General features: G+C 56.3%; 57 protein-coding genes, 2 tRNA genes and 2 pseudogenes (1 of these 61 running past the window's edge). 43 read left to right on the plus strand and 18 right to left on the minus strand.

Annotated elements, in window-relative coordinates:
- Positions 1 to 1,053 precede the first annotated feature (1,053 nt).
- Positions 1,054 to 2,370 (minus strand): MFS transporter, encoded by a 1,317-nt coding sequence (locus tag A3709_RS19180; RefSeq protein ID WP_082850228.1) that lies wholly within the window; start codon positions 2,368 to 2,370, stop codon positions 1,054 to 1,056.
- A gap of 46 nt (positions 2,371 to 2,416) precedes the next feature.
- Positions 2,417 to 2,917 carry a transcription elongation factor GreB gene (greB, locus tag A3709_RS19185; protein WP_066058360.1) on the minus strand — a complete coding sequence of 167 codons (501 nt, stop codon included), beginning with the start codon at positions 2,915 to 2,917 and terminating at the stop codon, positions 2,417 to 2,419.
- 89 nt (positions 2,918 to 3,006) lie between these two features.
- Between greB and A3709_RS19190 the strand changes: the two genes are divergently transcribed.
- The 7 genes from A3709_RS19190 to A3709_RS19220 all read left to right on the plus strand — a co-directional run bounded on the left by A3709_RS19190 (position 3,007) and on the right by A3709_RS19220 (position 9,111).
- Positions 3,007 to 3,831 carry a M23 family metallopeptidase gene (locus A3709_RS19190; protein WP_231871247.1) on the plus strand — a complete coding sequence of 275 codons (825 nt, stop codon included), beginning with the start codon at positions 3,007 to 3,009 and terminating at the stop codon, positions 3,829 to 3,831.
- A gap of 59 nt (positions 3,832 to 3,890) precedes the next feature.
- A complete protein-coding gene (locus A3709_RS19195) occupies positions 3,891 to 4,076 on the plus strand; it encodes a Trm112 family protein (RefSeq protein WP_066058363.1) in 186 nt (61 codons plus the stop codon).
- A gap of 3 nt (positions 4,077 to 4,079) precedes the next feature.
- Positions 4,080 to 4,427 carry a histidine triad nucleotide-binding protein gene (locus A3709_RS19200; protein WP_066058365.1) on the plus strand — a complete coding sequence of 116 codons (348 nt, stop codon included), beginning with the start codon at positions 4,080 to 4,082 and terminating at the stop codon, positions 4,425 to 4,427.
- 33 nt (positions 4,428 to 4,460) lie between these two features.
- Complete coding sequence (gene alaS, locus A3709_RS19205) at positions 4,461 to 7,061, plus strand: alanine--tRNA ligase (protein ID WP_066058368.1); 2,601 nt, start codon at positions 4,461 to 4,463, stop codon at positions 7,059 to 7,061.
- A gap of 211 nt (positions 7,062 to 7,272) precedes the next feature.
- Positions 7,273 to 8,514 (plus strand): aspartate kinase, encoded by a 1,242-nt coding sequence (locus A3709_RS19210; RefSeq protein WP_066058371.1) that lies wholly within the window; start codon positions 7,273 to 7,275, stop codon positions 8,512 to 8,514.
- A gap of 184 nt (positions 8,515 to 8,698) precedes the next feature.
- Positions 8,699 to 8,896: a carbon storage regulator CsrA gene (gene csrA, locus A3709_RS19215; protein ID WP_066058375.1), complete on the plus strand. Its 198-nt coding sequence runs from the start codon at positions 8,699 to 8,701 to the stop codon at positions 8,894 to 8,896.
- 124 nt (positions 8,897 to 9,020) lie between these two features.
- A tRNA-Ser gene (locus A3709_RS19220) sits at positions 9,021 to 9,111 on the plus strand.
- A gap of 252 nt (positions 9,112 to 9,363) precedes the next feature.
- On the opposite strand, the gene A3709_RS19225 is transcribed toward A3709_RS19220, so the two are convergent.
- A complete protein-coding gene (locus tag A3709_RS19225; protein WP_156507855.1) occupies positions 9,364 to 9,576 on the minus strand; it encodes a hypothetical protein in 213 nt (70 codons plus the stop codon).
- Between the two features lie 58 nt (positions 9,577 to 9,634).
- Positions 9,635 to 10,327 carry a sugar transferase gene (locus A3709_RS19230; protein ID WP_066058380.1) on the minus strand — a complete coding sequence of 231 codons (693 nt, stop codon included), beginning with the start codon at positions 10,325 to 10,327 and terminating at the stop codon, positions 9,635 to 9,637.
- A gap of 326 nt (positions 10,328 to 10,653) precedes the next feature.
- Between A3709_RS19230 and A3709_RS19235 the strand changes: the two genes are divergently transcribed.
- The 16 genes from A3709_RS19235 to A3709_RS19310 all read left to right on the plus strand — a co-directional run bounded on the left by A3709_RS19235 (position 10,654) and on the right by A3709_RS19310 (position 28,859).
- Entirely contained in the window at positions 10,654 to 11,544 is an 891-nt protein-coding gene (locus tag A3709_RS19235; RefSeq protein ID WP_066058384.1) for a DUF6492 family protein, read from the plus strand.
- On the plus strand, positions 11,541 to 12,782 hold the full coding sequence (locus A3709_RS19240) for a glycosyltransferase (RefSeq protein WP_066058387.1): 1,242 nt from the start codon (positions 11,541 to 11,543) through the stop codon (positions 12,780 to 12,782). Before A3709_RS19235 ends, A3709_RS19240 begins: the two co-directional genes overlap by 4 nt.
- Complete coding sequence (locus tag A3709_RS19245; protein WP_066058389.1) at positions 12,772 to 14,100, plus strand: lipopolysaccharide biosynthesis protein; 1,329 nt, start codon at positions 12,772 to 12,774, stop codon at positions 14,098 to 14,100. The genes A3709_RS19240 and A3709_RS19245 overlap by 11 nt, the downstream gene beginning before the upstream one ends.
- Positions 14,097 to 15,023 (plus strand): sulfotransferase, encoded by a 927-nt coding sequence (locus A3709_RS19250; protein ID WP_066058391.1) that lies wholly within the window; start codon positions 14,097 to 14,099, stop codon positions 15,021 to 15,023. Before A3709_RS19245 ends, A3709_RS19250 begins: the two co-directional genes overlap by 4 nt.
- A 186-nt stretch (positions 15,024 to 15,209) precedes the next feature.
- A complete protein-coding gene (locus tag A3709_RS19255) occupies positions 15,210 to 18,110 on the plus strand; it encodes an SLBB domain-containing protein (RefSeq protein ID WP_066058394.1) in 2,901 nt (966 codons plus the stop codon).
- Positions 18,111 to 18,122: 12 nt separating this feature from the next.
- Positions 18,123 to 19,088: a chain-length determining protein gene (locus A3709_RS19260; RefSeq protein ID WP_066058397.1), complete on the plus strand. Its 966-nt coding sequence runs from the start codon at positions 18,123 to 18,125 to the stop codon at positions 19,086 to 19,088.
- Between the two features lie 5 nt (positions 19,089 to 19,093).
- Complete coding sequence (locus A3709_RS19265; RefSeq protein WP_066058400.1) at positions 19,094 to 20,662, plus strand: WecB/TagA/CpsF family glycosyltransferase; 1,569 nt, start codon at positions 19,094 to 19,096, stop codon at positions 20,660 to 20,662.
- The gene (locus A3709_RS19270; protein WP_231871248.1) at positions 20,655 to 21,695 is read left to right on the plus strand and encodes a glycosyltransferase family 2 protein; all 1,041 of its coding nucleotides are present in this window, start codon (positions 20,655 to 20,657) and stop codon (positions 21,693 to 21,695) included. The genes A3709_RS19265 and A3709_RS19270 overlap by 8 nt, the downstream gene beginning before the upstream one ends.
- Entirely contained in the window at positions 21,692 to 23,038 is a 1,347-nt protein-coding gene (locus A3709_RS19275; protein ID WP_066058405.1) for a hypothetical protein, read from the plus strand. The genes A3709_RS19270 and A3709_RS19275 overlap by 4 nt, the downstream gene beginning before the upstream one ends.
- Positions 23,035 to 23,430, plus strand: a complete 396-nt coding sequence (locus A3709_RS19280) for a response regulator (RefSeq protein ID WP_066058408.1) — start codon at positions 23,035 to 23,037, stop codon at positions 23,428 to 23,430. Before A3709_RS19275 ends, A3709_RS19280 begins: the two co-directional genes overlap by 4 nt.
- A 24-nt stretch (positions 23,431 to 23,454) precedes the next feature.
- Entirely contained in the window at positions 23,455 to 23,847 is a 393-nt protein-coding gene (locus A3709_RS19285) for a sigma 54-interacting transcriptional regulator (RefSeq protein WP_066058411.1), read from the plus strand.
- Between the two features lie 61 nt (positions 23,848 to 23,908).
- Positions 23,909 to 25,342 carry a sigma-54 dependent transcriptional regulator gene (locus A3709_RS19290; protein WP_066058413.1) on the plus strand — a complete coding sequence of 478 codons (1,434 nt, stop codon included), beginning with the start codon at positions 23,909 to 23,911 and terminating at the stop codon, positions 25,340 to 25,342.
- A 28-nt stretch (positions 25,343 to 25,370) separates the two neighbouring features.
- Complete coding sequence (locus tag A3709_RS19295; RefSeq protein ID WP_066058415.1) at positions 25,371 to 25,919, plus strand: heme NO-binding domain-containing protein; 549 nt, start codon at positions 25,371 to 25,373, stop codon at positions 25,917 to 25,919.
- Entirely contained in the window at positions 25,916 to 27,937 is a 2,022-nt protein-coding gene (locus tag A3709_RS19300) for an ATP-binding protein (RefSeq protein ID WP_066058417.1), read from the plus strand. Before A3709_RS19295 ends, A3709_RS19300 begins: the two co-directional genes overlap by 4 nt.
- Before the next feature lie 207 nt (positions 27,938 to 28,144).
- The gene (locus A3709_RS19305) at positions 28,145 to 28,375 is read left to right on the plus strand and encodes a hypothetical protein (RefSeq protein WP_066058419.1); all 231 of its coding nucleotides are present in this window, start codon (positions 28,145 to 28,147) and stop codon (positions 28,373 to 28,375) included.
- 235 nt (positions 28,376 to 28,610) lie between these two features.
- Positions 28,611 to 28,859: a hypothetical protein gene (locus tag A3709_RS19310; protein ID WP_156507856.1), complete on the plus strand. Its 249-nt coding sequence runs from the start codon at positions 28,611 to 28,613 to the stop codon at positions 28,857 to 28,859.
- Here the strand turns inward: A3709_RS19310 and A3709_RS19315 are convergent.
- From A3709_RS19315 to A3709_RS19335, 5 genes are all read right to left on the minus strand, one after another.
- On the minus strand, positions 28,856 to 30,706 hold the full coding sequence (locus A3709_RS19315) for a DUF885 family protein (protein ID WP_231871249.1): 1,851 nt from the start codon (positions 30,704 to 30,706) through the stop codon (positions 28,856 to 28,858). The two genes, A3709_RS19310 and A3709_RS19315, sit on opposite strands and share 4 nt — an antisense overlap.
- Before the next feature lie 88 nt (positions 30,707 to 30,794).
- Entirely contained in the window at positions 30,795 to 31,052 is a 258-nt protein-coding gene (locus A3709_RS19320) for a hypothetical protein (RefSeq protein ID WP_066058426.1), read from the minus strand.
- A 195-nt stretch (positions 31,053 to 31,247) separates the two neighbouring features.
- Positions 31,248 to 32,198, minus strand: coding sequence for a hypothetical protein (locus tag A3709_RS19325; protein ID WP_197484295.1), 951 nt, complete (start codon positions 32,196 to 32,198; stop codon positions 31,248 to 31,250).
- Positions 32,199 to 32,363: 165 nt separating this feature from the next.
- Positions 32,364 to 33,896, minus strand: a complete 1,533-nt coding sequence (locus tag A3709_RS19330) for an acyl-CoA carboxylase subunit beta (RefSeq protein WP_066058431.1) — start codon at positions 33,894 to 33,896, stop codon at positions 32,364 to 32,366.
- Positions 33,893 to 34,360: an EVE domain-containing protein gene (locus A3709_RS19335; RefSeq protein ID WP_066058688.1), complete on the minus strand. Its 468-nt coding sequence runs from the start codon at positions 34,358 to 34,360 to the stop codon at positions 33,893 to 33,895. Before A3709_RS19335 ends, A3709_RS19330 begins: the two co-directional genes overlap by 4 nt.
- A gap of 139 nt (positions 34,361 to 34,499) precedes the next feature.
- On the opposite strand from A3709_RS19335, the gene A3709_RS19340 reads away from it, so the two are divergent.
- Positions 34,500 to 35,858 (plus strand): cytochrome P450, encoded by a 1,359-nt coding sequence (locus A3709_RS19340; protein WP_066058435.1) that lies wholly within the window; start codon positions 34,500 to 34,502, stop codon positions 35,856 to 35,858.
- Between the two features lie 102 nt (positions 35,859 to 35,960).
- Positions 35,961 to 36,674: a YebC/PmpR family DNA-binding transcriptional regulator gene (locus A3709_RS19345; protein ID WP_066058438.1), complete on the plus strand. Its 714-nt coding sequence runs from the start codon at positions 35,961 to 35,963 to the stop codon at positions 36,672 to 36,674.
- Here the strand turns inward: A3709_RS19345 and A3709_RS19350 are convergent.
- Together A3709_RS19350 and A3709_RS19355 are read right to left on the minus strand one after the other, a co-directional pair.
- Positions 36,671 to 37,207, minus strand: a complete 537-nt coding sequence (locus A3709_RS19350) for a DUF3833 domain-containing protein (RefSeq protein ID WP_066058443.1) — start codon at positions 37,205 to 37,207, stop codon at positions 36,671 to 36,673. The two genes, A3709_RS19345 and A3709_RS19350, sit on opposite strands and share 4 nt — an antisense overlap.
- A 116-nt stretch (positions 37,208 to 37,323) precedes the next feature.
- Positions 37,324 to 37,764 carry a hypothetical protein gene (locus A3709_RS19355; RefSeq protein WP_066058446.1) on the minus strand — a complete coding sequence of 147 codons (441 nt, stop codon included), beginning with the start codon at positions 37,762 to 37,764 and terminating at the stop codon, positions 37,324 to 37,326.
- A gap of 74 nt (positions 37,765 to 37,838) precedes the next feature.
- On the opposite strand from A3709_RS19355, the gene A3709_RS19360 reads away from it, so the two are divergent.
- On the plus strand, positions 37,839 to 39,221 hold the full coding sequence (locus tag A3709_RS19360) for a DUF2868 domain-containing protein (RefSeq protein WP_066058449.1): 1,383 nt from the start codon (positions 37,839 to 37,841) through the stop codon (positions 39,219 to 39,221).
- A gap of 7 nt (positions 39,222 to 39,228) precedes the next feature.
- Positions 39,229 to 40,650 carry a DUF3482 domain-containing protein gene (locus tag A3709_RS19365; protein ID WP_066058452.1) on the plus strand — a complete coding sequence of 474 codons (1,422 nt, stop codon included), beginning with the start codon at positions 39,229 to 39,231 and terminating at the stop codon, positions 40,648 to 40,650.
- A gap of 74 nt (positions 40,651 to 40,724) precedes the next feature.
- Here A3709_RS19365 and A3709_RS19370 read toward each other — a convergent pair whose 3' ends face one another.
- The 4 genes from A3709_RS19370 to A3709_RS19385 form a co-directional block, all read right to left on the minus strand.
- Positions 40,725 to 41,690, minus strand: a complete 966-nt coding sequence (locus A3709_RS19370; protein ID WP_066058455.1) for a YheT family hydrolase — start codon at positions 41,688 to 41,690, stop codon at positions 40,725 to 40,727.
- Positions 41,691 to 41,699: 9 nt separating this feature from the next.
- The gene (locus tag A3709_RS19375) at positions 41,700 to 42,884 is read right to left on the minus strand and encodes a glycine C-acetyltransferase (protein WP_066058458.1); all 1,185 of its coding nucleotides are present in this window, start codon (positions 42,882 to 42,884) and stop codon (positions 41,700 to 41,702) included.
- A gap of 2 nt (positions 42,885 to 42,886) precedes the next feature.
- On the minus strand, positions 42,887 to 43,915 hold the full coding sequence (gene tdh / locus A3709_RS19380) for an L-threonine 3-dehydrogenase (RefSeq protein WP_066058461.1): 1,029 nt from the start codon (positions 43,913 to 43,915) through the stop codon (positions 42,887 to 42,889).
- A gap of 62 nt (positions 43,916 to 43,977) precedes the next feature.
- Entirely contained in the window at positions 43,978 to 44,298 is a 321-nt protein-coding gene (locus A3709_RS19385) for a DUF4124 domain-containing protein (RefSeq protein ID WP_066058464.1), read from the minus strand.
- Between the two features lie 163 nt (positions 44,299 to 44,461).
- Between A3709_RS19385 and A3709_RS19390 the strand changes: the two genes are divergently transcribed.
- The 16 genes and pseudogenes from A3709_RS19390 (at position 44,462) to A3709_RS19455 (ending at position 54,243) form a co-directional block, all read left to right on the plus strand.
- The gene (locus A3709_RS19390) at positions 44,462 to 45,097 is read left to right on the plus strand and encodes a RimK/LysX family protein (protein WP_082850231.1); all 636 of its coding nucleotides are present in this window, start codon (positions 44,462 to 44,464) and stop codon (positions 45,095 to 45,097) included.
- On the plus strand, positions 45,097 to 46,617 hold the full coding sequence (locus tag A3709_RS19395) for an inactive transglutaminase family protein (RefSeq protein ID WP_066058467.1): 1,521 nt from the start codon (positions 45,097 to 45,099) through the stop codon (positions 46,615 to 46,617). The genes A3709_RS19390 and A3709_RS19395 overlap by 1 nt, the downstream gene beginning before the upstream one ends.
- Positions 46,614 to 47,567 (plus strand): alpha-L-glutamate ligase-like protein, encoded by a 954-nt coding sequence (locus tag A3709_RS19400; RefSeq protein WP_066058470.1) that lies wholly within the window; start codon positions 46,614 to 46,616, stop codon positions 47,565 to 47,567. Before A3709_RS19395 ends, A3709_RS19400 begins: the two co-directional genes overlap by 4 nt.
- Positions 47,567 to 47,998, plus strand: a complete 432-nt coding sequence (locus A3709_RS19405) for a hypothetical protein (protein WP_066058473.1) — start codon at positions 47,567 to 47,569, stop codon at positions 47,996 to 47,998. The genes A3709_RS19400 and A3709_RS19405 overlap by 1 nt, the downstream gene beginning before the upstream one ends.
- 40 nt (positions 47,999 to 48,038) lie before the next feature.
- Entirely contained in the window at positions 48,039 to 48,419 is a 381-nt protein-coding gene (locus A3709_RS19410) for a hypothetical protein (protein ID WP_066058476.1), read from the plus strand.
- Positions 48,416 to 48,823, plus strand: coding sequence for a hypothetical protein (locus A3709_RS19415; protein ID WP_066058479.1), 408 nt, complete (start codon positions 48,416 to 48,418; stop codon positions 48,821 to 48,823). Before A3709_RS19410 ends, A3709_RS19415 begins: the two co-directional genes overlap by 4 nt.
- Positions 48,824 to 48,850: 27 nt before the next feature.
- Positions 48,851 to 49,777, plus strand: a complete 927-nt coding sequence (locus A3709_RS19420) for an alkyl/aryl-sulfatase (RefSeq protein WP_066058482.1) — start codon at positions 48,851 to 48,853, stop codon at positions 49,775 to 49,777.
- Between the two features lie 69 nt (positions 49,778 to 49,846).
- On the plus strand, positions 49,847 to 50,623 hold the full coding sequence (locus A3709_RS19425) for an alkyl sulfatase dimerization domain-containing protein (protein ID WP_255359761.1): 777 nt from the start codon (positions 49,847 to 49,849) through the stop codon (positions 50,621 to 50,623).
- 11 nt (positions 50,624 to 50,634) lie between these two features.
- Entirely contained in the window at positions 50,635 to 50,904 is a 270-nt protein-coding gene (locus A3709_RS24675) for a hypothetical protein (protein ID WP_231871250.1), read from the plus strand.
- Positions 50,905 to 50,961: 57 nt separating this feature from the next.
- Positions 50,962 to 51,141, plus strand: a complete 180-nt coding sequence (locus A3709_RS24680; protein WP_231871251.1) for a hypothetical protein — start codon at positions 50,962 to 50,964, stop codon at positions 51,139 to 51,141.
- Positions 51,142 to 51,174: 33 nt separating this feature from the next.
- Entirely contained in the window at positions 51,175 to 51,459 is a 285-nt protein-coding gene (locus A3709_RS24685) for a hypothetical protein (RefSeq protein ID WP_231871252.1), read from the plus strand.
- Entirely contained in the window at positions 51,456 to 51,842 is a 387-nt protein-coding gene (locus A3709_RS24690; RefSeq protein ID WP_231871253.1) for an acetyl-CoA hydrolase/transferase C-terminal domain-containing protein, read from the plus strand. The genes A3709_RS24685 and A3709_RS24690 overlap by 4 nt, the downstream gene beginning before the upstream one ends.
- An 80-nt stretch (positions 51,843 to 51,922) precedes the next feature.
- Positions 51,923 to 51,999: transfer RNA gene (locus A3709_RS19435), tRNA-Arg, on the plus strand.
- 635 nt (positions 52,000 to 52,634) lie between these two features.
- Positions 52,635 to 52,790 (plus strand): hypothetical protein, encoded by a 156-nt coding sequence (locus tag A3709_RS23450; RefSeq protein WP_156507858.1) that lies wholly within the window; start codon positions 52,635 to 52,637, stop codon positions 52,788 to 52,790.
- Positions 52,791 to 52,800: 10 nt separating this feature from the next.
- Positions 52,801 to 53,250 carry a hypothetical protein gene (locus A3709_RS19445; protein WP_066058491.1) on the plus strand — a complete coding sequence of 150 codons (450 nt, stop codon included), beginning with the start codon at positions 52,801 to 52,803 and terminating at the stop codon, positions 53,248 to 53,250.
- A 61-nt stretch (positions 53,251 to 53,311) separates the two neighbouring features.
- Positions 53,312 to 54,243: pseudogene (locus A3709_RS19455) on the plus strand (integrase core domain-containing protein).
- Positions 54,244 to 54,296: 53 nt separating this feature from the next.
- Here the strand turns inward: A3709_RS19455 and A3709_RS23455 are convergent.
- The 3 genes and pseudogenes from A3709_RS23455 to A3709_RS19470 form a co-directional block, all read right to left on the minus strand.
- Positions 54,297 to 55,094: a hypothetical protein gene (locus A3709_RS23455; RefSeq protein WP_156507859.1), complete on the minus strand. Its 798-nt coding sequence runs from the start codon at positions 55,092 to 55,094 to the stop codon at positions 54,297 to 54,299.
- A gap of 334 nt (positions 55,095 to 55,428) precedes the next feature.
- Positions 55,429 to 56,596, minus strand: a pseudogene (locus A3709_RS24105) (transposase).
- On the minus strand, positions 56,529 to 56,761 hold the 3' portion of the coding sequence (locus A3709_RS19470) for a hypothetical protein (RefSeq protein ID WP_156507860.1). 181 nt of this gene lie beyond the right edge of the window; only the last 233 of its 414 coding nucleotides appear in the window; its start codon lies beyond the right edge, outside the window; the stop codon is at positions 56,529 to 56,531. The pseudogene A3709_RS24105 and the gene A3709_RS19470 overlap by 68 nt, the downstream one beginning before the upstream one ends.

A 56,761-nucleotide genomic window follows, 5' to 3' on the forward strand; every position in this document is an offset into this window, starting at 1 on the left:
TGTCCATGTAGTGCATCCACTCGTGTACAACCACGTGTACGTCGTACTCGTCGGTATCGTCGTCCTGCTGGCCGAGGATGTAGAGCTTGGGTTGGCCGTTATCGATGACGTGGAAACTGGTGCCAATATCCCCGTCGGCGAGGTTGCCTGATGCGGTGCTGTTTTTTTCGCTCCAGAACACCTGCAGCGGCGGCAAATTGATGTCCAGGTCGATTTCCACGAGCTGCAGGGTGGCGTCATACATGGTGTCCAGCAGCGCGAAGGGCCCCGCGGTGCGCTCAGTGGTATAGCTTGAGCCGCCCCAGCCGGAGGGCGCGTGCAGATTGCGTTGAGGCATATCTGCTGGTGTCGCATCTTCTCCATCCATCACATACAGCGCATCTCCCTGGGTGTTGTCGCGGATCATGATATCCCAGTTGGGTGTGCCGACACGTTGGCTTTGTGCGCGCACTCGCACAAACACCGCGTCGGTGCTGTTGGCGGTAAAGGCATAGGCACCCGCGGCGTCGGATACCGTCTCCTGCAGTACCTGGTCGGTGGCGCTGTCTACCAGTTGTACCGTGGCACCTCGCACGGGCATGGCCGTGATGTTGTTGTAGTCCAGACCCTGGCCGAGGCTGCGCTGGGGCACCCTGTCATAGGTAATAGTGCCAGAGACCGTCGGTGCGCTGGGCACGATGATGGGCGCCAGATAGAAAATTTCGTCGTTATTGAGGAAGGCCATTAGCGCCGCGTTGCCTGCGAAACCGGCGGTTTCGATCGCACAGTCGTTGTTGTTGCCACCACACAGGTGGCGGAACGCACTGCGCCAGCCGACGAACTCGAAGCCCGGCTCGGTTTCAACGCTGAAAGTTTCCTTGAACTGGGTGCTGCTGACATCCACTTCGCAAATGCCGTCGCTGGGACAGAAGATGTTCTCCGATACCACGGTGCCACCGGGTGGCACGGTAATCAGGATTTTGCAGCCGCTTAGCAGTGCGAGGCCCAGGATGACCAGGGTGGAGCGAAGCACAGCAGTGCCTCGGCGTATTGGCGCTGTAAAGTTCGGCATAGTTATGACGTGACTGTATTTTGTCCAGCAACTTTAACTGCTTTGCGGTAGGCCTTGAAGCCCCGGGCGGCAAGAATTGCCGACAAAGGGCATACAATGAGGGGCAGTAGTACCAGAGAATAACGAAGTTTGAGGTCGTCGCCGAACAGGAAATCGGTCAACAGCGCCACCGCACTCGGGCCGAATGCCAGGCCGAACAAATTTGTCGAAAAGAGCATTAGTGCCGAGATCTGGGCGCGCATGCGGTTAGGTGTGATCAATTGGATACCGGCTATGCCCACCCCGAAATAAGCGTTCAGGAAGAACACAATCGGCCAACCGGCCAGTACTGCCAGGTTTGCATCTTGCGCCAATGGTCCGAGCGTTGCAGGTACCAGCCACAGCAGGGCGCAGACCATGATGACGCGCAGCGGTGCATCGATGTAGCCCCGCTTGGTCAGGGGTTGCACGCTCCAGCCTCCGGCAAGTGCACCTGCGCTGCCGGCTATGAGGAAAATGGTCCCGAACTGGCCGCCTGCCGCGGCGCGATCCATCTCGAAACTGCGCATGAGAAATTCCGGATACCAGGCCATGGTGCCATAGCCGAGCACTGCCAGCAGCGACATGGAGCCGATGAGTCCCACATAGGCGCGGCTGTGAGCACCCAGTTGCGCGCCCACTTCCGCCAGGGAGACTGCCTCGGCCGCTTTGTTGCTATCTATACCGCTGCGCGGCGGCTCACGCATGAGTGACAGCAGCGCAACGATCAACAACCCCGGGAGCCCTACAGCGATAAACGTGAGCTGCCATGCACTGACTTCACCGATCAGGGGTACATGGGCACCGCTGGTCTCGAAATGCTGGTAGATGGCGCCGCCGATGATATAGGCCAGGCCGCCTCCGAGGGTAATTCCCAGCGTGAAAACGGCGGTGGCCCGGGGCAGTTTTTCGGGCGAGAAAAAATCGGCGAGCAGTGAGTAGGCGGGGGGCGACAAGGCGGCCTCACCCACACCGACACCAACTCGCGCGAGGAACAGCGTGGTAAAGCTCTTGGCCATGCCGCACAGGCAGGTCATCAGGCTCCACAGGAAGACCCCCACGGTAATGATGAACTTGCGATTGCCTCGGTCTGCCCAGCGGGCGATTGGCAGCCCCAGGGCAATGTAGAACATCGAGAAGGCGAAGCCGTGTAACAGGCTGTACTGGAAGTCTGAGATATCAAATTCGGCACGAATAGGGCCGATGAGTACCGCCATGACATTGCGGTCGACAAAGGACAGTATGTAGGCCAGCAGCAATACGAACAGCGCGTAGTTGGCCTGAAAGCTGGAGCGTTGCAAACGGTGGGTCCTTATTGTTGTTGAGTCGGAGCGCTCGGCGAAAAATCTAGGTTGAGTAATCGATGCCGGTGACGTAGTACACCTGCTCTCCCGAGGGGCTGGCGACCACGACTTCGTCGTCGATGGCTTTACCGAGCAGGGCCCGCGCCATGGGCGAATCCATGCTCAGCTTGTATTCTCGAAGGTTGAATTCATCGGGCCCGACAATGCGCCAGCGTTTTTCCTCGCCCTGTTCATCCTCGAGCGTCACCCAGGCACCGAAGCGCACTTTGCTGGTGTCTGTTGGAGGCCGGTCCACGACCTCCAGTTCGTCGAGGCGCTTGTTCAGAAAGCGTACCCGCGAGTCGATCTCCCGCAGGCGGCGCTTGCCGTAGATGTAATCGCCATTCTCGGAACGGTCGCCATTTTTGGCAGCCTCGTGCACGGCGCTGGTCACCTGGGGGCGCTCCACCTTCCACAGCTGATGCACTTCCTCGCGTAGGGCGGCTTCTCCCTCTGGCGTAATGTATTTGGAACCGCGTTTGCGCGGCGGTCTGTATCGTCCCATGGGTGCATCATAAAAGGGGGATGGCCCCTTTTCCATGCCTGCGGTTGTGGTTAAATGGCGGTGTCTGAATCTGAGAGGTGGCTGCCCCCGTGTTGACTCGTGTTATCGCTACTTGCGCTGTGCTCTGCGCGCCCCTGAATGTGCTCGCCGCTTGCCCTGACCTCGAGGGCAACCTGATACAGGGTGGGTTGGTGTACGGTGAAGTGGCGCCGGGGAGTCAGGTAACCCTGGATGGCGACGCTTTAACGGTGCTTGAAGACGGCACTTTTTTTGCCGGTTTCGGCCGTGACAATGCCGCTACGGCCGAATTGGTGATCACCGGCGACTCACCCTGTACCCAGACATTTAATATCGCAAGCCGCGAGTATCGAATCTCGCGGGTGGAGGGGGTGCCGCAGAAAACCGTGACTCCCTCGGAAGAACACTTGGCTCGTATCCGGCGCGAACGAGCTCTGGTCAGCGCGGCCAAGCGCCAGCGCCTGGATCGCGAGGACTTGCTCCTCGGGGCGTTGGCAGGTTTTGAGTGGCCTGCGACAGGCCGAATCTCCGGCGTGTATGGCAGCCAGCGTTTTTACAATGGCAAGCCGGGCAATCCGCACTATGGCGTGGATGTGGCAGTGCCCACCGGTACCCCGGTTTATGCGCCAACTGCGGGCGTGGTCACATTGGCCGAGGATGATTTGTTCTATTCAGGCGGGACGGTGATTCTCGATCACGGCTTTGGGTTGTCATCGTCATTCCTGCATATGAGCAAGATTCACGTGGAGGTGGGCCAGGAGCTCAAGACCGGCGACTTGCTCGGTGAAGTCGGCGCGACCGGCCGGGCCACGGGCCCGCACCTGGATTGGCGGATGAGCTGGCGCAACCAGCGGGTCGACCCGCAGCTACTGGTGCCGCCAATGCCGGAGCAGTAGCCCCTGCCTGGCAAAAACCCGTATAATGCCGCTCCCGTTTTGTACCCCGCGAGAGCGTAATGATCGATAAAAAACTCCTCAGCATCCTGGTGTGTCCCGTCAGTAAGGCACCTCTGGAATATGATCAGGAAAAAGACGAATTGGTTTGTAAGGCCTCTGGCCTGGCATATCCCGTGCGCGATGGCATTCCGGTCATGCTGGAATCCGAGGCACGCCAGCTCAGCGCCGACGAGAAACTGGCCTGAGCCATGACAGATACGATTTTTGGCAAAATTATTGCTGGTGAGATCCCCTCGGAGTTTATTTACGAGGACGAGCACTGCATCGCTATTAACGATATAGCGCCGCAGGCGCCGGTGCACGTTTTGGTAATTCCGAAGAAAGCCATTCCCCGTCTGGTGGATGCTGAGGCGGACGACCAGGCCCTGCTGGGACATCTGATGCTCGCCGCTGGCAAAGTGGCAAAGCAACTGGGCGTGGAAGAGGCGTTCCGCCTGATCGTGAACAACGGAGAGGGCGCCGGCCAGACCGTCTTCCACCTGCATCTGCATATCATTGCCGGGCGAACTTTCGCTGAAGGGCATATGGCGGGCTGAGGCCTGTTTCATCACAAAATCGAGACACACAACATGAAGACCGTAGAGATACGCGAAGCTTTTCTGGAATACTTTGAGCAGCAGGGTCACACCCGGGTGCCGTCCAGCTCCCTGGTGCCGGCCAATGACCCCACCTTGCTGTTCACCAATGCGGGCATGAACCAGTTCAAGGACACGTTCCTCGGCGCCGATCCGCGCCCCTATGTGCGTGCAACCTCCAGTCAGCGCTGTGTGCGTGCCGGCGGCAAGCACAATGATCTCGAAAATGTGGGTTATACCGCGCGTCACCATACCTTCTTCGAGATGTTGGGCAATTTCAGCTTCGGCGATTACTTCAAGCAGGATGCGATCAAGTTTGCCTGGGAATTCCTGACGGGCACCCTGGGCCTGCCCCCGGAAAAGCTGTGGGTGACCTGCCACGTTTCCGACGACGAAGCGGAAGAGATCTGGGTTAACGAGATCGGCTTCCCGCGCGAGCGTATTTCGCGCCTCGATGAAGACAATTTCTGGCAAATGGGTGACACCGGTCCCTGTGGGCCCTGCTCGGAAATCTTCTATGACCACGGTGAAGATGTGCCGGGTGGCCCTCCGGGTTCACCTGACGACGACCTGGATCGCTATATTGAGATCTGGAACCTGGTGTTCATGCAGTTCAATCGCGATGCTAGCGGCGAGATGCATCCGCTGCCTGCGCCTTCGGTGGATACCGGTATGGGGCTGGAGCGTATTGCGGCGGTGATGCAGCAAGTCCACAGCAACTATGAGATCGACCTTTTTCAGGCCCTGATCGGCGCCGCAGCCAAGCTGCTCAATGTGCAGGACCTCGAGGAAAAGTCACTGCGCGTAATTGCCGACCATATCCGCTCATGCGCATTCCTGATTGCCGACGGCGTGCTGCCGGGCAACGAAGGCAGGGGCTATGTGCTGCGTCGGATTATTCGCCGCGCGGTTCGTCACGGCAACAAACTTGGCGCTACAGAACCGTTCTTCCACAAGCTGGTGACCACTCTCGCTGAACAAATGGGTGGCGCTTATCCTGAATTGGTGAAGTTGCAGGGCCAGATCGAGAAAGCCCTGCTGACCGAGGAAGAGCAATTTGCCAAAACCCTCGACAATGGCATGCAGATACTCGAGGAGGCCCTTGCTGGACTGGAGGGTAAGGAAATCCCGGGCGACGTGGTATTCAAACTCTACGACACCTACGGATTCCCGGTTGACCTGACCAATGATATTGCCCGCGAGCGCGATCTCGGCCTGGATATGGCAGGTTATGACGCCGCCATGGCCGCACAACGGGCGCGTTCCCAGGAAGGCGGCAGCTTCAAGGTGGATTACAACGACGTCCTCAAACTCGAGGGCCAGACGGAGTTTACCGGCTACGAGTGCACCGAGGGCGAGGGCACGGTGACCGCGCTGCTCAAAGACGGTGCCGAAGTCGACAGCCTGGGCACAGATGACGAAGGTGTGGTCGTGCTCTCCAGTACCCCTTTTTACGGTGAGTCGGGGGGCCAGGTGGGCGATACCGGGTTCCTGAGTGCCCAGGGTGTGAAACTGGAAGTTACCGATACGACCAAGGCCTCAGACCAACACCTGCACCATGTGAAAGTGCTGGCCGGTTCCGTGAGCAAAGGCGATACGCTGCAAGCCGAGATTGATAACGGTCTGCGCCAGCGCACCCGTTTGAACCATTCTGCGACGCATTTGTTGCACGCTGCCCTGCGCAAGGTGCTGGGTGACCACGTGCAGCAGAAGGGCTCTTTGGTGGACTCGGAGCGGCTGCGCTTTGATTTCTCCCACTTTGAAGGCGTTACCGCCGACGAACTCAAGCAGATCGAGACGTTGGTGAACGACCAGATTCGCGCCAATACCGAGGTATCTACTCGCCTAATGTCCATGGACGAGGCGGTTGAGGCCGGTGCAATGGCGTTGTTTGGGGAGAAATACGGCGATGAAGTCCGTGTGCTTGCTATGGGTGAAGACAACTTCTCGGTAGAACTGTGTGGCGGTACCCACGCGGCCCGCACTGGCGATATTGGCCTGATGCGGCTTACCGCCGAATCAGGTGTTGCCGCGGGCGTGCGTCGTATTGAGGGGGTAACAGGTGTGGGTGCAATGGCTTATATCGATGCTGCCGAAGCACGCCTGGACGCGGTATGTGATGTCGTGAAGGGAACCACCGACAATGTCGCCGAAAAGGTGGCGGGCCTGCGCGCGGATAACCGCGAGTTGGAGAAAGAAATCGCCCGTCTGAAGCAGAAGCTCGCAACCGGTGCCGGTACCGACCTGACGGCGGGTGCCGTAGACGTGCAGGGTATCAAAGTGCTGGCGGCGAATGTCGATGGCGCTGATGCTAAATCACTGCGCGACACCCTCGATCAGGTAAAGAACAAAATGGGCTCTGGTGTCATCCTGCTAGCAGCCGTAAATGACGGTAAAGTGGCGCTGGCTGCCGGTGTGACCAAGGACCTGACCGACAAGGTGAAAGCCGGCGACCTGATGCGCGAATTTGCCGGTCGCCTCGGCGGTAAAGGCGGCGGTCGTCCCGATATGGCCCAGGGCGGCGGTACCGATGCCGCGGCGTTGCCCGGAGCGCTGGAAGCGGTCCCTGCGTGGGTTGAGTCCCAACTTTCCTGAGGCAGATTCCAGCCCGAATATCGCCCGGCCCGACGTTTTGTCGGCCGGGCGCTAACGCTCCCTGTGGCCCGTTGGTCATAGCCCCAACAAACTCCTATTATTCTCCTCTCCGGATCGGTTTAATTCTTCACCAATCTGGTGTTTAATAGCGCCCCTTTTATCTGGCCAAAATCGGTCGAAATGCCCGGTGTGTGGGCCTTTGCGAGCAGTAATGAGCTTAATCGTACAGAAGTTTGGCGGTACTTCCGTGGGAAGTATCGAGCGTATTGAACAGGTCGCTGACAAGGTGCAGAAATTTCGCGCCGATGGCCACAGCGTGGTCGTGGTGGTATCTGCGATGTCCGGCGAGACCAATCGCCTGATCGGCCTGGCCCAGGAAATCCAGGATCGCCCCGTACCGCGGGAGATGGATGTGCTGGTGTCCACCGGCGAGCAGGTGACCACGGCGCTGCTCTCCATGGCGTTAGACAAGCGCGGCGTCAAGGCCAAGAGCTACAACGGCAGCCAGGTACGCATTCTCACCGACGACGCCCATACCAAGGCCCGTATCCGCGAGATTGACGACGCGCGCCTGCACGCTGATCTGGACGATGGCTTCGTTATAGTTGTGGCGGGATTCCAGGGCGTGGACGAGCTGGGCAATATCACCACCCTCGGCCGCGGCGGTTCAGATACCACGGCAGTGGCGCTGGCCGCAGCCCTCAAAGCCGACGAGTGCCAGATCTATACCGACGTTGATGGCGTATATACCACCGACCCTCGTGTGGTGGATGGGGCCCGCCGTCTGGACAAAATTACGTTCGAAGAAATGTTGGAAATGGCCAGCATGGGCTCCAAGGTGCTGCAGATTCGCGCTGTGGAATTCGCCGGAAAATACAATGTACCCCTGCGGGTATTGCACAGTTTCCAGGAAGGTCCTGGAACGTTGATCACACTTGAGGAAGATGACGAGATGGAAACGCCTACAATTGCCGGTATTGCCTTTAACCGCGACGAGGCCAAGCTCACTATTCTGGGTGTGCCTGATATGCCTGGCGTTGCTCACCGCATTCTCGGTCCGATTGGCGAGGCCAACATCGAGGTGGACGTGATTGTCCAGAACGTTGCGGAAGACGGTACCACCGACTTTACCTTCACCGTGGGCCGCAATGATCTGCCCCGGGCGGAAGAGGTGCTCACGGCGGTTGCCAACGAGATTAAGGCTCGCGAGGTTCGTGCTGATAGTAAGATCGCAAAGGTATCCGTGGTAGGTGTGGGCATGCGTTCACACGCCGGTGTGGCAAGCCAGATGTTTGCGGCGTTAGCCGAGGTTGGTATCAATATCCAGATGATCACGACGTCTGAGATTAAGATCTCCGTGATTATCGAAGAGAAGTTTCTCGAACTGGCGGTGCGCGCACTGCACTCCTCGTTCGGGCTGGACGGGGAACCAAAGGATGAAACTGTGGCCTAAGGCACAGTGCTGTCGCCTTTTAATGTAGGCATATGAAACAAGGTTTTTTGTACTGGTAAAGAATTAGCGGCAAACTACACTTACACACACTCGAACTAAATCGCAGGGATCCGATCCGCGTCGGGAATGCGAACTGCCACATAACAGGCCTAAGCCCATGGCAGCTAAGAGACTGGAGAAATATATGCTGATACTCACCCGAAGAGTAGGCGAGTCACTGATGGTAGGGGACGAAATTACCGTCACCGTGCTCGGCGTTAAAGGCAATCAGGTGCGTATAGGCGTTAACGCGCCCCGCGAAGTTGCCGTTCACCGCGAAGAAATCTACGCGCGCATCCAGGACGATGAAAAACGTCACAATAGTGCCAACAGTAGCGAATAATTCGTACCTCAAAGGCTCTCTATAGCTTTGATTTTCCAATAGTTGTGGTATGATGCCGCGCCTGTGTCAAACAGTCAGTCCGACATAGAGAAAAACGTTTTCAGTTCTATCTGAACGTACCCCCGGAGAGCTGGCCGAGTGGCTGAAGGCGCACCCCTGCTAAGGGTGTATAGGCTTATCCCCTATCGAGGGTTCGAATCCCTCGCTCTCCGCCATCTAAACAAAAAGGGCACCCCATCGGGGTGCCCTTTTTGTTTAGACGCCGAAGGCGCCCCGCAGGGGTCGGAGCTCGCCAAATCGCGCTCTGATCAATCCCTCGCTCAGTAGCTCTCTGCAAACTCCGTTGGGTGCCCTTTTTTGTTTAGCATAAACCCAAAACGGGACCCAGAGGGTCGCGTTTGTTGTTTTACTGCGTGAGTGGCTGGTTGAGGCCGCCATGTGCCTTTGTTCACATCACCCCCTTGCCCTCAGGCGATTGCGTTAACGTAGTCGTACTTTGCGACCGAGATGTTCAGTACATCGCTGATCCTCTGTTTGGATGTACCCATGTGGCGCAGCTGTTTAAAGGTGGAGACATTCAGGTTCAGCGGTGTCTCCGGTGAGATTGGAATCGGAAACAGCAGGGCCCGATCGAATACATTCTGGGGGCGGAGGTCGGTGGTCGGGCGTTCGATATTCATGGTCATCATCGATTCGGGTTTGTTGTTACAGAGAGTTTGGTGTGCAGGTAAAGCGTGTTTAGTAAGCGCCGCGTGCAGTCAGGACAGCAGGCACGGTGCGAAACAGAATTTCCAGGTCCAGCAGCACAGACCGCTGCTTGGCGTAGTCGATGTCCAGGGCAACCTGGCGATCGAAGGGCAGGTCGGAACGGCCGGAGATCTGCCACAGGCAGGTGATGCCGGGCTTAACCTGCAGGCGGCCACATTCGTAAGGGGTGTACTGGGCGACTTCGCTGGGAATGGCTGGGCGGGGGCCTACCAGTGACATATCACCGCGCAGTACGTTCCACAGCTGGGGCAGCTCATCGATAGAGGCCTTGCGGATAAAACGGCCGATGCGGGTAATACGCGGGTCACGCTTCATCTTGAACAGTACGCCGGCCTTCATTTCGTTCTGTGCTTCCAGTTCGGCTTTGCGCTGCTCGGCATCGATGTACATGGAGCGCAGCTTCCAGCAGCGAAACTCGCGCTTGCCTTCACCCACGCGTACCTGGGAGAAGAACGCGGGGCCGGCAGAGTCGAGGCGAATCCACAGGGCCACCAGTGCAATCACAGGAGCGAGGACCAGCAGGGCGCAGGCAGCGCCGACGATATCGATCGCGCGTTTGCACACCAGGTAGCCAGTCTCGTTGCGCTCAGGGCGTCGGGTAACGATAGAATCGATGGCGCTAGTGCCAACTAGGGTGGTGTTGATGATAGTGAACCGGGCCATGGTGTATCTCCTGAGCATTTCGCGCGTTGTAGGACACCAATCGCAAGGCCTATGCCAATCCTTTAAGGCTCTGATTTATATATATAAAGTGTGTTTTTTGGGTGGTTTTGGTGGGGTGCGCGGGCGGGGTGCTAGCGCTCTGAATTGCAGATTGCGACGTGATTTGGGAAGGACGGCGCCGTTGAAGCAGTAAATCTGTGGGGTCGCCGCTGAAATTGCTGAAGTCGATGATATGACTGCCGAAAAAATTATATCGCCACTCGCCAGGTAGTGGCACGACAAGTGCATTCACTTCGCCACAGTAGCAATCCGCGGGAGCATCTTGCATGTCACGCCACAACGAAATTCTGGAGATTGTTACCTGCTCATATCGTCCGGACCTCGAGCGGTGCAATCGGCTGTGTGCCAGTATCGACGAATTCGTCGATCCTACTATCGTGCACACGCTGCTCGTGTCTCGCCGAGATCGCGAAGCATTTACGAGCCTGGAAAACCATCGCCGTAGGGTGTTGGCGGTAGAGGCGGTTGTGCCGGGTCGCTATCGACAGTTGCCGTTTAGTGAAAAGCTTTGGATAGACGCCTGGGGTTGGCCGTTGCGCGGTTGGGTCATGCAGCAGTTGGTTAAACTCAGTGTCAGTGAAGCGGTGGGCGCCGAGCTAATCGTCTTCGCGGATTCTGACCTGCAGTTTATTCGACCGCTGGCCAAAGAGCGCATCTTCAGCGGCGGAAAGCTGCGCTTACATAGAGTCCCATGCGCAATGAACGAAGGCCGCCCCTTGCGCTGGCACGCGCGCGCAGCTGAGCTGCTTGGTGAGTCACGTGAATATTTTGGCAGCGATTATGTGGGGCAGCTCATCACCTGGCGCAGAAGCAATCTGGTGGCCCTGCACGCACATATTGAGTCGGTAACCGGTCGCCCCTGGCACACTGTGTTTGCGCGAAGTCTCGATATCTCTGAATACATTCTTTACGGCAGCTTCGCGGAGCACGTACTGGGATTGGAGACCGCAGGTCATTTCCCTGAAGCGACGGATCTATGCCACTGCTGCTGGTTTGACCACCAGGCGCAGGGGCTGCTGAATGGCACGATTGAGGTTGCCCCGGAAGCATTGGCACTGCACGTGCAGTCCAATCTTAAGTTAACGCCGGAGCATGAGCGCGCGGTCTTTGCGTCGGCGCTGAGGCACGGTGTCAGCCGTCAGGAGGAATGGGCATGAAGCGCTTGTTGTTTGTTTCTCCGGAGCTGCCCTATCCCATGCAGAGTGGCGGCAAGGTTAAATCGATGAAGCTACTGCACGCGCTGTCCAAGCGCTACCGAGTCACCTTCGCTTCACCGCTTAAAGGCGAGGATGCGAGCCATGTTGACGAATTCCACGCGGCCTCGCCCTGTGTCGAGCACGTGCATGTGCCTGTCGATGTCCCACGCAGCGCGATCAATCTATTGATCAGTTATTTACAGGGCATACCGCTGAATGTACGGCGCACAATGGACAGCGTACTGCGCAATAGAATTGCCGATGTGGCCGATGATTTTGATGTAATTTTCCTCGACCACTACGAAGTCTATCCCTACCTGCCGCAGGGCTACGGCGGGCTGGTTGTTTACCATGCGCACAACGCCTATTTTAAGATCTGGGAGCGCTACGCCAGCCTGCCTGGCAATCCGGTTATGCGGGTCGCCTCCTATCTGGAAGCTATTCGGGTGAGGCGCTGTGAAGCCAGTGTGGCCCGCCAGGCCGATCTCGTGTTCGCCGCCCCGAATGATGCCCGCGAGCTCGTCGATGCAGGTGTATCCGGCAATTGTATCCGTCCAACTTTCCACCTCGGCGACGATAGCCATCTGCAGCGCAATGAACTTTGCTTTGAACGCACGCACAAGAAACTGATGTACGTTGGGCTGCTCAGCTGGGAGCCCAATGTGCAGGGATTATTGTGGTTTATTGAACATGTCTGGCCGCGCCTGGAGACCTGTCATCCCGACCTGGTCTTCGATGTTGTCGGCATGAACCCTGATCCACGTCTGGTCGATGCGGCTGCGGCGCACGCGGGCATAACCTTGACTGGGTTTGTTGCCGACCTGGAGGACATCTATCGCGATAGCCGTGTGTCTGTAGCACCGCTGCTGTTTGGCAGTGGTATGAAGGTAAAAGTGCTTGATGCCATGGCGCGCGGAATACCGACCGTAACCACACCTGTGGGTGCAGAAGGTATTGATATCCGCAACGGTGTGCATCTGATGGTAAGTGAAGCGCCGGACCATATGGCGTCGCAGATTGACCAGCTGCTCAGTGATGCTGTTTTGTGGGACACCCTGCGAACGCAATCCCGCCAACTCATTGGCGAGCGCTACACGTGGGCAAGTCTTTTCGAAAGTATGCACCGGGATATGGATCACGCACTGTCGTTGAAGCGTGATGCGGTGTCACTAGATAATGAAGTCGCCAATGTCGTCTGAGGCGGTGAATGAGTCGCAGCGGAGTTTGCCGCGCGAGTGGATGCGATTTGTTCCTGCAGCAATGATGGCCTCGAGCCGGTGTGCGGCGGTGGCTATCCAGTTTCTCTGTCAGCTCATCATCGCCAACCTCGCCGGAGCTGCGGGTCTGGGCCTATTTCAGTTATTCAGTTCCTGGACCTGTATCCTGGGTGAGATATTGGCCCAGGGCTTGCCGGCGCGGATGATGCGGGTGATATCGGTAGGTTTTGACCGCGGTGACTATTCCTATTGCCGTGAACAGATGCGCGTTGCATCGAAACGGATTCGCTATCCGGCCCTATGGATTCTGGCGATCTCTATTCTGGCGATGATGCTGTTGCAGGCCACGGACTGGAGCACGAGCGAGTTACCTCTGGCTTGGCTGATTTTTGCCGTGGTGGTATCAGCTTCGCTGTTTGCGTTGCTGCGTATCTACGTGGAAGCCCTTAAAGGTACGGATGCGCCATTGGCGGCCATTAGCATTGAGAGCCTTGGGCCTCCGATTCTGGTGCTGATGGTCTGTTTGGCCTGTTTGTCAGCGGGTATCACCCTGTCATCGTGGCTGTTACTGATAGCGGGCACGACCGGTTTCGGATTGTCGCTCGCTGTGACCGGTGCACTACTGCGTAAGCGCCTGTCGATCACCCGGGCAGGCAATTCACACAAGACGCAGGTTGACGAAGACCAGCGCGAACAGCGAGCCCTGTGGGCCAATAGTGTGCTGGCCATTGTGTTTGTGCAGCTGCCATTTATTCTTCTGCCCTGGTTTGCCGACGTCGCACAAATCGGTGTGTTCTCGGTGGCGCACAAATTGGTGAACCTGGTCACTTTACTGCTGATACTGATGGCCGCAGTGTTTGGCCCTGCATTTGCGCGGGCGGGTGAGCAACGGAATGTTTCGGCATTGCGAGAATTGCTGCGTCGCACTCAGTATCTATCGATGGGTATCTTCCTGCCCTTGGCTGCGATGCTGGTTGTGCTCCAAGGGCCCTTGACCACGATGTTCAACTTCCCCCCCGAAGCTCTTCAGCCTTTTCTGTACGCGCTCTTGTTAGGGCAGTTGGTTAACGCTGCCACGGGTCTTCCCGGATTATTGATGAATATGACCGGCGCGGCACAGCTGGAGCTTAAAGTGTTGCTTATGTCGCTCGCGTTTGCTGCCTTGCTCGGCGGCCCAGTCGGCTACCTTTATGGAGCCGTCGGTATTGCCTGGCTCGTGAGTGCCACGCTCGCACTGAAAAATTTCGCTTCGCTCTATTTCGCCAGGTGCCACCTGGTTCAGTTGGGAGAGATACAATGAAACCCATGGATTTTCTCATCATTGGCGCGCAGAAATGCGCCACAACGACCTTGTTCGAGCATTTGCGTCAGCACCCCGGTATCAATATGCCACTGGAAAAAGAGGTGCCATTTTTCACGGGACCCGAGCGGGATTGGAGCGACTGGCTGGCATTTGCAGAGCAGCAGTTCGGCGATGATGATGGGCGTTTCTGGGGCAAAGCGACGCCGCAATACATGTGTGACCCCAATGTGCCGGCGCGCATTCATGCGCTCATGCCCTACGTGAAACTGGTCGCGATTCTGCGCGATCCGGTGCAGCGGACCCGCTCGCATTATCTGATGGGGCGGCGTAGGGGCACTGAACATCGAACCCTTGATCAGGTGCTGCCGCGTTTGTTGGAACCCGAGGCCTTGCAGCGCAGCCGCTGTCTGCCGGTGCCTGATCATAGCCAGGGATATGAAGATGAGGCTGATTTCTATGTGACTTGGAGCGAATACGGCAGGGTGCTGCAGGCCTATCTTCAGTACTTTGATCGCAGTCAGTTGCTTGTGCTGTACACAGAGGACCTGCAACGTGATCCCGAAAGTACCCTTGACCGATTGATGACGTTTATTGGTTTACCTATGGGTTTCCGCCCAGATACGCTGGGTGAGGTCATGCACAAAGGTGGCGGCAGCAACCGGATACCCCATGGCGTGCGTGAATGGTTGCGTCAACGCCAGCTCATCTACTCACTGTGGCAGCGTATACCGGCGGAGCGACAGGGCCGTCTGCGATTCCTCTATGAGTGCTGGAATACCCGCAAATCCTCTGGCCAGGAGGCCAGATTGCAACCGGAATGTGAGTATGCACTGCGCCGGCATTTTCAGCGAGATCTGGTACATTTTCGCGAACTGCAACTCGATCCGCCACCCTGGATGCAGGAGTATTCCGCTGCATGAGGTCTGGCAAATTGCAAAGCAATGTGTAGATCACTCCCGCATTTTGCAACGCCGTGTGCGCCCAAACTCAGTTTTTCTCGCCAGAGCCTATCGTAAGTGACTGTTTTATAAAGCCTAATTATTTTATTTGAGGCTGGCTCTAAAATTGCCGATACAGAGGTATTGATCGCAATATCGGTGTTGCTCATGCAAGCCCTAATCGCAAAATGCATCTGCGAAACGTTTTTCGTCATTTCGGTGTTCATGCTTGTTGCTGTCGCCACCTCCGAGGCGAAAGACAACTATGTCCCCTTCGTAGAATCGTTGCAGACGACTCAACTACGCGCCGCGGCTGACGCAGCACCCAAGGGGCAGGACGACCCTATCGTCATTGGCATATCCGCTGAGGTGCCATCGAGCCTTGCGGTCGAGCCGGAGGAATCGCAGTACGAGGCACTTGCTGATGAGAAAGCGGGTCCTCTGACGTTGGAAGAAACGCAGAACGATCAGGTTCTCGATAATGACCTAAGCCTGTTTGGTTACGACGTGTTCTCTAATGTGCGGACTTCGTCGGAGCCGGTTGCGGGGATACCGGTGCCGCCCTCCTATCGTATTGGGCCTGGCGACTCGCTGATCGTACAGCTCTATGGCAAAAGAAACCTAGAGTACACCCTCTCGGTGACCCGGGAGGGGGACATTCTGGTGCCAGAGTACGGTCCTATCAAAGTTGCGGGGCTGACTTTTGATGAAGTTGAGGTATTGCTGAGTGAGGGTTTCGAGCGGCGAGTGATAGGAACTCGCGCCGTGGTCACGATGGGCGAGTTGCGGACTATACAAATCCGCCTGGCAGGGGACGTAATGCAGCCCGGTATCTACACGATTGGTGGCCTTTCGACACTCATCGACGCATTGCTGACCACCGGAGGGGTTCGGTCCAGTGGTTCATTACGCAATATTCAACTAATGCGAAACGGCAAACGGATTGTAACGCTGGATCTCTACGACCTGCTCCTTCGCGGTAAGAGCGGGGGGGATCAGTACCTTGCACATAACGATACTATTTTTGTCCCGCCAATTGGTCCTATTGTGTACGTGGGCGGTGAAGTGCAACGGCCGGCTATCTACGAGCTGCGTGGTGAACAGCAACTTGGGCAGATTCTTGACATGGCGGGCGGATTGTTGCCAACCGCTTCGCTGGCTGACTCTCATATCGAGAGGATTCGCAAAGGCGGTTTCCGCACACTGGTTGACTTCGCTGAAATTGGTGGCGACGTTGAAATTCGCGCTACAGCGGTTCGTAATGGCGATTTCCTGAGAATACTGCCTCTGGAAGATCAGTTACACGATGTGGTGCTCCTTACAGGTCAGGTGGAACGCCCTGGCGGATATCAGTTCCGTACCGGCATGCGCATTACAGATCTAATCCCCAGTGCCGAGGCATTGTTGCCCGGGGCAGATGTGGATTTCGTGCTCATTCGCCGAGAAGATCCTGCAACATTGCGCACGGAGGTTCTTTACAGCAATTTAATGGCCGCGCTCTCACAACCTGGTGGATCTGCTGACCATTTACTGCAAGCGCGCGATGAACTGATGGTATTCAGCCTAGCACAGTCTCGTAAGCAGGCGCTGGCGGATGTTGTTGCTGACATGAAACTACAAGCAACAGACTACCGGCCGGCGCGGCTGGTGGAAACACGTGGTGCGGTCCGTTTCCCCGGTGTTTTACCACTGCAGGAATCAGCCCGCTTGCTTGATGTGCTGGCGATGAACGGCGGCGAGCTTGTGGGTGCCGATCAATTTTACGGGGTGATTGCGCGCACGCAGTATCCCAGTCGGCGTATTCAAATCGTCCCGTTCAGTATTGCCGCAGCCAGAACGCAACCTCAAGGCGAGGACAATCCCACGCTATCCCACGGCGATCGGGTTTACGTATTTGATGAGCAGGCAACGCGAGAGAAAGTTCTTACTGAAGAGCTCCAGCGTTTGAGAGAGCAGGCCAGCTTTGTTGAGCAGGAGCGTCTGGTGACTGTGCTTGGTGAGGTGCGCTATGACGGCGTTTATCCCCTGGTAGAGCAGATGCGCGCCAGCGATTTGCTCTGTGCTGCAGACGGTCTTAGTCGTAAAGCCTATGGTGTCACTGCAGAGCTATCGCGGATTACTCATACGATGAAGGGCGAAAGTTCTGTAGAGCACATTCCGCTCGACAGTGTTGTCTTGTTGCAGATCTGTGACTTGGCTAGACGTGTCGCTCTCGGTGAGGGGTCGCCGTCTGAATATGTCGCTGTTTATGCTGATGATCTGCATAACCCCCTGTTGCAGCGCATGGACCAATTGTCGTTCAGCGAGAAAATGGGTTGGGTCGAGCAGGCAACAGTGACACTCAGTGGTGAAGTCATGCGCCCCGGTGTATACGCCATCGATCGTGGCGAAACGCTGTGCGAGGTACTGGACAGGGCAGGTGGCGTGAGTGAGGAAGCTTACATTTTTGGGGCGGTCTTTACCCGAAATTCCATTCGCGATATGCAACAACAGACCATTGACGAACTCCACGCTCAACTTGATGACCTCATGGTCGAACTATCGCTGTCTCACTCTTTCAACAATCGCGAGAAATCCTCACACGAATGGGCAGGGAAGCAGGACTACCTGCGTGCCATTCAGCAGCTGCAGAAAGCAGAGGCGAATGGCCGCATGGTCATTGATCTGGAGAACGTTATGACCTGTAAGAGTCGTTACGACTTGGTACTGGAAGATGGGGATGGCCTGCACATACCGGTTGAACCGGATTATGTTCAGGTCGCGGGGCAGGTCTATGTTCCCACCTCTCATCTTTACCGTGGAGATAGGAAGATCCGTGATTACATAGAACTTAGTGGTGGTCACACCATTCTCGGGCAGATCAAGCACGCCTATGTCATTCAGGCTAACGGTGAGGTTCTGAATGTGAAAGGCAGCCGCACATCTTCACGCATTGCGCGTAAAACTGTCAGCCCAGGGGCGCGAATTTATGTGCCGCTCAATGTCGATCGTATGAATGGCACCGAGAAGGCACAGACCTGGGTACAGACTTTGGTGAACTCGGCCATCCTTGCTGGCCTGGTGCTTTAGGGAGAGCGGAGCGTGGACGTCAATCAATCGCACATAGCCCAGCAGACCGCTGCTATGGATATGGATCTGATGCCCTACCTAATGGCATTGCTTAATGCCCGGTGGCTGATTTTTGCGTCAATGCTCGTGTTTGCCGTGTTAACGGCATGGTGGGTGAAAGGCAAACCCTACCTGTATGAGTCCACAGCACGGGTCAGCGTGGTTCTCATCGATGATCCCGGCGGTGTGTCGCCGGATGATCGACGTGCCTCACAGGTACTCACTCTGGTCGAGCATGGCTTCGTATTGGGCACCAAGCATGACAATTACGAACACGTGATTCAAGCTAGATTGGGTTCTCGCGAATTCACGGAGCGGTTTCTCGAACAGTACAACGTTTACAAGGAATTCTATCCCAACCAATGGTTAGAAGAAGACGACCATTGGCGAGAAGGTTTCATTCCCGATCGGGGTGAGGTGCTCACTACCTTCGGGGAGGAGGTGAGGCGGATTGTTCTCGATGAGGAAACACAGATTCTATCGATCAGCATGGTCTGGCCTGATGCGGCGGTAGCGCGTGATTGGGCCAATCAGTATGTGTACACATTCAACGAGTATATGCGTGGCCGAACATTGGCTGAGGTTCAACGCAAACAAGAGTTTCTTGAGGGAGAGTTGGGTCGTTCTGAAGTTGTAGAAATTCAGCAGTCGCTATTTCGTTTGATTGAGGCGCAGACGGCCATCGCAATGTTGGCCAACGCGCGTGAAGAATACGTATTGGAGGTCATCGACCCCGCAGCGCTGCCGTTTCGAAGTTTCAATATGTCGCGCAAAAAACGGGTTGTGATTGGAGCCATCGCGGGTGCGATGCTGGCGACATTTGGCGTGCTTGCATGGGTATTGCTAGGGAGGATGTTGCGAACATTGCTCGAATACCGTGCGGCCCACAAAGATAAACCCGATGTCACCTCGGAAAGTGATACCTCACTGGGAGCGTGAACCGAATGACTTACATGATTCATAGACTCGAGCGAGACTGCGTAACACCGCTTGGCATCCCCGTGGATAACCTCAGTCTTGAGCAGACCGTGAGCCGCATTATTGAATTGGCCAAGCTGCGCGATGGTCGTGCACGCCTTGTGTCTACGCTGAATGTGGACTTTCTAGTCAACGCGCTGGGCACCCGGTTCTCGCGTGCGAGACATCCTGAACTTTTGGATGTGTTGCGCCACTCCGATCTGGTCACGGCCGACGGGTTTCCTGTGGTCTGGCTCAGCCGCCTGGTGGGCCGCCCGGTGAAGCAGCGAGTCTGTGGGTCGGACCTGGTGCCCGCGCTAGCGCCACTGGCGCGCGATAACAAGCTCTCCATTTTCCTGCTCGGAGGTGGCTCGGGCGTTGCGAAAAAGGCGGCAAAGCGGCTTGAAGAGACTAACCCTGGGTTGAAAATCGCAGGCATCGCTGCGCCATACGTTTATACAGCTGGTCCCGAGCTCGCCAACTGTTACGCCGACGACGAGGCGGTTGTCGATCAGATCAACCGATCAGGGGCAGACATCTTGTTACTGGGCCTGGGTAACCCTAAGCAGGAGTTGTGGTTCAACCGAAATCGGCAGCGTTTGCAGGTGCCGGTGTCGATAGGGGTAGGAGGCACTTTCGAATTCATTATCGGTAAGGTGCGTAGAGCGCCTGCCTGGGTGCGACGACTGAACCTTGAGTGGGTATATCGCATTTTGCAGGATCCAGTAAGGCTGTGGCGACGTTACGCCCACGGCTTGATAAAACTGGCAGCACTGAGTCTGCCGCTGGCCATAGCCAGGTTGTCTGAACTGGCTGACTTTATGGTGCATACGCTGCCTAGTGCAGAGCAGGTGCGCTGGTACCGACTTTGGTCGAACCGTGATCAGTCCCTGGCCGTATTACGACTGCCCACGTTGGTTGGCTACGCCTACCTACGTGCAGTGGTGGATAGCTTGCGAGATGACGAAAGCGTCAACACCCTGCATTTGCTTGATTTCAGTGCCGTGCGCCGGGTTGAACTCAAGGCCCACCAGCTCCTGCTCACCCTCGGCGAAATGCAGCAGCACAAACAATTTGATGTGCAATGCCTAGGTATTTCACCGCGTCTGCGCCGCGATCTTTCTGTCACGCGTGCGATGGATGCTGTTCAGGGGCAGCACGTTGGTACTCTCGAAGTCATTGGTACCGATGAAGGGAGAACGTTCAGTTGCCGAAGTTATGCACTACATGATGGCGTGATAACGTTTATTGGCGGCGAGGTCAGTGCCAGTGATTTTGCAGCTACGGGATTCATTGAATCTCTCGGACACGCTAGTCGCGATCGCGATTGTTATATCGATTTGCGCGGCGTCACGCTGCTGCACAGTTCCGCGATAGTCGCCCTAAGCCCATTTTTCCAGCGCGATCCGGAGTCCCAGGGTGGTTTTGTGTTTAGCGGAATTAATGCTCATGTGAGGCAGATGTTCGTCATGGCTGGACTGGGCATGCCGGATACTCCGCTGACCGACCAGCAGCTCCTTAACATGCTCTGCGGTGAGGTGCCTCAGCGTGGATAAGCGGGCGTATGTCGTGCTGCTTAACTGGCGAGGCTGGCAGGACACGATTGCCTGCCTGGAAACTATGTTTGCCAGTGAGGGCGTTCCTATGTGTGCCGTTGTTTGTGACAACGCATCGGGAGACGGCAGCCTTGACCATATCGCAGCCTGGGCAGAAGGTACGCTTGCCAGTGTGATACCAAGCGAACCTCGATTGGCGGGCTTGTTTGGTAAGCAGACCAAGCGGCCGCAGACAGTGCGCATTGATCGCAAGCAATCGCTGTCCACGAGCGTCTCTGCGTCTACTGATCTAGTGCTAGTTGATAACGGCGCCAACCTGGGTTTCGCAGCAGGCAATAATGTGGGGCTCAGGCTGGCACTCGCGCAGCCCGATATGGATTGTGTCTGGTTACTGAACAACGACACTTTGGTGGAACCAGATTGTCTGTTAAGGATGCGCAATCGGCTCGCGCGGGAGCAAGACCGCGCCGTTTGCGGATCGGTCATTCACTTTTTTGACCAGCCCGACATCATTCAGGCTGTGGGCGGGAATCGCTTCAATGCCTATACAGGAGTAGCTGCCTGTTCAGAGGGGCGCTTTTTGCCCGAAGGGGAACTACCCAGTACCGATTTTACAGTGAAAAAGCTCGACTACCTGAGTGGTTGTTCGATGCTTATCCCCCGCGCTGCCCTGGAGCAGGTCGGTTTGCTTGGCGAACACTACTTTCTATACTACGAGGAAATCGATTGGTTCACCCGCAACGCCAACCGCTTTCCGATGGTAATAGCCGAGGGTGCGCGACTATACCACCGCGAAGGTAGTTCTATTGGATCGTCCGGCTGGCAGCGCAGTGCATCGGCGTTTGCTGATGGTCACATGTATCGCAGCCGTTTGATTTTCATGCGTAAGCACTACCCGCTTAGGCTGCCATTCTGTTATCTCGTGGCGGCGCTGCAATTGGTGCGCAAGCTATTCCATGGTGAATATGCCAACGTCCGCACAGTGCTTGCGGTGATAGTGGGCGCGGCCAAGCTTAAGGCGCCCGTATCATGAGTACATTGGCTAAGCACGCAACCTCTGTCACGCCTATAAGCCTGCCGCTGAATCTGCGCTTTATCATTATGTTGCTGGTGTTCATCGCGATATTTGCCGGCTTTCAGGGAGGTCGCTACTACTTTGCCAATCGCCTGCAGGAATTGGGAATAGCAGCCTCGCTAGGACTCTATCTGCTGGGTGCCTGGCGTGGCCTGTTCATGCTTCCGGCTGCGGACTGGTACCGCTGGGTCATGGCGCCCGCGCTTCTTATTGTCGGCATTATGGTAGTGAGCGCACTGGTGTTTAACATTAACTACGCCGGCAATCCTGTCTATAGCTTTTTCTCAGCCAGAGAGTTCCTGTTAGGTTTTCTCGGCCCTGGAATTTATCTTCTTTGTCGTTGTGGCATGGCAACACGGGATGTTCATAGCGTGGTGTGGGTAGCGCTGGTGGCGCTCATGCTCAACTATCTTTTTTTCTATGCCACGATGGATTTACGTGAGGTATTTTTTTCCAGCGATCACACCAAGAGTAACCTGGTGACCTACGATGAGTGGCGTGGTTTTCGTCTTAAGCCGCCGCTGTTTGCCATTATGGTAGCACTGCTGGCGGGACTGGCATTAATAGCACAGGCCAGAAGCAAGGTGTCTGTTCTGGGCGCAATTTTAGTTATCGCCCTCGGCGGATATATTTGGAGTATCGTGCTGTACCGCGCCACACTGGCGACCATGGCGCTGTCAGTAATTCTTTATCCTATTTTTCTGGCTAGTCGCTCGCGTGTGCAATTGATTCTTGTCGCAGCGCCGCTCGCCTTGCTAGCTGCGCCAGTCATGGGTCACCTGGCCCTCAATTACTTTCTAAGTGCAGATGGCGGCACGATTCGCGCCAAGGCTTTTGCCTCTGCACTAGAGCTTATTCTGAGGCATCCTTTGCTGGGCGCCGGCGAAGACAGTGCCTATGGTCTCTCTTATCAGGACATCGTCGCATTCTACTTTTACCCCTCCGACCTTGGGCTTGTGGGCACCGGCTACAAGTATGGTTTGATCGGCGTCTCCCTGTATCTATTTATGCACTGCAAGATATGGCTTGCGCTATGGCGGGCCAATATCTTCCACAGGGAGCGAGAGGGGGCGATACAACCACTGATCTGGGCAATGCTTATGTTCATGACGGCCCAGACATTCAATCTCATGCTCAATCCCGGGCTGGCATACGCACAGGGAATTACCCTGGGTTCGCTTGCTCTGGCACTTGCAAGTCTGGAGGTGGTGCACCGCCCACTTACCATTGGACTAGACGAGCGTTCTTCGATAGTTGGTAGCGCTGTCAATGAGCGCCCATTAGGGAGTAACCTCTCATGACACAGGCACTTATGTTCTTAATGATTGAACACAGTGTTCCCCGCGCTGAGGTTTACAAAATCTACCTACCTGACGAGCAGTGTCAGGTGGTCGCGGTCGATTCTGTGGGAAGGGCTCGAGCCACTCACAGGGCGTTTCCGCCGGTGACAGTTTTTCTGGATACTCAGCTCCCCGAGGTTAGCGGCTTGGATTTCGTAAGCGAAACTCGCGCCATTGAGAATCCCGTCCAGCTCATCGTGATGACCGCGCACGGTACATCAGAAATGGCCTCAGAAGCGATCCAGGAGCGGGCGTTCGATTTCTTCAGCAAGCCGTTTGATGCTGCGCGTTCGCGGGTCGCGTTGGAAAATACTGCATTAAAGAAACGACTGTGCAGGCCGATAATAGAGTAGCCGTCGCGAGAGCGGAATGGTTACGTGATTTTCATCGCTCGGTCGGCGGCGATGCAGTCTGTGGATAAGACTATCGACTCGCTAGCTTACAGTGATGCGATCGGGTTTGTTGTCGGAGAGAGCGGCACAGGTAAAGAGCTCGCAGCTGAATCCGCTCACCAGCACAGGAAACGCTGCGGCAATGCCTTTATTTCGATTAGCTGTAGCACGATTCCCTGTGAACTGATAACGAGTGAGTTGGTCGGCTATATCAAAGTCGCATTTACAGGTGCCAGCAGTAACCGAGAGGGCGTTGCCAATGTTGCCAATGGCGGCACATTTTTTCTTTGCAAAATTTGCGAAATTTGCGAAATTTGCGAAATTTGCGAAATGAGTCTCGAACTACAAAAGATGCTGTTGCGTTTTCCAGCAGTGTAGATGAGCATTCTTCAATCGTTGGTTGCGCTGTCAACGAGCGCCCAGTAAGGAGTAACGTCCCATGACAAAGGCACTTAGACTATTAATGATTGAAGACAGTGCTTCCCTCGCTGAGGTATATAAAGCCTACCTACCTGACGAGCAGTATCAGGTGGTCGCGGTTGATTCGCTGGGAAGGGCTCATGCTACATACGGTGCGTTCCAACCGGACATTGTACTTCTTGATATTCAGCTCCCAGACGGTAATGGAATGGATTTTCTGGCCGAGATTCAGGCCATGAAGAATCCCGCGCAGGTCATCGTCATGACGGCGCACGGTACGTCCGAAATGGCCGTAGAAGCGATTCAGATGGGCGCGTTTGACTTCCTAACCAAGCCGTTTGACGCTGCTCGGTTACGCGTCACTCTGGACAATGCTGCATCTCAATTGCGCCTTGGCAAGCAAGTCAGAGATTTAACACTACGTGAGCGCGATGGCTATGGGGATTTCATCGGTAAGTCGACGGCGATGCAGTCTGTGTACAGGACGATTGACTCGCTCGCTGCTAGCGATGCGACCGGGTTCATCGTGGGTGAAAGTGGGACAGGAAAAGAGCTGGCTGCCGAAGCTGTCCACCAGCATAGTGAACGCCGTGATAAAGCCTTTATCGCGATAAACTGCGGCGCCATCCCCGGCGAGCTCATGGAGAGTGAATTGTTTGGCCATCTAAAGGGGGCGTTCACGGGTGCCAGTAGTAACCGTGAGGGTGCCGCCAGCGTCGCCAACGGAGGCACGCTGTTTCTAGACGAAATCTGCGAAATGAGCCTTGATCTACAAAAGAAACTTCTGCGCTTTATTCAGACAGGTACGTTTCGCAAGGTCGGTAGCAATGAGCTCGAAAAAGTTGATGTGCGGTTTGTCTGTGCGACTAACCGCGATCCCATCCTCGAAGTGCGCGAAGGGCGCTTTCGAGAGGACCTTTTCTATAGACTGCATGTGGTGCCCGTCAGACTACCCCCATTGCGCGAGCGGGACGATGATGTGTTATTGATTGCCCGGTGTTTTCTATCGGTTTTTAGTGAGCGGGAGAACAAGGTTTTCCGCGGTTTCAGTGAAAAGGCGGAAGAGGCCATTCGCCACTATGCATGGCCAGGCAATGTTCGCCAGCTACAAAATGCCATGCATCAATTGGTGGTGCTTAACAATGGCGATCGGGTTGAGCACTCAATGCTCCCCCACGAGGTAACTTCAGGTCAGCTGGAGGTCGAATCCAGTGTATTGTCCGCAGTCGCGATAAAGCCAAGAGCGAATGCCAGCGCTTCAGATAATCTACATGAGGCCGATCATGTTGCACGTAGAGAACAAATAGAGCCACTGTGGTTAACAGAAAAAAATGCGATTGAGTCGGCCATTGATGTATGCAGCGGCAATATCAATCAGGCGGCAGGGCTGCTTGAAGTCTCACCTTCAACGATTTATCGAAAACTTCAGGGTTGGAAGAAGATTCGAGCTTGATGGGCCTTTTTGAACGGGAGTGAAGATCATGTATGGACTTATCAACAAGGCGCTACAGAGTATGATCCTCCAGCAGTTTGGTGAGCAGGAGTGGAGCAAAGTGTTGGAGCATTCGGGCATGCCGGAGGATTCCTTCCTGACCATGCGCCACTATGACGACGAGGTCACCTATAAGCTCGTGGGTGCGGCGTCAGAGGTACTGGGAGCGCCGATAGCGAAATGCCTTGAGATGTTTGGCGAGTACTGGGTGCTGGAGACGGCCTCCAAATCCTACGGCACCCTAATGGATGCCTCGGGAGATACCATGGTGGAATTTTTGTCCAACATGAATTCGTTGCATGACCGAATCACAGGCACTTTTCTCGACTACGTGCCGCCTGAGTTCATGGTGGAAGATCTTGAGCCACCTCGCTACCGAATTCACTACATGAGTAAGCGGGAAGGCCTTGTCCCCTTCGTTGATGGATTGTTGAAGGGCCTCGCCATACGCTTTGATGCCGATCTCGAAATTCACAGCCGCACTGATCAACCGACTGAGCAGGGTACCCACGCAGTGTATGAGGTGAGTGTTAGTTGACTATCCTTAGCGACATCAAGGGGGAACATCATCTGCAATCCCTGTTGGATTTGTTCTCTGTGGTGATGGTGTTGGATCGTCGTCTGGACATTATCTTTGCCAGTGACACCCTCCTGCGCCATATGCCCAGCCTGACTTCGCAGCCACGCCTGGAAGACGTTTTTCAACTTGTGCGTCCTAGAGATTTACGGCATTTCGACGAATTTCTACGGAGGCTCGATACATTATATTTGCTGACGTCCCGTGATCAGAAGTTCGCTATCAGGGGGCAATTAATTCACGAGCCAGACCCTTTTCAAGAGTGCTTGGTATTCTGCGGCGCGCCCTGGTTGTACTGGATGAACGCGAATTGTGAAGACAAGAAGTTGGGTTTGAGTGACTTTTCACACCAGGACGTACAGCTCGATCAGCTGCTCTACATGGCTTCGGATGCGAGTATGGTGGCGGATTTGGAGCGCTTGAATGGAGAGCTGAGCCAGGCCAAGGAAAAACTTGAATCCGCCCAAGCGGCGCGCAATGCGTTTTTTTCGCAAATGAGTCACGAAATGCGCACACCGCTAAACGGTATTATCAGCGCGATGTCACTTATGCAGAAAGAAGTGCTTCCACCACGTGCAGCAGATTTATTGGAACTGGCTAATAAATCCTCCGATCATATGCTGGAAACCATTAATTACGTCCTGGATATCGCCAAGCTTGAAGCCGCAGAGGCGGGCTCGGGCCCTGTAGAGTTTAATCTCTCAGAGGCGCTGGAGTCTGTCATTGACATCGTCCGACCGCGTGCACTGGAGAAAAAGCTGGATCTTCGTCTAGATTTTAACGACACCATCCCCCTCTTTTTCTGGGGCGATGTGGAATCGCTACGCCAGGTCATACTCAACTTCCTGATTAATGCGATCAAGTTTACCGAGACGGGTGAGATTCGTATTGATGTTGACCGAGGGCGATCTGAGGGAATGACACTGCGTCTGGAGGTTACTGACACTGGTATTGGTATCCCGCTGGAAGCACAACCGACAATATTCGAACCATTTGACACCGGTAAGGACGCCAATTCTTCGGCAATGGAGGTTGGCAGTGGTTTGGGTCTGGATATTGCCCGACGCAGTGTATCGGCGATGGGTGGAGATATTGGACTGATCTCTAGCGAAGGGACGGGGTCACGCTTCTGGATAGAACTACCGTTGGAAGCTGTCGAGGCGCCGCTAGAGAAAGAGGATGAAGTTTTCATTGTCGATACCCAATTCACGGGCCGTCTGTTGCTGGTTGACGACAATGAAACCAACCTGATGCTCATGAGTATGATTCTCCAGGATCAAGGGCTGACGATCACCACGGCAGTTTCTGGTGAGGATGCAGTCGCGCTGGTTGAAAGCGAGCCATTTGATCTCGTACTCATGGACATCAGCATGCCCGGGATGGATGGATATGAGGCCACGCGCCGTATTCGCGCCATACGGGATTCGGATGCATTGCCCGTCATAGCATTGTCTGCCTATACAGGCGACAAGGAGCGCAAGGCGAGTAAAGATAGCGGTATGAACGGCTATCTGGTTAAACCGTTGGAAGAGCATGCGCTGGTAAAGGTACTAGCCCAGTATATACCGCAGGAGTGCTCGGAAGCGGCCGATCAAGCGGAGTCGGATAATACGCCAGATGCAGAGGCGTCGCCATCGCTGGCAGATGTGCATACAGTCGAGGCACTGCGGCAGCAGATTGGCGACGACAATCTGGTCAGTGTTATTGAAAAATTTCGCGCTGAAGTAGAACGGCGCTGGCCTGCGCTGCAGGCGGCTGGTTGCAGCAAAGACCTGGAGCGCGAGGCACACACGCTGGCGAGCAACTGCGGTAGTTTTGGTCTGCCCACGGTGGCTGCGCGGCTTCGCGACGTTGAAAGCCACGCAAGAGCGGGTGGTAGTCTGGTCGATCTGGTCGATCTGGTCGACCTGGCGGTGACGGAGCGCGAACTGCAGGCCGGCGTGTCCCAACTCTGTGAGATGGTGCGTAAACCGCGATAATCCCGTATACGTCCTTCGATGTGCTGATTGGCCTGCTTGGTTGATACTTAGCGAGTACCGGGCGCAGCCGCGCCATGAGCCGGTTCCCGTTTGCACTCGCCGCCCACAACATGCTCCGACCCGTCGCGGATTTTCTAGGCAGTCCGCACTGGAAGGCAGTGAGCAATAGCTTGCGTTTTTCTATGCACCGTTGGTATACCTAGCGACATGCAGAGTTACTCTGCGACAATTTCTGCTTTCGGCGCGTGCATTTTTGGTATCTCTCCGCTTGCAGTAGCGCTGTTGCTCAGTGTGGCTGGCCCCGGCATATTGCCGCCATTGCTTGGCGTGCTGATGATTGCCGATGTGTTCGCCAGCTTTAGTCAGATGGCGCAAGTCAAACGCATTATTGACCGCACGCATTCTGTTGTAGAGCCCGAGGGCCTGCGCTGGCTGTAGCGGGTCCTCTACGACTTTTCCTGCTGATTATCTGGGAGATGCTTCGGGCGGCGCTGGGCGCGGATGCCGCCCTCGGTTTCTCGGCGCAGCTGACCCCAACGATTGACTGGATATTTCGGTGTCAGGCGATGGTGCACGTAGCGGCTACTGGTTGCAGCAGCGTGATGGGTGGCGTTTCGTAACGCATCAGTGGCCCGGTAGCAGGCATGACGGTCAAGCCGGTATGCCTATCACTATGGATCTGAATAACAGCATCGTCCTTGAAGTGGTATTCGCCAGCATTGATAAGAATTCGGTATCACTTTGGGCGCGCTTTGAGCGGCAAAAGCGGGTGAGAGGTGGTTTGTTGGCTGTGATGGCAGAAGGTCTGCGCGACCCTGATTGTAAGTCGGGGGCGAGCCTATTTGTCCCCCTTCCTGGTATGGTCAATGGCTGCGAGTTCCACTGGCGGCTGAGACCGAATTCTTACGTGATGCGCAACTAGTCGCCTTGACTTGCCGTTATCAAGGCGTCGATCTTCTGCTCTAGGATAGACAGTGGTACTGGGCCGTCTTTAAGCACTTCATCGTGGAATGCGCGGATGTCGAAATCCTCACCCATGGCAGTGCGCGCCTTCTCGCGCAGTTCGACAATCTTGAGTTTGCCGATCATATAGGCCGTGGCCTGCCCGGGCATGGCTATATAGCGTTCAATGGCTTTTCGGGCATCACCGGCGGGGTTGGGAGTGTTTTCGATCAGGTAGTCAATAGCCTGTTGGCGTGTCCACTGTTTGCTGTGAATGCCAGTATCCACCACCAGCCGCGCGGCGCGCCAGAGTTCCATGGCCAGGCGGCCGAAGTCTGAGTAGGGGTCTTCATAAAATCCCATCTCCTTTGGCAGCAGCTCGCTGTAAAGGCCCCAGCCTTCGGTGAACGCTGTAAAGGTGGTGTGCTTCTGGAATTCAGGGACGCCCTCCAGTTCCACGGAGATGGCCAGCTGCATGTGGTGACCGGGGATGCCCTCGTGGTAGGCCAGGGCCTCCATTTGATACTTGGGCATCTGGCTCATGTCATACAGGTTGGCGTAGTAAATTCCCGGGCGGCTTCCGTCGGCCGGTGGCCGTTGGTAAAACGCTTTACCGGCAGAGCGTTCACGGAACGCTTCAACTCGTTTAACCTTCAGCGGTGCCTGGGGGAAGAGTCCAAACTGTTCCGGCAGGCGTGTACGCATGACATCGATCATACGGGTAGCCTCGGCCATGTAGTCTTCTCTGCCCTCGTCGGTGTTGGGGTAGTAGAACTGGGCGTCACTGCGCATGAACTCGAAGAAGGCGGCCAGGTCGCCATCGAATTCAACTGTCTGCATGATGGCGCGCATTTCACCGTGGATTCGATCCACCTCGTTCAAACCAATGTTATGTACCTCGTCGGCACTGAGTTCAGTGGTGGTGAACCAGCGCAGGCGTTCGGCGTAGAAGGCGTCGCCATCGGGAAACTTCCAGACGCCGTCTTTGGCGGGCGCCAACGGGGCCTGGTGTTCAAGTTCAGCGATCAGGCGTTGATAGGCCGGTGCCAGTGAACTTAGCAGCGCGGCTCTACCGAGTTCGAGCAATTCGGCCCGTTCTTCCGCGGGTAGATCGATGGCAGTCAACTTGGCCTGGAAGTCGGCCCAGATGGTTGAGTCCTCACCATCGTCAAAGGGCGCGCCGCTGATCACGTTGCCGGCAGCTTCAATCATCTGCGGGTAGGCCCAATCTGCCAGGAACATGTCTTTCTTCTCGCGGATGCGTAGTTGCTCGATGACCTCATCGAACCAGCGACCGGTGTCCTCGATTCTGCTGATATAGTCGTGGGCGTCCTCGGCATTGGCCACGGTATGCACATTGATCAGGTTACTGGCTACCTGAGTATGTGGCCCGCGATACTGATGAATCACGTACTTGTGATGGCGAAATTCATCTGATGCGCTGCGACGTTCCAGATCGCTGCGGAATAACTGCTTGGACAATCTGAGATTTTCAGACAGCGCCGCGGTATCAATGTCATCGAGTGCAGCGAGGCGCTCTTCACGCAGCGCCTGACTCTCAGACAGGTGTGCCTCCGAAACGGAGTTCCACTTGCCATTGTCGGTGGGTTGGCCACGATAACTGGCCGTATAGGGGGCCCGGACCAGATCCTGGGCGTAGCTGTATTCCAGCAGTTGCTCAAAGCGCGTACTGGCATCCGGAAGCGTAGCTTCGGCTGCAGCCTGGGGCGGTGGTGTGGGGGCGGCGGGCGCCGGTGTATTGCTGTTCTCGCTGCAGGCAGTAAGGGCTGCCAGCGACATGAGAACCAGGTTGCGGAGTAGAGTCACGGTCACCTCAGATTGAAAGTGGTGCATCGGAGATGATGCTGTGACAGTGCATAATGAAGGATTGTGCCGTGGGTTTCCAGTTGCCCAATCAACACTCCTGTCGCTGGCGAATCTGCTCCATCAGGTACTCATTGCTGATCTCCGCCCCTTCGGGCTTGGCGCTCAGGTATTCGTCCACATCTACCAGCAGCTGTCGGGAATCCTTGACTGCGGTGCAACGTTCCTGAGATTGTGCCAGAGACGTGGCCCGCAGCAGGTGCGCAGGCGATTTGCCGAGATGGGTTCTCAGTGCACCTTCCTCTAGGCTGGTGGCGCCGATAATCTCGTTATCGGCCAGGCCCTCCACGGCGTGTTATGCACACCATCCAACATTGAGTCTCACATCCTGGCTCAGTATGCGGTCACGGTTGCTAGTCGTACAGAGCAGGTTTTGGAGCGCCAATATACAAGCTCGCCGGAACGCCATGTTGTTCATGCCGCCAGCGCTTTCCTGGTATCGCAGTTGCGTCGCTTGTTCCTGTAGAGGCCGAACCGATTGACGCTAGAGCGCCACCGCTATTTCGAGGTCTGCGTTGTCGGCTGCCAATTGCCGGGTACCTGCCTGATATTGATCCAATGGCGCGTCCCGCAATTGGGTCGCCAGAAAACTGTTGATCAACGCCTTACTGAGCGCGTGCTGACGGGGAATGCTCATGGTGGCAACCTCAGGCACGTCGAAGGTGCAGGGTGGAGAGTCGGTATAGTCACCGACGCCGCTATCGGGTTGCCGTCTGGCCAGCTCGCTGTGAAAAGTAATATCCGCCGGATCCTGGTCGAAAGTGCTGCCAAAAAAGGTGCAGAACATTGCGTCCGGGTTGAATCCCAGCCACGGGAAATCAGCAAAGCCCATGTGTGTGCCCCCGACCAGTTTTGCCAACACCCTAGGCGCTGAGGACCGCGCATGGCTGCGCGCACTGGTGGCGGGATAGTCAACCAGCATGTCCTTGTCACCGTGAATGATGAGTAGCGGCAGATCGCGGTGCGCGTAAAAAGGGGGATAAAAAATATCGCCTGCACCGGGGGCGAGGCCGACGGCTGCGGTGAGGCGCGGCTCCATTAGTTCAGGATCGTAGCCGGCGAGGTAGGTGGTTAGCCCGCCCAGTGACCGTCCGATTAGCGCAATGCGTTGTGCATCTATTTTACCTGCCAGGTCGGCGGGAGCGCCTGGTACATCACCCAGGGCTAAATCAATGGCGCGACTGACGTCGGCGGGTTGGTTAATAACATCGTTCAATTGTAGATGATCGCTGCTCAGGTCGGCATTGGTGCCTGGGAAGCGCGGTGCCGCGACAACATAGCCCTGGCTCGCGAGGTGATTGGTGAGCCAGGTGGAATCCTCGGGGTCGCCGTCAAAGCCATGTGCGTAGACCACCAGGGGAGACTCGTCGGCCAGGGCCTCGGGGTGCCAGAACACGACTTCGAGATGTCTGTTGCGTTTAGTATCGTACAACATCACCGATAGTGGCCCTATCACTTTGTGTGGGCCTGGTGGTGTGGTGTCATTGGCGCAACCTACAGCTAGCAGCGCAATAAAGGATAAAATCGTTAAAAACAGCATATTTTTCCCCCTAAAGTTGTTGCGTTATGTCGAAGCTCAGCTCCTTCTCTGTGGCCGGGTCTAGGCCAGTGCGCGCATAATCGTTCGGCGGCTGTCAGCCGGATCGAATACGCCATCTATCTCAATTGTAGCAGCCGATTCGGTCGCTTTCCCTTTCTGGTAGAGAGCCTCGACCAGTTCATTGAACATCGCCTCGCGTTGCTGGAGTGTTTCCTGGGCCTTCAGTTCCCTGCGAAATCCAAGTTTGACCGCACCTTCAAGTCCCATCGGTCCGGTCTCGCCGGTAGGCCAGGCGCCGGTGTAGGTGGGGATGTGAAATCCGCCACCGGCCATAGCCATAGCGCCGAGCCCATACGCTTTGCGCAATACCAGGCACACGAGGGGTACCTGTAGGCGCGCTCCGGCACCGAACATGGCGCCCATACGTATGGGGGCACCGGCAACTTCACTGGCGGGGCCCACCATAAATCCGGGAGTGTCACACAGCGAGACCATAGGGAGCTGCCACTTATTACACAGCGCCAGAAAACGCGTGGCCTTGTCGGCCGCCTCGCTGTCAATGGCACCGCCGAGCACTTTGCAATCGTTGGCCAGAAGGCCAAGCGGGCGGCCTTCTATGCGCATAAAACCGGTGATGATGGCACCGCCGAAACCTCGGGTCAGTTCGGTGAAACTATCGGTGTCCGCAACCGTCTCGATAATGTTGCGAACATCGTAGGCAAAGCGCCGATCCGCCGGCATGGCCGTGCGCAGCCGCGTCTGGTCAGCGCATTGCCACGACTGGCTCATACCCTGGGCGTAGCTGAGAATGCGCTGGGCGAGTGCCGTGGCCTGTGCTTCGTCATCAACGACAACATCGACAACGCCATTATCTTCGTGAACCTCGCTGGGGCCAATTTCTTTTGGGGCATAGCTCCCCAGGCCGCCACCTTCAATCATGGCTGGGCCGGCCATGCCTATCCAGGAGTTGCGTGTGGCGATGCGCACGTCGGCGCAACCGAACAGGGCCGCGTTACCGGCAAAACAGTAGCCGTTATTCACTGCAATGGTAGGTACCTCGTCACACAGCCTCGCCCACTCGACAAACGAACTCACGTTGAGGCCACCGCTGGTGGTGGTGATGTCGGTATCGCCGGGGCGTCCGCCGCCACCTTCGGTATACATGACAGTCGGCAAGCTACGCTCCCTGGCAAGTCCGATAATGCGGTCGAGCTTCATGTGGTGGTAGTAGCCCTGGGTGCCCGCCAGCACGGTGTAGTCATTGATGATGACTGCCGCTCGTGCCGATGCTTCTCCCACGCCTTGTGCGTTGATCGTGGCGAGGCCGGTGATGACGCCATCGGCCGGTGTATTGGTGCGCAGGTCGCCCAGATCGCGGCGGCCACGTTGGGCAGCCACTGCCAGCTGTCCATATTCAACAAAGGACCCTTCGTCCACCAGATCGTGCAGGTTTTCTCTGGCAGTGCGATAGCCTTTGGCGTGTCGGCCGGCGACGGCGTCCGGCCGATTAGCGTCTTCGGTGAAGGCCAACTGCGCGTTCAGTTCCTCGAGAGGTTCCAGGGTGCCATCGCCCGGGCGTTGGGTATTACTCATACATCGGTCTCACTGGTGGTGATAATGGTGGCCCACTCCGGGGGCGTTACTGGTTGAATGGACAGGCGCCCCTGCTTTAACAGCATCATATTCTCCAGCCCCGGCATGGCTTTGATGTCTGCCAGGGTAACAAGGCGTTGAAACTTGCGTTGGAACACCACGTCGACCCGATACCAGCGTACGTTATCGGGTGCTGCCTTGGCATCGAAGTACTTGTGAGCCGGGTTGAACTGGTCGGGGTCCGGATAGGCGGCACGCACGACGGTGGCGGTTCCTGCCACACCAATATGCTTGCAACTCGAGTGATAGATAAAAACTTCATCCCCCTCGGCGACAGCGTCGCGCAGCAGGTTGCGCGCTTGATAATTGCGGATGCCATCCCAGGGCTCGGGGGTTTCACCCAGGGCCTGTAAATCGTCGATACTGAATTCATCCGGCTCTGTTTTAAACAGCCAGTAGGCCATGATGGTTACTCGCGTAATGGTTTGGCTACAGGTTGACAAAAGGTCTCCAAGCGCAGTTAGATGATTGATCTACCGTTGCTGGGGCACGCGTAGAGCAATAGACTATCAACAATTCGATTGCTGCTGGAAGATAATCATAATGGAATTCTCAGTGCCGGATTATGCGCAACGTCCGGACAATAAGCGCCTAAGTCACATTCCCGGAAGTTTTGGTACGCCCCTGCTGGGGGATACGTTCGCCTTCGTCATGGATCCCTACAAGGTACTGCACAAGCATTATCAGCAGTACGGTGACGTGTTCAAGGCCAGCCTGACGTTCCAGAAAATGGTGGTGGCGCTGGGCCCGGAGTATGTCCAGCAGATGACCCTGGACAGCAGTCGTAGCTTTTCGACGCGCATGGGTTACGACGGCCCTATGGGTGATTTCTTCGCCGGCGGCTTGTTGATGAAGGATTTCGACGAGCACAAGTTTCATCGACGCATTATGCAGACCGCGTTCAAGATCGACGCCATGCGATCTTATGTGGACCTGATGCAACCGATTATTGAGGCGCAGATCAGCCAGTGGGGCAAGTGCGACGATTTTCAGTTCTATCCCAATGTAAAGACATTGCTGCTGGATGTGGGCGCCAAGGTGTTTCTGGGTCTGGATATGGAGGGGGCTGAGACGCGGGCCCTGAATCAGTCTTTTCTTGATATGAACGAGGGCCCCATGGCGTTGATCCGCAAGGATTGGCCGGGTCTCAAGTATCGCAAGGGGATGAACGGTCGACGCGCCCTGGAACGTTTTTTCGTTGACCTGGTGCCGCAGCGGCGTGGTGTCAGTGGTAGCGACATGGCCACGTATTTTGCCAACGAGCGATCAGAGCAGGGCGAGTACTACTCTGAACAGGTTGTCGGTGAACACCTTATTTTCCTGCTGCTGGCCGCACATGACACAACTACCAGTGCCCTGAGCATGGCGAGTTATTACCTGGCCAACGATATCGCCTGGCAGGATCGTTTGTATGAGGAGCTAAAGTGCTTGGATAAGCCAGCCTTGGAGTATGATGATCTCGGTACAGCGGTGCCTGACCTCGATCATTGCTTCAAGGAAACGTTGCGACTGAATCCGCCCGTACCCATGTTTATGCGTCGCACCGTGAAAGAAGTGGAAGTGGGCGGCCATACGCTGGCGCCGGATACCATGGTGCAGGTGTCGCCACTGTATGTGCAGCGCATGGAGGCATGGTGGCGCGACCCTCACCGCTTTGATCCCGATCGATTCGCCCGCGAAGAGCACAAGCAGCACTCCTTTCTGTGGGCGCCCTTCGGCGGCGGTGCGCACAAGTGCATTGGCCTGCATTTTGCGGACATGCTCTTCAAATGCACGCTGGCCCAATTGGTGATGCGATACCGTATCCGTTTTGCCAAAACTGACCAGTTCCCGGGGAAAATTCAGCACTTCCCCTTTGCCAAGCCGATGGACAACCTTCCCCTGGTGCTGGAACCCCGCTAGGTACCGGGCGCCACCCGGGGCGGTCTGCAGCGCCAGCCCCTGTGTTTGTTTTTATCGCGGGGCTCTCCTTGTATAATCTGCCCTTTTTCAGGAGCCAAACCCATGGGCAGAGCCTACCAGAACCGCAAGGAATCCATGGCCAAGACGTCGGACCAGAAGGCCCGTGTCTACAGTAAGCATGCGCGCGTGATCTATGTCACCGCGAAACAGGGCGGTATTGATCCCGATGGTAACCTGGCACTGCGCAGCGCCATCGATCGCGCCAAACGCGACCAGGTGCCCGCACACGTCATCGACAAAGCGATCGACAAAGCCAAAGGTGGCTCGGGCGAAGACTTTGCACCCGCCCGTTACGAGGGTTTTGGCCCCGGCGGTTGTATGGTGATTGTCGACTGTCTAACCGACAACCCTAATCGCACTATTGGCGATGTCCGGGTGTGCTTCACCAAGACCAAGGCCAAACTGGGCACCCCCGGCAGTGTCAGCCATTCCTTTGATCACAGCGCTATCTTTGTGTTCCCCGGCAACGACGAGGAAGCAGCGTTAGAGGCGTTGATGATGGCCGATGTTGAGGTAGAAGATATTGAGTGTGAAGACGGCAAGATCACTGTCTTTGCGCCTCACACCGAGTTTGCCAAGGTGCGCCAGGCGCTCACCGAGGCGTTTGAGGGCATAGAATTTGAAGTGGAAGAGATTCAGTTCGTGCCCAAAGAAACCGCATCGATTCCCGCTGACGATGAACCGATGTTTGAAAAATTTCTCGATATGCTCAACGATGTAGAAGACGTGCAGAAGGTGTACCACAACGCCGGCTAAGCGCCGCCGGGCACCCGTTGTATTACCAGTAGAATCTCACCCACACGCACCCCGAATTTGCGCATTTTCGATTCATTGATGAGCAGATCCGGGGTGAGCAGGTACATGCGGTCGTCCACTCTCACATCAATGGTGTCGCCGCGATAGGGCACCTGTAGCGTGTAGTCCAGGAAGACACTGTTACCGGCCTGGGTGAGCAGGCCCTCGCCAGTGACGTCACCCGCAGTGCCAGTATAGCTGCCATCACCGCGGGGTGTCAGTGTCCAGATCCGGTTCTGTTGCTCGCCGTCGTCGAAGACAAAGTCTTCGTCCAGGGTGCCGATGCCATCCCGCCATTGGGCGTCGATGTCGGCGCTGAACGTGCGGATGACCTTGCCACTGCGGTTTTTCACCACGCCATGGGCGGTCAAGCTACCCTGGAAGAACTCTTCTACCTTAAAGGTCGGCTTAAATGTGCGGTAGTCAGAGACACTGACCGAGCTACATGCGCCCAGTGACAAGACCAGGATGACGAGTGTGATAAAGCGGGGCATACGTATCTCCTTTTGGACGTGTACGTTTAGCCTGGCGGATTCGATCAGTGCTCCGCCTCTGTGAGGTTCCAGGTTTTACCCGTGGCGGGCCGATTCAGGCCGGCCGGCATTAATGCCTACTCCCAGTTCAGCCGAGTGAGCTTCCAGGTGCCGTCGAAGTTCTGCCATTGGCCGCTGACCTGATACAGACGGGCCGAGTCCGGAATCAGTCCGCGCCCCCCGGCGAGTGCAACCGTTGCTGAAGACGTAGCCAATGCCTCCTCGTAGGGGTCGAGTTCGACGTTCACCTGTGACACCAGTACGTCGACATTGCGATAGCGAAGGAAATACACACCGAGCAGCCGTTTGGCGTCTTCGCGGGTCAAATCCCCTCGATTCTGTTTGCCACCGATAAAGGATGCAGAGAGGTGTTCCAGGAAATCGCCCGGACTGCGCTCGGACAATGCGTCCTCCATGGCAATAATATTGGCCCTGATCTGTGACTCCGGCCCGACTGGCTCAGAACAGCCCGTCAGTAGGGTCACAAAAATCATCAGGCAGTAGATACATTGCTTCATCGCAATATTCGTCGTCCAAAAGCAGGGCAGATTAATCTATCATGTGGCCCAAGTCAGGAAAACGAGTACTGCGAATGGCAGCAGAGGGCACCTCGCCCCAATTACAGGATCTCTATGCGCTGGCCAGGCTGGTAGCAGCAGATCGCGATGCCAGCTTGTCGACACTGCGCCAGCGCGACCACGTCATTGGCCAGGATTGCCATGCCACAGACGATATGGGCAGATTGCTGTTCTGGGTGGCGGCGCGGGAACAGCAGGCGCCGGTCTCGGAGGAGGTCGACAATCACAGCGCGGTAGTAGCACTGGCCTTGCGCCTCGCGGCGCTGGTACTGGGCATACTGATGATGGGCGGATTTCTGCTCGCCAGTCCCAATGCCCTGGTCAACGTGTTGTTGTTTCTGGCGCTATTCGTGGTGTTGCAGCTGCTGGGATCGGCGCTTGGCCTGGCGGTGCTGCTGCGTTCCGTCGGCGGCAGACCACCCTCGGTTTCGCCGCTGAACCCGGCGCGGCTGATTACCCGCAGACAGATTCCCGATGCCCGTCTGCTGAGTGAAAACAGTGGCACGCTGCGCCTTCTGCTGCTGCGCTACGGGCAGGAGTTTGGTCTACTATTTTGTGCCGGCACCATGGTGGCGTTCCTGGGACTGGCGTTGGTAACCGGCTTCGGCTTTGTCTGGGGATCAACCTTCAGTATCAGCAATGAGATTATGATGACGCTATGTCATTGGCTGGCGGCACCCTGGCAGGGCTGGCTGCCTGTGACGGCGCTCAACCCAGAAATAGTGGCGGGCACTCGCTACTACGCGGCCTCNCCCGAACTGTCCGAGCTCACCGCCGACGGGCGCTCCGCCTGGTGGTGGCTTCTGTTCATGAGTATGGCGTGCTATGCACTACTGCCGCGGCTGCTGTTGCTGGTGGGTTCGCGGGTGGCCTATCGTCGCGCACTGAACAAGGCCTTTGTGGCACTGCCAGGCGCCGCGGCCATCCTCTCCAGAATGCGCGCGCCGGATGTCAGCACCCAGGCGCAATCCCAGGATGTGGTCGTGGCTCCGACGCAGGACATCGCACCGGTGGACATCGACGAGGGAGCGATGCTGCTCAACTGGGTACAGGCGCTGGGAGAGGCGGAACTTGAACTGCAACCCCTGCTCGCGCGGGTACCTGTTGCCAACCGGTTGTCTCTGGGCCTGGGAACGGTGGACGAAGACCTGGCGACTATTGCCCGGGTCAATGCCTATGGCCCTGAGCAACTGTTGGTGCTGGTCAAGGCCTGGGAGCCTCCCCTGGCAGACCTGGGCGATACACTGGCCAGGTTGGAGGGGATCCCCCAATGTATCCTGTGCCTGGTGCCATTGGTTGGGAAAGCTGTAGCCGAGCACGACCTCGAAGAATGGCAGGCCTTTGCGCACGACGTGGCTTTACCGTTCGTGCAGTGCGAACCACTGCGGTGGCCATGAGATGACGATGCACACTGATAGCATTCCTGCATTCGCGGTTGTGGGCCGGCCAAATAAAGGTAAGTCGTCGATTGTGGCTACGCTGGCCAGGGACGACTCTGTACATATTGCTGCCAAAGCAGGCTCGACCCAGGCCATGCGTCGTTTTCCCATGCAGATTGACGGTGAAACACTGTATGAACTGATCGATACGCCCGGGTTACAGCGCGCTCGCTCATTGCTGGCGTGGCTGCAGGATCACAACGATAACGCTGCCTCACGGGCTGACACCGTGCGCGAGTTTCTGGCAGCGCATGCCCAGGACCCACAGTATCGTTATGAGTGTGAGGCACTGGCGCCGATCATGGATGGTGCGGGGATTATTTACGTGGTGGATGGTTCGCATCCCTTTGGTGCCGACTATGAGGCGGAAATGGAAATTTTGCGCTGGACCGGACGGCCCAGCCTCGCATTGATCAACCCGATTGACAGCACAGACTTCGTGGATGAATGGACCGCGGGACTGGGCCAGTATTTCCAGACTGTGCGCACGTTCGATGCGCATCGAGCAGAGCGCCGCAAGCAACTGGATCTGCTGGCACTGTTTGGTCATCTCGACCCGGAGTGGCAGCAACCTCTTAAGCGCGCCGTGGAGGTGCTGGAAGCCGATCGTGCCAGCCAGCATGAAAACTCCGCCTATTTAATCAGTGACCTGGTCTGTGAAGCGCTCACTTACAGCGCCAGCCAGAAGATCCCCGAGGGAGCGCCGGAAGCGCCGGTCAAGGCAGTCCTGGCACGTCAGTACAAGCACCACCTGGAGAGCGCCGAGAAACGCTGTCGCCGTCAGGTGGAAGAGTTGTTCTACTACACCGATTTGCAAACCTCTGAGAACCGCCTCGCCCTTGAGGACGATGACCTCTTCAATCAGCAAAACTGGTATCTGTGGGGGTTAAGCGAAAAGCAGTTACTGCTTGCGGCTACCTCGGCCGGTGGCCTGGTTGGCGGCGGCGCGGGCCTGGTGATTGACGGAGCCACAGGCGGCCTGACAGGCGGTTTGGGCACCCTGATCACGGGCATCGGCGGTGCCTTCACTGCGCGCCGTCAGGTGCGTAAACATGCGGATGAGATTGCTCAATGGAAGGTCAGCGGTGTGCCCAGCGGCGGCACCGAACTGGCATATGGGCCCTCGCGTAACGCCAATTTTCCGTTTGTGGTCATGGGCAGGGCACTCCAGCACCATCGAGGCATCAGCCTGCGAACCCATGCTGTGCGGGATACCCTGAAACTTGAGGAGCCTGCCCTGGAGTGGTTGGATGACAAGCAGCGTCGCCAACTGGCCAAAATATTCGACGACATTCGCAATGAGCGCAAAGCCGACCAGCAGCGCGCTGCCCTGGCGTCGCTGCTGGCCCAATGGTGTCGTGACGTTGATCAGGGAAGCAACAAGTAAGTTGCCCTACGCTTGCCCCACTCCGGTAATCGGGTGTAGTCCCTCCACGCTCGACACGTATGACATGCCTGTGCCTATTGGAAAAGGTGTAACAGTCGCTGGTCGATCCAGCCATCCAGTTGCCAGTTCATCAGAAAGCCACAGTGGCCACCATAGCGCGGTGTTTCGATGCTCAGGTTATCGCTGCGAGCCAGGTCTTCCAGATCATCACAGGGAATCATCGGGTCATCCTGGCTGAGGATGATATGCGCGGGTATTTGCAGGTTGCGCAGGGTATCGCCGGTGAGTGCATAGGCGTGGTAGTAGCTGCGCGAGTCTGCATAGTCGGTATAGTGGGGGACAAAGTAGTCGTTCATGTCTCCCAGCGTCTGAAGTTCCAGCAAGGTATCGCCATAGCCGAGTTCCGGATAATGCTCGAGTTTGATTTTCAGGGAGCGCTTCCAGCGGTGCACGAAGTAGCGGTGGTAGATGGGGCTGCCCGCCTCAATGGCCTGCATGGTGCGCCAGGGGTCGAGCACCGGACAGACGCCGACGACTTTGTCGAGGTGAATACCAAACTCCGGTGCCCGGGCGGCAACGCGCAGGGTGAAATTACCGCCCAGTGAGTGCCCGGCCATATAGTGCCGGTGGTGGGGGTAGCGATGCAGGATTTCACCCACCGCATCAATGACTTCCCGCAATCGGGTGGAGTTGTAAAGTTCTGGGTTGAGGGCATGGCTGGGGCCGTGATCGCGCAGGTGTAGTCGGAACACACTGAACCCTGCCTGATACAGCGTGTGGGCATTGGACAACTGGTAGCTCGACTGGGCGTCTCCCTCCCAGCCATGGAGGAGAATAGCGAGTCCGCGCGAGGGTTCAGGATTGGCGTTGTAAAGCCCGTGCAGGCGAATACCATCGGAACAATCAAGAATGACATCTTCTGCGTCGGCCTGCAGTTGCCGGGTGCGCCGTGCCAGTGGCCAGGCGCGTAGAGGTGTGCTGGAAATCAGCGTCTGAACGTGGCAATTACGCAGTATCGGCGGTGGGNTGAACGCACTCACAAGAGGCGNTTATGCCAGCGTGGACTTGGCGCGGCCGAAGGCCTCGATGGCAAACGCCAAATCGTCGTCGGACAGGGCCGCCGACATCTGGGTGCGGATGCGCGCCTTGCCCCGGGGGACCACGGGAAACGAAAAGGCGATCACATATACACCCCGGGCGAGTACCGCTTCGGCAAAGCGGGCTGCCAGCGCTGCGTCGTGTAGCATAACCGGCACAATGGGGTGTTCACCGGGCAGGAGTTCGAAGCCATGCTGTTGTAATCCCTCGCGGAAGACCGCGGTATTGTGTTGCAAGCGCTCACGCAGCTGCGGTGACTCGGTGACGAGGTCGATGGCCTTGAGCGCGCCGGCAACCACCGGCGGCGCCACCGTATTTGAAAACAGGTATGGTCGCGAGCGCTGACGCAGAAGGTCGACAATCTCCTGGCGCGCGGCAGTGTATCCTCCCGAGGCACCGCCGAGTGCCTTACCGAGCGTTCCGGTGATAATGTCTACCCGGTCCATGCAGCCGCGTAGCTCGTGGGTGCCACGGCCGCCACCGCCGATGAATCCGGTGGCATGGCAGTCATCGAAGTGAACCAGGGCGTCGTATTTTTCCGCCAGATCACACACCTCATCCAGGCGCGCAATATAGCCGTCCATTGAAAACACACCGTCGGTGGTAATGAGTTTGAAGCGAGCCCCGGCAGCATCCGCTGCCTGTAGCTGCGCCTCCAAATCGGCCATGTCGTTGTTCTTGTAACGGTAGCGTTGGGCTTTGCTCAGACGCACACCGTCGATGATAGAGGCATGGTTTAACTCATCGGAAATAACGGCGTCTTCTGCGCCCAGCAGGGTTTCGAACAAGCCGCCGTTGGCGTCGAAACAGGAGGGGTAAAGAATCGTGTCTTCCGTGCCAAGAAACTGACTGAGCTTGTCTTCCAGTTGCTTGTGCAGGGTCTGGGTGCCGCAGATAAAGCGTACCGAGGCCATGCCGTAGCCCCATTCTTCCAGGCCTTGCGCGGCGGCTGCGTTGACCTCGGGGTGTTGTGCCAGCCCCAGATAGTTATTGGCACAGAGATTGAGCACTTCACCGTCGCGCACGCCCACCCGAGCGCCCTGGGGCGTGGTGATCTGACGTTCGTGTTTATACAGGCCTGCCTCCTCAATCCCTTTGAGTTCGCTGGCCAGGTGTTCCTGAAAACGGTCGTACACGATTATGCCTCCCAATTGAGGATGACCTTGGAGGCCTCCCCGCTGTTCATGACGTCAAAGCCCTGCTGGAACTCGGTGAAGGGTAGGCGGTGAGTAATCACCGGTGAGATATCCAGCCCCGAATCAATCATCACCGACATCTTGTACCAGGTCTCGTACATTTCCCGGCCGTAAATGCCTTTCAGGGTGAGCATATTGAAAATCACCTTGTTCCAGTCGATGGCGGTGTTTTCGCCGGGGATGCCGAGAATGGATATTTTGCCGCCGTGACACATGCTGTCGATCATGTCGTTAAACGCCCGGGCATTACCCGACATTTCCAGACCCACATCAAAACCCTCGTGCATGCCCAGTTCGCGCTGGACATCGCTGATGCTTTCCCGGGAGACATTGACCGTACGGGTGGCGCCCAGCGCTGCTGCCCGTTCAAGTCGGGCATCAATAACATCGGTGATAACCACGTGGCGGGCTCCGGCGTGGCGGCATACGGCCGCTGCCATAGCCCCAATCGGGCCAGCGCCAGTAATGAGAACATCTTCGCCCAGCAGATCGAACTGCAGTGCGGTGTGGGTTGCATTGCCGAAGGGGTCGAAGAGGGCGGCCACATCCAGGTCTATACCGGGCGTATGCTCCCAGACATTGGACATGGGGAGCGCGACGTACTCTGCAAACGATCCGGGGCGATCCACCCCGATGCCCGAAGTCTGGTTGCACAGGTGGCGACGTCCGGCCATGCAGTTGCGGCAGCGGCCACAGACAACATGGCCCTCGCCGGAGACAATCTGCCCCGGACGGAAGTCGTTGACGTTACTGCCCACGTCCACGATTTCGCCGACAAACTCATGCCCGACCACCATGGGAACAGGAATGGTCTTCTGGGCCCAGGCGTCCCAGTTATAGATGTGCATGTCTGTACCGCAAATGGCGGTGCGTTTTACCTTGATAAGAACGTCGTTAATGCCCAGCTCAGGCTCTGGGACGTCTTCCAGCCAAATCCCTTCGCGGGCTTCTCGCTTGACGAGCGCTTTCATGGTGGAGCTCCGGTTCGTCTAAAGGGCGAATTCTAGACGAAAACCGGTGCTGTGGGGGAGGTTTAGCTGCCTGCGCCGAGTAAGCCGTTGCCGTTGACGTGGGTAGTGACGGCCGGATCGTCCTTGAAGTTCTTGCGGCCGGAGACTGTGGTGTCTATGTGGCTGGTCCAGGTGGCGTTAGCGCGACGCTTGTTGGCGACGCCCTCGCCGAAGTTGGTGGTCTCTACCTTCACCTTGCTGCCCTTGCCCTTGCTGGGACAGGCGCGGTCTGTGAAGGTTTTCTTGCCGGTGTCCGGATCGACACACATATACACGCCGGCCAGCGCCGAGGGGCCAAGGGCCAGGCTGCTCAGGAGAACAATCGAGATTAGCGGTCGTTTCATTACTGCCCACTCCGAAACCGATGACTTTCTTCAGACTATGGAGCGCCAGGTATCCGGTCCAGCAAAAAGTGGAGATTTCTCCAGATAATTGGCGCCGGGCCCAACGGCTGATTCACGGCTTGTTTTCTGTACTTCCGAAGGTGGATTCATTACCCTTCCGCGCATGAGATTTACAGTCATTTTTTTGGTGCTGATGTTGCTGGGTGGGTGTACGACAGTTGCGCCTGAGCCCGAGGTGGTCAATTGCCCTGAACCCAAAGCCTGTCCGGCCTGTGAGGTACTGCAATGCCCGGATCCCGAGGTCCAGATTGTCGAGAAAATCGTTCAGGTTCCGACACCAGTCATCACCACTGAGCCGCCATCGGCGACCACCGCCGGTGATATGCATTTGCCCATTATTGGTGCAGTAGAGTGGGTTGATGTGGAGCCGGCAGGCCTGCGCATGCAGGCGCGCATTGATACCGGCGCCGAAACCACGTCCATTCATGCAGAGCAGGTTCGCCTTGTGGAGAAGGAGGGCAAGCGCTACGTCCGTTTTTCGGTGCCCGACCCCCAGAGCGATGAACTGGTACCCATGGAGTTGCGGCTGCGCCGCCAGGTGTTGATCAAGCAGCATTCAAGGGAGCCTGAGCGGCGCTTCGTGGTGAGGATGTGGCTGACGCTGGGCGACATGCGTTCCCGCGTTGACGTCACCCTGTCGGACCGCCAGGACTTCGAATTTCCGCTACTGGTGGGTCGCAACTTCCTGGTTGATGCGGCCATTGTCGATGTAAGCCGCCGGCATACGCAGGCCATGTAGTGCTTAGCACCCGCGTCAGAATAGAGCTCGTCGCGGCCACCCTGATTCTGGTGGGCGTCGGCCTCATGGTTTACAAGGTTTTCTTTCTCGGATTCCCGCTGCTGCCGGGAGAATATCGCGACGTCTGGACCATTGAGTCCAAAATCAGCTTTCGCCCCGGCGACGGTCCGGTCCAGGCCGACCTGACGCTGCCATCGGAGCTTGCCGGTTGGGTCGTGCTCGACGAACACTTTGCCTCCTCCGGGTTTGGTTTTGCCGTGACCCAGGACGAATCACGCCGCGCCACGTGGACCCGCAGCGAGCTGGCTGAACCGGCGACGCTTTACTACAAGTTACAGGCATATCGGCAAAATCCGCGGGAACTTAAGCAACGCGATGTACCGGCGCTTGCCGTGCCGCTGCTGACGGCCGATCAACGCGCTGCCATGCTGCGTCTTATAGAGGTGCTAGAGGCTAAATCTTCGGACCGCACCAGCTTCACGCAACTCCTGATTCGCGCACTGGATTCACGCACAACCGATCCCGACGGACGCTTTCTGCTCAGCACCTGGGATGAGGATTCCGGCGACGTACTGTTGCTGACTCTGGCGCTGGCGGAAATTCCCGCCACGGCCTTGCGGGGGGTGCGTCTGGAGGATGGCCGTCGCCGTCAGACCCTGAGTACCCTGTTGGAAATCCACGACGGCGAGCGCTGGCAGGTATTTGATCCACGTACCGGGCAGGCTGGCCTGCCCGAGGATTTCTTTATCTGGCAACGCAGCGAAGACGCTGTGCTGAATGTAAGTGGCGCACGCAATTCACGCCTGGAATTTGCCCTGGTGAGCAACAGCCTGCCCTCGCGTTCGGTGCTGGCCATGGAACAGCGTTCGGGACGTTATGCACTGTTGGATTTCTCCATATATGCGCTGCCGGTGGAGCAGCAGGGTGTCTTCAAGGGATTGCTACTGATTCCTGTGGCCGCGCTGGTTGTTGTCATTATGCGATTGCTGGTCGGGGTCAAAACCTCGGGCACATTTATGCCCATACTTATTGCGATTGCGTTTATACAAACTACGCTGTTACTGGGACTGGCGATTTTCCTGGGCCTGGTGGCGGCAGGGCTGTGGATTCGTGGATGGTTGTCGCACATGAATCTATTGCTGGTGTCCCGTATATCCGCTGTGGTCATTGTGGTGATTTTCCTGATGTCCGCGTTGGCGCTGACCAGTTATCGACTGGGCCTGGATCAGGTGCTGTCGGTGACATTTTTCCCGGTGATTATTTTGGCCTGGACGATCGAACGGATGTCTATTCTGTGGGAAGAGGAGGGGCCTCACGAGGTGCTCGTACAGGGCAGTGGTAGTTTGCTCGTGGCCACATTGGCATACCTGGCAATGTCCAATCGGTTGGCGTCACACCTCACATTTAATTTTCCGGAACTGACGCTTACTCTGCTGGGCCTGATTCTGTTACTGGGCAAGTACACTGGATATCGTCTTACTGAGTTGTATCGTTTTCGGGCCATGGGTGACAAGCCGTGAAATGGTTTGCCCGGCCGTCGCGTCTGCGCGCCGCTGGCATGCTCGGTATGAACGAGCGCAATATTGGTTACATCGGTGAGTACAATCCGCGTCGCAACTACCCCCTCGTCGACAACAAACTGTTAACCAAACAGGCTGCGGAGCAGCGTGGCATCCCTGTGCCGGCGCTTTACGGCGTTATTCGCTATCAGCACGAAGTCAATGCAGTGCTCGATGTGCTAGCCGGTCGCGAGGGGTTTGTGATCAAACCCGCACAGGGGAGCGGCGGTAAGGGTATTCTGGTGGTGGTGGGCCGTCGCGGCGATCGTTTTATTAAGTCTTCCGGACGCGAAATCCACGCCGCGGATGTGTGTCGCCATGTCAGCAATATCCTGGCCGGCTTGCACAGCCTTGGCGGCCGCAATGACTGCGCGATGATTGAGGCGCTGATCGATTTTGACCCTGTGTTGGGATCCTACAGCCACGAAGGCGTTCCCGATATTCGGGTGATTGCGTTTAAGGGCGTGCCTGTCATGGCCATGATGCGCTGCGCCACCCATGCCTCTGACGGCAAGGCTAATTTGCACCAGGGAGCCGTGGGGGTAGGCATTGATATCGGCAGTGGCCGCAGTGTCAGGGCGGTACAGAACGACATCCTCATCGATGCGCACCCTGACACTGGCGCCTGCTTTGCCGATCTGGTGATTCCCCATTGGGAGCGGGTGCTCGACCTCGCGGCCAGTTGTGTTGAGATGACCGGGCTGGGCTACCTGGGCGCGGATGTAGTGCTCGATCGTGAATGTGGGCCCATGTTACTGGAACTGAATGCTCGCCCGGGGCTGGCCATTCAAGTGGCCAATCAGACGGGGCTGCGCAATCGATTGACCCTGGCCGCCGCTATTGCCGCCAGGGCCAAAGGGCACGATGAGCGGATTGCCCTGGCGCGTGCGCAGTTTGGGGAGGCCGGCTGATGGAAGCACCGCAGTGGCTGTCCCAAGTGGTGTTCGCTGCAACGGTGTTATCGGTTGGCATGGCCATTGTGGCGCTGGTGGCGGTTCCCTGGGTAGTGCGTAAGCTGCCCGCCGATTATTTTGCCAGGCCACATCGTCGTCATTCCCAGCGAACCCGGGGGGTTGCCGAACACCTGGTGGTTGGAGTGAAGAACCTGATAGGCGCGCTGTTTGTGCTGCTGGGTATTGTGCTGCTGTTCATGCCTGGCCAGGGTCTCCTCACGCTGCTGGTGGGTGTGATGCTGATGAATTTCCCGGGTAAGCACCGGCTTGAGGGCTATATCGTGTCGCAATCCGGTGTGTATGGCGCACTGAACTGGATGCGCCGCAAGCAGAACCTGCCGGATTTTATTCTGCCTGGCAGCGACGACACGGATGCCCCTGGGAAATAGCGTATACTGCACTGGCCTGACGTAATCCGGATGAGAATCAATGATTGGCAAAATGATGTCCATGGGTTTCGACCTTGCGACCATGCCCGCGCGTTTGACCTGGCGCAGTGCCCGGGCCATGACGATGAACGCAGCCGAATTCCAGCAGTTTTCTGACGAATTGAGAGTCGCCTCTGAAGAGGCGGCGCGCGAGATTCGCGCAGTCATTGCCGGTGTGGATGCTGAGATGACCGCCAAGGCCGGCCACCTGTCGGCAGAGCAAAAGGCACAGGCGGCGGGCCTTGCTCTGGAGGCTGCAGAGCAACACCTGAGCATGGCAGCGGTCAACCTGCTGCGCGCCTTGTGGCTCTCGGGGCATGCCGGGCGCGAATTGGCCCAGGAACGCGGCGGTGTTGTCATAGACCAGGAGCCACAATCATGAAGAAAACCCTACTGATCGCTGCAATGTTGGCGAGCACAAGCTTGGCTACTGCCCAGGAAGCGACTTCGCTGCAAAGCGACTGGCTGGAGTTTGTCACAGGACACAAGGGCGATACCTTGGGTGTTGAGCTTATGTCGATTGAGCCCGGCGGCGCCGAGGGTATGCAGAAGGTGACCCTGGCAGTGCCCAAGGACGTGGTCGACGACCCGGACAGCATTGAAGAGGTGGTCGTAGTAGGGCGCAAGCCCGATGAGCCGGAACCCATTGAGTTGCCGGTACAGATTGAATATGAGTGGCTGCGTGACTATGACAACGATAATTACGGCCTCGTCATTCATATCGGTGAGGGTAACTGGCCGATTAGATTGTTCATGAATTCGGTTCCGGGATACACCCGACAGTAAATAGACAGGCTCAGGGAGAGAGCATTTATGCGGATCGCAGCGGTCATCGTATTTCTGGCGGGCCTTGCGTCCGCACTGGTATACGGCCAGGCAGAAGTCTTAGAGGAGCAAAGCCCCTACCATGTTGAACGCAGCTGGCCTGCGTACTTCCAGGAGCACAAAAAGCTGTTCACCGAGAAATCGGGTACCTACCGTGCCGGCGAACACCGGGTGTGGACCGTGCACGTGCCGGGCGGCTGGATCGGCAACAGCACGATTATCGAGGGCGAAGATGGACTGATCGTCTACGATACCAGCGTAAACGTTCAAGCCGGTGAGCACATTGCTCGCGAGATTCGCAAAATTTCCGACAAGCCGATCAAGGCGATTTTCTACTCACATCACCACACCGATCATTACAACGGTACCTCGGCGCTGGTCAGTCAGGCTCAGGTAGACCGCGGAGAGGTGCAGATTTACGCTTGGGAAAACTTCGAGCGTGAGCTCGCGCAGGAGTTTGGGGCCTTCCTGCCGCGCCAGCTCATGGGTGCGTTTTACTATGGCCCCGATCTGTTGGGCAAAGACGAGCAGCACTATCACGGCTGTTGTGCGCCGAATATACTCGGCGGCGCCCCCGGCTATATTCGGCCAACGCATACCATGGACCAGGATATGTCGCTGCAGATCGCCGGTGTGAACCTCGAGGTGATTTATACCGGTGGCGAAGCAATCTCCGAGTTTGGTTTGTACCTGCCGGACATGAATCTCATGATCATGGGCGATGAGTTCTTTTACGCCCTGGCCAACGTTCATTCGATTCGCGGTTCCAAGCCTCGCCCACCGCAAAATTACATTCGCGCCCTGGACAGGGTGAGAGACATTAAACCCGATTGGCTGTTGGGTTCTCACATCATGCCCATGGGTGACGCGGCAGAAATCCAGCGTGCCGTCACCGTGAGCCGCGATGCCATCTAGTACATCTGGGATCAATCCATTCGTTATATCAACAAGGGCTATAACGCAGACCAGTTACAACAGCAGTTTCTGGAATTGCCCGCGCACCTTGATCATCCGCCTTACACCAGCCCCATGTGCGGCACGCCCTGGATAATCGCTCCCGAGATTTATCACGGCTGGGTCAGCTGGTTTAGCGGCGATGCCACCGATCTGCTGCCCACGGAACCCGTGGAGAAAGCGCGTCGCTACGTGAAACTCATGGGCGGTCGTGAAAAGGTGTTTGCGGAAGCCGAGCGGGCATTTTTTGCTGAAGACTATCAGTTTGCGGCGGAGCTGACGCAGCTGCTGGTGAGGGTCGACAACCTTGATTGGGATGCCAGATACCTGAAAGCAGCTGCGCTACGCGCGCGGGGTTACGGCGAAATCAATACCATTGCTCGCGCCTGGTATCTCAACGGCGCCAACGAGCTCGAGGGCAAGGTGAATACCCGTATGTTGCTGGGCATGGGTCAGCGCGTTGTCGCAGGTACCTTGCCGCCGGGGGAATTGCTGCAGAGCTGGCGCTACCAGGTCGACGCCGAGAAAGCAGGAGCGACTTGGCTGCAGTTGGGATTTGAATTTCTGAATGCGGACTCGGGCGCCGTGCAGGAGCAGTTCCACGTCACTCTGCGCAACAGTATTCTCGAGGTGGTAGAAGCACCGTTACCCGATGGCTTGCCACGGGTGCGGTTGACCATTGCCCAACTGCGCTCGGTGCTCGCGGGCAAACCGGCCGGTACGGACATTGGTGACGAGGAACGCCTACAAGAATTACTGGGTTACCTTGATCGCGAGCCCGCTAACTTTTCACTGCATGTTCGATAGGTGATGTCGCCATGGCTCTGTTTACCAATACGGCACTTGAGGCATTCCAGACCATCGGCTCAGGCGAGCATATCTGGTGTCACTCCATAGCCGCGACGCCGACGGTTCTAGTTGAAGCCCCGGCCCAGCATGCACTGACACTGAGTGATGTGGAACTTATGCAATTGCACCTTGAGCATGCAGAAGAGGTGGCATCGCCAGCATTGGGCGAGCACTTGCGGAATCGATGCTACTTTGCCGGTAAATCAACTCGACAGCTGATTAACTATGGCGGGGCATAATATGTGCCTATGTCTCTGTCAGGGATCCTCAAGGAGTTTCGCAGCGGTCACTAGCAGTTGGACACGGCCCTGATACAGGTTCCCTCGCCGGATCAACACGTCAATCCCTCTATGCCCCGCACTCACGGCGATAGCTTTATCAATATCCGCGACATTGATTCCGCCTACATGAACGACCGTCCGTCAATTTCACCGGAGACAGCGCCGGAATCTGATGTAGAGCGGCGCATCGGCTAGCTCGTAGCGGAGCAGGTAGACGATAGCGATTGCATGCAAATGGGCATAGGGGCCATCCGCAATGCAGCCCTCACCTGTATGGGCGATAAGCGCCACCTGGGTGTACATACCGAAATGTTTTCCGACGGCGTGGTTGGTCTGATTGAGTCGGGCGTGATTGATAACAGCAACAAGAAAGTCAGCCGCGGCCGCACGGTGAACGGATTTGCCATGGGCAGTGAGCAACTGTACCGGTTTGTAAATGACAATCCTGAGGTGGTGTTCCTCGATATTGAGTTTGTGAATAATCCGGTCGTATCGTCAAGAACCCGCAGGTGACGTCAATTATCAGCGCGATTCAAATCGATTTGTCGGGTCAGGTCTGCGCCGATTCCATGGGCCACAAAATTTATTCCTGTGTCGGCGGTCAAGTGGATTTTGTAGCGGGCGTCACCTTTTCCAAGCACGGAAACTCCATTATCGCCCTGCCCAGTATCGCCAAGAAGGGCAGCCTCAGCCGTTTCGTGCCGGCGCTGGAGCGGGGCGCCGGGGTGGTGACCACAAGAGCTCAGGTGGACTACGCCGTGACGGAGTGGGGCATCGCCGAGCTGCGTGGCAGATCACGGGCGGAGCGGGCCCGAGACCTGATTAACATCGCCCACCCGGATTTCCGCGAGGAGCTGAAAAGGGAGGCCCGGGACAGCCTAAGGCTGGCGGTATGATGGTTAAAAATTGGACAAAATAATTCACCGCTAAGCGCTTGACTCTAAATAACTTCGTCCCTATAGTACGCACCCTCAACGCGCCTGTAGCTCAGCTGGATAGAGTACCTGGCTACGAACCAGGCGGTCGCACGTTCGAATCGTGCCAGGCGCGCCATTTTAAGAAGCCCCGCATCGTCGGGGCTTCTTCGTTTCTGGGCCTTCGTAGTCCACTCTGTAGTCCACCCGGTAGTATCTAGCCCACTTCCTAACCCTCGGGGCCGGGGGGCGCTTGCTGGTATGCGGGCGAAAACCGGGAGCGGTCTCGCCGGAAACACCATCTGGTGGGCCATATATCCGGTGTGATAGCATGGGAGGACGTCGTGGTACGGCGTACCTCGGCAAAAGACCTTGTTATTGGGACGAGAGCGGCGACACCTCTCAGGAAGGTAACGAGGTTCAGGGAGTTGAGTAGACAGGCACTTCGGTGCTGCGCAGAGCGGGAACCTGCCAAGAGCAGGCCGATCTCCCCCGGCGTAATAACCGGCAGCTGTGGCCGAATAGAGAACCTAGAGAGCGCAATGCTCCAGCGGGTGTGGTTACCCGGTGTCGGGACCGCGAAAGCGGGACTTTGACGCGTTTTAGGTTCAAAATTATGCAAACTATTAATCTCTTATCGGCACGTGATTGTGCTGACTGCTTTGGTATTTCCACCAAAGTTTTCTACGACTGGATTGGCGCGAAGATGCAGTCGTTTCCCCCACCCACTGTTGTTCTGTTCTGAACAACCGTCTGTACTGGCGGGAGGACATCGTGCTCGGAGTAAAGTCCGGCGACGTCCAGAAGATCAACGGCATCTGGGTATGGGCGTTCACGGACCCGCGTGAGCCCATCCCTTGGAACTGCGAGCGTGGTGTTCACTACGGCTACAACCCCGACCTGTCTGCTTTGCAGCAAAACGTAGCGTAGGGGGTGGAACATGACTACTTTCGTAAAACTGTTCGCAGTTGAAATATTCCCGAACGGCTGCAACCTGCTTGAGGAGCCGGTAATCATCAACGCTAAACGGATAGGTGTATTGCGCCCCATGGGTGCTGAGTACAAGAAGCGTTTTCAAAGTGCGGCAGATACCTACCACGCGACAGCGTCGGTACTGCCGGGTAGTTTAGTTTCCGCGAGGGAACTTTGTTGGCAAGTCCTGCTTGGCGTCCTGCCGGCGAATCTGGAACTTGTATCCACTGGTGGCTCACCAAGGAGCAGTTCGACCTACTGGCAGGGGTGGCCGATGATGAGTGACGAGAAGCCAAAGGTGGGGGCTGACCGCGCGCCTATTAACAACCAGGAGTTTCTTGAGTTCGTGTTCGGCAAAGAAGCTTGGGTGTGGGGCTGCTCTTTTCAAGGTGACCCGAACGGTAAGAACGTGACCTGACCCCCTAGATCGAATCCAGCTTGTGAGGGAGACTTTTACCCACAAGACGGAGTATCCGATCATGGCAAGAAAGGGATTCAAACCCGAGCAAATCATCCACATGCTGCGCGAAGCCGAGGTTAGGCTGGCCGGCGGGAGTACCGTCGGCGAGGTCTGTAGGGCCCTGGGCATCTCGGAGCAGTCCTACTACCGCTGGCGCAAGGAATACGGCGGCATGCAGGTCTCCCAGGCCAAGAAGCTCAAGGATCTGGAGCGTGAGAACGCCCGCCTCAAGAAGCTGGTCGCTGAACAGGCCTTGGACAAGGCCATCCTGGAGGAGGTCACCAAGGGAAACTACTGAGCCCCGAACGGCGCCGACAGGCAGTCAGCCATATCACCTCGACGATGCGTGTCTCGGAGCGCCGAGCCTGCAAGGTGATCGGTCAACCGCGGTCCACGCAGCGCAGGATACTGGTCCAGCGTTCTGATGAGACTGCCCTCACGCGAGCGATCCTGGACCTGGCTACCGAGTACGGCCGACCCTTCCGGATGCTGACGGTCATTGAGGAGTACAGCCGTCAGTGTCTGGCGATCCGTACAGAACGGCGGCTGGATCATGAGGCGGTCTTGGAGACTCTGGCAGAGCTGTTTCTGAAGCATGGTCCGCCTGAACATATTCGCTCTGACAATGGATCAGAGTTCACGGCCTTAGCTGTCCGGACATGGCTGGAAAGACTGGGCGTGAAGACGTTGTTCATCGAGCCGGGGAGTCCCTGGGAGAATGGCTATAACGAAAATTTTAACGGCAGGCTCCGGGACGAATTCCTGAATGGGGAGATATTCTATACGCTGAGGGAAGCCCAGATACTTGTCGAGGGGTGGCGCAGGCATTACAACGAAGTACGACCACACAGTTCATTGGGCTACAAACCACCGGCACCCCAGACTAAACAGTCGAATGTGAACTGGGTTGTGCCCGGGGAGCAAACAGAGGCAAAATCAATGGCGCTCTAACTCGAAAGCTGGACTCGTTCCAGGGGGCACGTCAATAATTCGTTTGTACATAATTATTCACTGCTTTTTTCTTTAACAAAGTCGGGACATGAAAACCCTAAAGTTTGGGTCGCTTCTGCAAACAGTTCGGAAAACAATTGTATAGTTTCACTATTCCAGTCGATACCATAGACAGTTTTGCCATCACTTTGAATGTGAGTAGAGCTGTCTCTTTGCAACTCGCCGAAAATAGAATGCTGATAAACAGATTCAAGTGCCCAAATCACTTCTTTACCTTCTAGCCCCAAATGAGAAAATAACTGAGTAAAACTGACAAAACTAGTATCTTCCATAAGTGTTTCGAATTCGAAAGTCTTAAAAAAAGGCCAAGCTTTGAAACTCGCCATGTCATTGATGGTTTTAGCTGCAGAATGCCTCATTTCGAATTGATATCTTGCATTTTCATCGGGAAGAGAATTTATCGCCTGTTGGTATGTTTGCCCATGAAATTTTTTCATAGGCGAATGCAGCCAAGGCTCCTCAGACCATTGATGGTATTTAGCTGAGGAGCAAATGACAGATAAGGGGTGGCGTGCTAATCGTATTCCTTTAAATTTGGAATATTTTGCTTCTTCTATCTCGCCAAAAGTACTGTGATCGTCAAACACAATAGCAAATTCATTAGTTTTACTAAGTGCTTCAAGGAAAGCATTGACACCCTCTGGGCTTTTTAATTCATTTTTATAAAAATGCGTATGTGCAGTAATGTGATAAAAAGGAACATTCAATTTTTTCGCTAAGCTCAAAAATACATTATACATCCATACTGAACCGGTTTTATGGTACGTCCCAACCAATATATGATTCTTCAATGACGAATCCTTTAAATAATTAAATTTTTCTTAGCATTTGCTAAGCGTCATTTTTTGTTACCCAAAATTACCACCAACTCGCAGATAGATTTCTTTAATCATTGGTTGGTATAGCTGATACAAGTCATCACACTTGTAAGTATAGGAAAAATAAACGGTCTAGTGGGAGTAGATCTTCTCGCCTATTCTGTTGACTTAGCTGGATAAGTTCGCGAATTAACTGTTTATTGCCCTGAAAATATGTTCGCGGCTTTGAGCTTGCCATTCCTATCCGTTAATTCTTGAAGGAAGGCGCGCAACAGCCCATGCCGCGCGTTATTTGGTGGCTTCCTTGCTAAATGATTGCGGTTGAGCTGGAATCCTTACCAGCGAAAAGAGGCAATGCCTCAGGTGGTGCCCTGGGAGGAGGTGTGAGCAATGGGAGCGGTGCAATGTCCTGTTCCTTCTCTCGAAGGTGAGCCAGAATTCTATCGATAACGTCCTGGTCCTCTATGCAGGCGATCACTTTGAGGGATCCGCCGCAGCGACTGCAAACTTCAATATCGATATTGAATACTTGTTTGAGTCGCTGGACCCAGGTCATCGCAGCGTGATGCTCGACAGTTGAGCGTACTTCATCATTGGATATGCGCTTCACATCTTTGCCACGTTTGGCCGGGGTGACCTCCCCACGCCACCGGTGGTTGGGGGCCAGCACGCCGTGATAGCGGGTAAGATTAACGCGGGGCTTAGGCGCCAGGGCAGCCAAACGTGCGATGAAATCCACCGGCTCGAATGCCACTTGCGTGGTGCCATCCCGGTAGGGCGTCTTCAGGGTGTAGACCACCTTGCCGGTGGGGCTGAGATAGACGCGGTGTGGCGACAGCAGGGCGGGAAATATACCGACACAGCCGCTCACGCTTGTCCTTTTGATGTCCTTCACAGCTCACTCCGGCGTGTAGCGAGAATCCATTGGCCTTGGCCACCCGCTCCAGTCCGGGATCAGGTCTGTCAAGGGGACGTATGGTGCGAATCATGAACGCTTTACGTCCCTGCTGTGGCCCGACGGCTATGCGGTAGGAGACGGAACTACCCAGAATTTGGGGCATGGCGTCGGTGTCCTCGGCGGGGTCGAGGTCCAGCCAGGCGCTCTCGGTATCCTGTTCCAGCAAGCCCTGGCGTTCCAGGCAGCGACCTACACGCTGGCTGATCAACTGAACCAGATCCTCCAACTCGCTCTTGTCCGGTGCTTTGACGCGGCGAAATCGGGGTGGTCGATTGTTGCGATACACATAGACACCATCCGGAAACAGGATGTGAAAATGTATGTTGAGGTTCAGGGCGGATCCGAAGCGCTGGATCAGTGTTACTGCACCGGTCGCCCCGTCCTTGAGCCGGTATCCAGCTTTGTGGATCAGCGCTGCGGTAGAAGCGCCAGCGAGGGGCGTATTGAGATTACAGGGATGCCACCTGAAATTCGTCTCGCCACCACCAGAACATTTGATCGATCTCACCCGCCGCATTGAGCGTGAGTGAGTACTTGAACAGTTTACCCTCAGGCCACCAACCGCAGCCCGTGGCGTATAGCATCGCTTCTCCCGTGACAGTCACCGGATCTCGGGTCCACTCGGTGGAGCGAATGACTAGTTTTCTGTTGGTCGTACAGTCGAAGATTTCCTGATACACAG

Origin of the sequence: Halioglobus sp. HI00S01 (assembly GCF_001635445.1) — a bacterium.
GTDB lineage: Bacteria > Pseudomonadota > Gammaproteobacteria > Pseudomonadales > Halieaceae > Halioglobus > Halioglobus japonicus.

What these genes read in the sequence shown, in the direction of transcription:
- A3709_RS19330 (WP_066058431.1), bottom strand. Translation starts at nt 33,896, where the DNA reads ATGAGTAATACCCAACGCCCGGGCGATGGCACCCTGGAACCTCTCGAG.
- A3709_RS19420 (WP_066058482.1), top strand. Translation starts at nt 48,851, where the DNA reads ATGCGGATCGCAGCGGTCATCGTATTTCTGGCGGGCCTTGCGTCCGCA.
- A3709_RS19345 (WP_066058438.1), top strand. Translation starts at nt 35,961, where the DNA reads ATGGGCAGAGCCTACCAGAACCGCAAGGAATCCATGGCCAAGACGTCG.
- A3709_RS19340 (WP_066058435.1), top strand. Translation starts at nt 34,500, where the DNA reads ATGGAATTCTCAGTGCCGGATTATGCGCAACGTCCGGACAATAAGCGC.
- A3709_RS19235 (WP_066058384.1), top strand. Translation starts at nt 10,654, where the DNA reads ATGTCACGCCACAACGAAATTCTGGAGATTGTTACCTGCTCATATCGT.
- A3709_RS19355 (WP_066058446.1), bottom strand. Translation starts at nt 37,764, where the DNA reads ATGAAGCAATGTATCTACTGCCTGATGATTTTTGTGACCCTACTGACG.
- A3709_RS19195 (WP_066058363.1), top strand. Translation starts at nt 3,891, where the DNA reads ATGATCGATAAAAAACTCCTCAGCATCCTGGTGTGTCCCGTCAGTAAG.
- A3709_RS19305 (WP_066058419.1), top strand. Translation starts at nt 28,145, where the DNA reads ATGCAGAGTTACTCTGCGACAATTTCTGCTTTCGGCGCGTGCATTTTT.
- A3709_RS19210 (WP_066058371.1), top strand. Translation starts at nt 7,273, where the DNA reads ATGAGCTTAATCGTACAGAAGTTTGGCGGTACTTCCGTGGGAAGTATC.
- A3709_RS19200 (WP_066058365.1), top strand. Translation starts at nt 4,080, where the DNA reads ATGACAGATACGATTTTTGGCAAAATTATTGCTGGTGAGATCCCCTCG.
- A3709_RS19225 (WP_156507855.1), bottom strand. Translation starts at nt 9,576, where the DNA reads ATGAATATCGAACGCCCGACCACCGACCTCCGCCCCCAGAATGTATTC.
- A3709_RS24685 (WP_231871252.1), top strand. Translation starts at nt 51,175, where the DNA reads ATGCAAATGGGCATAGGGGCCATCCGCAATGCAGCCCTCACCTGTATG.
- A3709_RS19245 (WP_066058389.1), top strand. Translation starts at nt 12,772, where the DNA reads ATGTCGTCTGAGGCGGTGAATGAGTCGCAGCGGAGTTTGCCGCGCGAG.
- A3709_RS19390 (WP_082850231.1), top strand. Translation starts at nt 44,462, where the DNA reads ATGAGATTTACAGTCATTTTTTTGGTGCTGATGTTGCTGGGTGGGTGT.
- A3709_RS19240 (WP_066058387.1), top strand. Translation starts at nt 11,541, where the DNA reads ATGAAGCGCTTGTTGTTTGTTTCTCCGGAGCTGCCCTATCCCATGCAG.
- greB (WP_066058360.1), bottom strand. Translation starts at nt 2,917, where the DNA reads ATGGGACGATACAGACCGCCGCGCAAACGCGGTTCCAAATACATTACG.
- A3709_RS19365 (WP_066058452.1), top strand. Translation starts at nt 39,229, where the DNA reads ATGCACACTGATAGCATTCCTGCATTCGCGGTTGTGGGCCGGCCAAAT.
- A3709_RS19255 (WP_066058394.1), top strand. Translation starts at nt 15,210, where the DNA reads ATGCAAGCCCTAATCGCAAAATGCATCTGCGAAACGTTTTTCGTCATT.
- A3709_RS19265 (WP_066058400.1), top strand. Translation starts at nt 19,094, where the DNA reads ATGACTTACATGATTCATAGACTCGAGCGAGACTGCGTAACACCGCTT.
- A3709_RS19445 (WP_066058491.1), top strand. Translation starts at nt 52,801, where the DNA reads ATGACTACTTTCGTAAAACTGTTCGCAGTTGAAATATTCCCGAACGGC.
- A3709_RS19290 (WP_066058413.1), top strand. Translation starts at nt 23,909, where the DNA reads ATGACAAAGGCACTTAGACTATTAATGATTGAAGACAGTGCTTCCCTC.
- A3709_RS19385 (WP_066058464.1), bottom strand. Translation starts at nt 44,298, where the DNA reads ATGAAACGACCGCTAATCTCGATTGTTCTCCTGAGCAGCCTGGCCCTT.
- csrA (WP_066058375.1), top strand. Translation starts at nt 8,699, where the DNA reads ATGCTGATACTCACCCGAAGAGTAGGCGAGTCACTGATGGTAGGGGAC.
- A3709_RS19415 (WP_066058479.1), top strand. Translation starts at nt 48,416, where the DNA reads ATGAAGAAAACCCTACTGATCGCTGCAATGTTGGCGAGCACAAGCTTG.
- A3709_RS19295 (WP_066058415.1), top strand. Translation starts at nt 25,371, where the DNA reads ATGTATGGACTTATCAACAAGGCGCTACAGAGTATGATCCTCCAGCAG.
- A3709_RS19310 (WP_156507856.1), top strand. Translation starts at nt 28,611, where the DNA reads ATGGATCTGAATAACAGCATCGTCCTTGAAGTGGTATTCGCCAGCATT.
- A3709_RS24675 (WP_231871250.1), top strand. Translation starts at nt 50,635, where the DNA reads ATGGCTCTGTTTACCAATACGGCACTTGAGGCATTCCAGACCATCGGC.
- A3709_RS19335 (WP_066058688.1), bottom strand. Translation starts at nt 34,360, where the DNA reads ATGGCCTACTGGCTGTTTAAAACAGAGCCGGATGAATTCAGTATCGAC.
- A3709_RS19405 (WP_066058473.1), top strand. Translation starts at nt 47,567, where the DNA reads ATGGAAGCACCGCAGTGGCTGTCCCAAGTGGTGTTCGCTGCAACGGTG.
- A3709_RS19250 (WP_066058391.1), top strand. Translation starts at nt 14,097, where the DNA reads ATGAAACCCATGGATTTTCTCATCATTGGCGCGCAGAAATGCGCCACA.
- A3709_RS19350 (WP_066058443.1), bottom strand. Translation starts at nt 37,207, where the DNA reads ATGCCCCGCTTTATCACACTCGTCATCCTGGTCTTGTCACTGGGCGCA.
- A3709_RS19280 (WP_066058408.1), top strand. Translation starts at nt 23,035, where the DNA reads ATGACACAGGCACTTATGTTCTTAATGATTGAACACAGTGTTCCCCGC.
- A3709_RS19275 (WP_066058405.1), top strand. Translation starts at nt 21,692, where the DNA reads ATGAGTACATTGGCTAAGCACGCAACCTCTGTCACGCCTATAAGCCTG.
- alaS (WP_066058368.1), top strand. Translation starts at nt 4,461, where the DNA reads ATGAAGACCGTAGAGATACGCGAAGCTTTTCTGGAATACTTTGAGCAG.
- A3709_RS19410 (WP_066058476.1), top strand. Translation starts at nt 48,039, where the DNA reads ATGATTGGCAAAATGATGTCCATGGGTTTCGACCTTGCGACCATGCCC.
- tdh (WP_066058461.1), bottom strand. Translation starts at nt 43,915, where the DNA reads ATGAAAGCGCTCGTCAAGCGAGAAGCCCGCGAAGGGATTTGGCTGGAA.
- A3709_RS19325 (WP_197484295.1), bottom strand. Translation starts at nt 32,198, where the DNA reads ATGTTGTACGATACTAAACGCAACAGACATCTCGAAGTCGTGTTCTGG.
- A3709_RS19230 (WP_066058380.1), bottom strand. Translation starts at nt 10,327, where the DNA reads ATGGCCCGGTTCACTATCATCAACACCACCCTAGTTGGCACTAGCGCC.